This is a genomic window from Streptomyces sp. NPDC085937 (genome assembly GCF_044540535.1).
In the GTDB taxonomy this organism is placed as follows: domain Bacteria; phylum Actinomycetota; class Actinomycetes; order Streptomycetales; family Streptomycetaceae; genus Streptomyces.
Genome location: NZ_JBITSH010000011.1, coordinates 1 through 57,239, shown reverse-complemented (window position 1 = coordinate 57,239; position 57,239 = coordinate 1). Strand labels below are relative to the sequence as shown.

Genomic DNA, 57,239 nt, shown 5'->3' with positions numbered 1-57,239 from the left:
CAGCGCCAGATGCGGGCGCAGCGCCCGCCGTCCCGCGCCCACGCCCTCCACCACGACCACGGGGGCGGCCGGCAGCGCGCGCGGCGGGCCGGGGCGGCGGGCGCGCCAGTCGTAGGGGGCGTAGTGGGCCGACTCGCCCCGGGCGAGCGGGCCGATCACCTCGCCGAGCAGCCGTCCGGTCCAGTCGAACAGTTCGTCGTGGCGGGCGACGTCGTCGAGGTGCAGCACCGGGGCGCCGCCGAGAGCGCCGGCGAGCAGCGCGGCGAAGGTCGACTTCCCGGAGCCGGCGTGTCCGTCGACGGCGACGAGCCGCACCGGACCGCACGAGGGCGGGAGCCGCAGGATGCGGGAGGCGAGCGTGTGGATGGCGGGTTCCCGGGGCTGTGGAGGAGTGCGGACGGGAGCACTCTAGGGCCCGCGCTCCCGGCCCGGCCCGGGGCGGGGGCAGCCGCCCACCTGCGGCGCTTCCGTCATTGGTCGAGTCCCATGTTGGTCCGCACCGTACGGCCAGGGTGCTGGCAGGACCAGCCCGGCTGCGTTCATAGTGGGGCCCACACCCGCTCCGCCCGGCGGACGCACATCGTCCGGCGGCCGGGCACTGGCCTTGTCCCCGACTCCGACACCTGGGGGTCCCCCGCCCATGAGCAGAGCCGAACTGCCGTCCCGCAGAACCCTCCTGGCCGCGGCGGTCGTCGCCGCCGTCGCCGGAGGCGCGGGACCGGCGTCCGCCGCCCCGGCCCGGCCCACCGGATCCGGGCGCGCCGCCGCCCGCACCGTCGACAACCGGGCCTGGACCACCTACACCGACTGGCGCTCCGGCACCGCCGCCGGCACCCGCGCCGTCGCCGGTCTCCGCCCCGGTCTGGTGATCGCCGAGGCGGCCGGCACCACGGACCACACCGACCCGCACACCGGCCGCACGGCCGCCTGGGAGTACGCGACCTGGACCTCGCCCGTCCACCGCCTCGCGGTCCCGGCCACCGAGGCGATCGCCTCCTGGAACGCGCACACCCCCGAGGGCACCTGGCTCCAGATCGAGCTGAAGGGCACCTACTCCGACGGCACGGACACCCCCTGGTACGTGATGGGCCGCTGGGCGGCCGGCGACGGGGACATCCTGCGCACCTCGGTGGACGACCAGAGCGACGGGAAGAGCAGCGTCTGGACGGACACCCTCGCCGTCGACGACGCGGCCTCGGGGCTGCGCATCGCCTCCGCCCGGCTGCGCCTCACCCTGTACCGCCGCCCCGGCACCCGCCTCACCCCGACCGTGTGGCGGGCCGGCCTGATGGGCTCCGACGTCCCCGACCGGTTCACCGTCCCCGCCTCGAAGCCCGGCCTCGCCCGGGAGCTGGTCGTCCCGCGCTACTCGCAGGAGATCCACAAGGGCCAGTACCCGGAGTACGACAACGGCGGCGAGGCCTGGTGCAGCCCCACCTCCTCGCAAATGATCATCGAGTACTGGGGCGGCCGGCTCTCCGAGGAGCAGCTCTCCTGGGTCGACCCCTCCTACGCCGACCCGCAGGTCTGCCACGCGGCCCGCCACACCTACGACCACCAGTACGCGGGCTGCGGCAACTGGCCGTTCAACGCGGCCTACGCGGCGACCTTCCCCGGCCTCCAGGGCGTCGTCACCCGGCTGAGGTCGCTGACCGACCTGGAGACGCTGATCGCGGCGGGCATCCCGGCCATCACCTCGCAGTCGTTCCTGAAGGAGGAACTGACGGGTGCGGGCTACGGCACCTCCGGGCACCTGATGACGGTGATCGGCTTCACCGCCGACGGCGACGTGATCGCCAACGACCCGGCCTCGGACGACAACGAGGCCGTGCGCCGGATCTACCAGCGGCGCGAGTGGGAGAACATCTGGCTGAGGACCAAGCGTCACAATGCCTCAGGCAAGGTCGTCTCCGGCACCGGCGGCATCTGCTACCTGTACTTCCCGGCGCGGCCGACCCCGCGCCAGCGCAAGGCGCTCGCGGCGGTGGGCGTGCGCTGAGCCGGCGCCCGCGGCGGACCCCGGCGCGTCCGGGGCCCGCCGCGTGTGAGCAAGCTCTCGGCGGCACCGGCCGTTTCCGGTGGCAAGGTGGACGACGTCCCTGGGGGGAACCGGCGACCACCGAGACCAGGTAGAAGTCATGACCGCGAACGCAGCCACCGTCACCCGTGCCCGTACCGGCGGACCCCGCGAGGACGGCCCGAAGATCCTCGAGCATGTGCTCGGCTGGACCCTCGTCGTGGTCCTCGCGATGCTCGTCACCCAGCTGGGACTGCTGTAGTCCCGCTTCTCGGACCGCCCGTGCCGTCGTACGGGCCGACCTGCCATACTCCTGCGGGACCGTCCCGCCCCCGCAGGAGACCTGGGTCGACAGTGAACACCAGTCAGCAGTCCGTCGCGCGCCCCTCGGTCCACGCCGGCCGGCGGGCGTCGGCCCGCCGTGCCGAACTCATCGCCATCGGGCGCCGCTTGTTCGCCGACCGGTCCTACGATGCGCTCTCGATGGACGACATCGCGCGCCAGGCACAGGTCGCCAAGGGCCTGATCTACTACTACTTCCAGTCCAAGCGGGGCTACTACCTGGCGATCATCGAGGACTCGGTGGCCGGGCTGGTGACCCTGGCGTCGAGCGGCGACGAACTGCCGCCCGTGGAGCGGGTGCACCGCACCATCGACAGCTATCTGCGCTACGCCGAGCACAACCAGGCCGCGTACCGCGCGATCGTGAGCGGCGGCGTCGGTTTCGACGCCGAGGTGCACGCCATCCGGGACGGCGTGCGCGAGGCGATCGTCGCGACCATCGCCGAGGGCGCCTACGGACGCTGCGACGTCGCCCCGGTGGCCCGCATGGCGCTGCTGGCCTGGGTGTGCAGCGTGGAGGGCGCGGTGCTGGCCTGGATCGACCGCCCTGACCTGTCCCGCGACACCATGTGCGAGCTGCTGGTGAAGACGCTCGGCGGCGCCATGCGCGCCGTCGAGGAACTGGACCCCGCCCACCCGGCCCCGGAGGCAGCGCGCCGCGACGGGTGACGGAGGGCCCGCGGCCGGCCGCCGAGGGGGACGCGCGGGGCGGGAGTCCCCCCGTGGAACCCCCGCCCCGCGCGCCTCCGGCGTCCGTCGGCTACCGGATGGCCTTGATCAGCTCGCCGTCCGCGGTGTCGCCGCTGAGCTCCCAGAAGAACGTGCCGCCCAGGCCCTGCTGGTTCTTCCACTCCGTCTTGGAGGCGACGGTCTCCGGGGTGTCGTAGCTCCACCACTGGTCGCCGCACTTGGCGTAGGCGGTGCCGCCGACCGTGCCCGTCGCCGGGCACCTGTCCTTGAGGACCTTGTAGTCGTCGATCCCCGCCTCGAACGTGCCGGGCGCGGGCCCGGTCGCGGCACCGCCGGGCTCCGCCCGGGTGACGCCGGTCCAGCCGCGGCCGTAGAAGCCGATGCCGAGCAGCAGCTTGTCCGCGGGGACGCCGAGACCGGTCAGCTTCGTGAGGGTGGCGGCGCTGTGGTACTCCGCCTTCGGGATGCCGTCGTACGAGGTGAGCGGCGAGTGCGGGGCGGTCGGTCCCGCGGTGTCCCAGGCGCCGAAGAAGTCGTACGTCATCGGGTTGTACCAGTCGACGTACTGCGCCGCGCCCGCGTAGTCGGCCGCGTCGATCTTGCCGCCCTCCGTGGCGTCCGCCGGGATCGCGGCGGTGACCAGGCTGTCCGGGCCGAAGGTGGTGCGCAGCGCCGACATCAGCTCGCGGTAGGCGTCCCGGCCGCTGGTGTCACAGGTGGCGCCGCAGGCGTTCGGGTACTCCCAGTCGATGTCGATGCCGTCGAAGACGTCGGCCCAGCGCGGGTCCTCGACCAGGTCGAGGCAGGACCGCGCGAACGCGGCCGGGTCCTCCGCGGCCTCGCCGAAGCCGCCGGACCAGGTCCAGCCGCCGAACGACCAGATCACCTTGAGGCCCGGGTGCTCGGCCTTCAGCTCGCGCAGCTGGTTGAAGGTGCCGCGCAGGGGCTGGTCCCAGGTGTCGGCGACCCCGTCGACGGACTCCTCGGCGGTGTAGGTGCGCTCGGTGGCCGCGTAGGAGTCGCCGATGGCGCACTTGCCGCCGGTGACGTTGCCGAAGGCGTAGTTGATGTGGGTGAGCCGGTCCGCGGAACCGGACGTCTCGATGTTCTTGACGTAGTACTTCCGGTCGTACGTGCCCCATTCGGTGAAGTAGCCGACGACCTTGGATCCGGCGGCGGCCTCCTGAGCCGAGGTCGCCGCGGTGGCGGTCGAGGTGCCCGCGCCGGCGAGCAGTCCGGCGCCGAGCACGGTGGCGCAGGCGGCGGACACGAGCGCCCGCAGGGTTCGGGGGCGGTGGGGGGATGGCATCCGGTGTCTCCTCGTGGGGGAGGGGAGCCGCGTTGCTTGGCATGAACGCGGTGACTCGGTTGGGGCGAAACCCTAGAAGGACTAGACCAGTTGGTCAATGGTGCGGACCAATGTGATCGGCGAAGGGGTCCCGGACGGTACGGAGAGGGTGACGTGAAAGGTGTCGCGAAGTGAGCGGTCGTTAACTGGTGACGCGATGCCGCCGATCGGGCATACTCACAGCGCACAGCCGCTGGTCAGCAGCTTCCGAGACCCGGGAGTGCGAGCATCGGCCAGGCACTGACACGACCCGGCGATGCGGCCTCCACCCCAGGCGCACGCCGTATGTGCCCGACAGGGAGGAGAGCGACGCCATGCCCGACCGCGCCCCGCAGCCGGTGGACCGGCAACTGCCCACGGACGAGGCCCGGGATCTGATCTCGCTCGTCCGCGACATCGCCCAGCGCGAGGTCGCCCCCAGGGCCGCCGAGGAGGAGGAAGCGGGCCACTTCCCGCGCGAGCTGTTCACCCTGCTGTCCGAGTCCGGCCTGCTCGGCCTGCCCTACGATTCCGAGTACGGCGGCGGCGACCAGCCGTACGAGGTCTACCTCCAGGTCCTCGAGGAGCTCGCCCGGGCCCGCCTCACCGTGGCACTCGGTGTCAGCGTGCACACCCTGGCCTCCTACCCGCTCGCCGCGTTCGGGACCAAGGAGCAAAGGGCCGAGCACCTGCCCGCGATGCTCGGCGGCGGTCTGCTCGGCGCCTACTGCCTCTCCGAGCCCTCCTCCGGCTCCGACGCGGCCTCCCTGCGCACCCGCGCGGTCCGCGACGGGGACGACTGGGTGATCGACGGCACCAAGGCGTGGATCACCCACGGCGGGGTCGCCGACTTCTACACCGTCATGGCCCGCACCGGCGCCGAGGGCCCGCGCGGCATCAGCGCCTTCCTGGTGCCCGCCGGCACCGAGGGCGTGGGCGCGGCCCCGCCCGAGAAGAAGATGGGCATGAAGGGGTCGCCCACCGCCCAGGTCCACTTCGACGGCGTCCGGGTCCCGGACGCGCGCCGCATCGGGGACGAGGGGCAGGGCTTCGCCATCGCCCTGTCGGCCCTCGACGGCGGCCGGCTCGGCATCGCCGCCTGCGCCATCGGCGTCGCCCAGGCGGCGCTCGACGAGGCACTCGGCTACGCGACCGAGCGGCGCCAGTTCGGCCGGCCCATCGCGGACTTCCAGGGGCTGCGCTTCATGCTCGCCGACATGGCCACGCAGATCGAAGCCGGACGGGCGCTGTATCTGGCGGCGGCCCGGCTGCGCGACGCGGGCCGGCCGTTCGCCCGGCAGGCCGCCATGGCCAAACTGCACTGCACCGACACCGCGATGCGGGTCGCCACCGACGCCGTGCAGATCCTCGGCGGCTACGGCTACACCGCCGACTTCCCCGCCGAGCGTTACATGCGCGAGGCGAAGGTCCTGCAGATCGTCGAGGGCACCAACCAGATCCAGCGCATGGTCATCGCCCGCCACCTCGCGGGGCCGGAGACGCGCTGAACCGGCCGAAGCCCCGCCAGGGCTCGGCGAGCCGGGTCCACTCCGGGTCGTGCCGTCCCGGCAGCGTGCGGCCCCGGTCCGCCCAGGTCCGCATCAGTTCGCGGTAGATGGGCGGGTCCGGGAGCTGTGGCGGCGGGGCGGCGGCCACCTCGACGGGCGGCGGCACGAAGACGTGGCGCTGACGCCCGGTCGTCGAGTACGTGGGGGTCGTCATGCCCGGCCAAACGCGGAAGCGGGCGGGCGGGTCACCGATCCCCCGAATAGGGCGTGCGTTCACGGGTGTCCCGCACGGAGGACGGTCGTCGGGGACGAGGGTGACGGAGCACGCCACCCTCGGGCCGGCCCGCGCTCAGGCGGCGTCGCGCCGCATCGCCGGGAACCGGATCGGGCGGGAGCCCGGTCCGCCGACGTGCGAGAAGGGCTGGGTGCGCCAGTCGAGCCCCTGAGGGAGCGTCAGCAGCAGGGCCGTGTCCTGCTCCTGGGGCGTGACCGACTCGTCCGCCGGCCGGGCCTCGGACGCGCGGCGGCCGGTGCCGGCGCAGACCGTGAGCCCGAACGGGTTCCACGGCGAGGCGCACAGCGCGTGCTCCGGCAGGACCTCCTCGTCCGCCAGGAGAGCGATGGGCTGCGAGCAGTCCGGGCACACCACCCGGAACATCTCGAACGTGTCGTACGCGTCGGATTCGTCGTCCGGGGTGCCGGGTTCGACGTACTCCGGCTCGGGCACGACGACCGGCTGCTGCCGCTTGGACGTGGTACGGCCAGGGCGCTTAAGACTCTGCATTGGGTACTCCCCCTCGGGCTGGGCCGTTCAGGCACTGCGGCCTCGACCACAGCAAGCACTTCCCGCCACCCCCGGGGGGTAATCACGAGAACATCACGGAGACGGCGCAAAGGCTGTGGCGTTCGTCACATGCCGCTCGCGGGTGCCGTCCCCGGGGCTCCCGCGTCGCCGTTCCGGTATCCGGGGCGATCAAGCGCACTGTAGGTTCGGCGCCATGGAGGAGCTGGATCGACAGATCGTGCAGCTGCTCGTCAAGGACGGGCGGATGAGCTACACGGACCTGGGCAAGGCCACGGGCCTGTCCACGTCGGCCGTGCACCAGCGGGTGCGGCGGCTGGAGCAGCGCGGTGTCATCCGCGGCTACGCCGCGGTGGTCGACCCGGAGGCCGTCGGCCTGCCGATGACCGCCTTCATCTCGGTCAAACCGTTCGACCCCAGCGCCCCGGACGACATCGCGGACCGGCTGGCCGGCGTCTCCGAGATCGAGGCGTGCCACAGCGTGGCGGGCGACGAGAACTACATCCTCAAGGTGCGCGTCTCCACCCCGCACGAACTCGAGGAACTCCTCGCCCGGCTGCGTTCCTTGGCGGGCGTCTCGACCCGCACGACGGTCGTCCTCTCCACCCCGTACGAGGCCCGCCCGCCCCGCATCTGAACCCACCCGACGGTCACGTACGGGGGACAGCGCTTTCCCGTGACACGGGCGGGCCGGTCGACGTGCGGCGCCCCGCCGGCAGACGCCGGCGGGGCGCGTGGGGAGCCTTCGTCCGGTGTGCCCGGCCCGCCCGCGTCGGGCGCCACTGATCCATGAGTCGCCCGGCCCTGCGCAGTCCCGCGCGGACCCCTGCGCCTTGGTGCCGCGTGACGGGATCGGCTTGCGCGGGGCGCGTCGGCCTCTTGGGTGAGCCCGGCGCGGGCGGCGCGCCACCGGATCATGCCGGGCTGCGAAGCGCCGGCCGCCCCTGACCACGCGCGGGCGCCCGCATCCCCACGCGCGCCCGCGAAGGGGAGGGGACCTGCGTGCGGGGTGGGAGCCGGGGCGCGCGAGACTGTGGGCATGAGTGAACGCACCGCCCCATCGCCCACCGTCCTGCTCCGCCGCGGCGAGGTACACAGCCCCGCCGACCCCTTCGCCACCGCGATGGTCGTCGAGCGCGGCCAGGTCGCCTGGGTCGGCTCCGAGGGCGCCGCCGACGCCTTCGTGGACGGGGTCGACGAGGTGATCGACCTCGACGGGGCGCTGGTCACCCCGGCGTTCACGGACGCGCACGTCCACACCACGGCCACCGGCCTCGCCCTTACCGGCCTGGACCTGTCCACCGCCGTCTCCCTCGAGGACGCCCTCGCCCGGGTCCGGGTGTTCGCCGCCGCCCGTCCCGAGGACCGGGTGCTGCTCGGCCACGGCTGGGACGCCGCCCGCTGGCCCGGCGGCCGCCCCCCGGCGCGCGCGGAACTGGACGAGGCCACCGGCGGCCGCCCTCTCTACCTCAGCCGCATCGACGTGCACTCCGCCGTCGTCTCCACCGCCCTGCTCGACCTCGTCGCGGGCGGCGTGACGCGCGAGGACCGTCCGCTCACCGGGGACGACCACCACGCCGTACGCGCCACCGCGCTGGCCGCCGTCACCCCGGCCCAGCGCACCGCCGCCCAGCGCGCCGCCCTCGCGCACGCCGCCTCGCTCGGCATCGGCACGGTGCACGAGTGCGGCGGACCGGAGATCTCCTCCGAGGACGACTTCACCGGCCTGCTGCGCCTCGCCCGCGAGGAGGCGGGGCCCCGCGTCGTCGGCTACTGGGCCGAGCAGGACGTCGCCAAGGCGCGCGAGCTGGGCGCGCTCGGCGCGGCGGGCGACCTGTTCGCCGACGGCGCCCTGGGCTCCCACACGGCCTGCCTGCACGAGCCGTACGCCGACGCCGCCCACACCGGCACCGCGCACCTCGACGCCGACGCCGTGGCCGCCCACGTGATCGCCTGCACCGAGGCGGGCCTCCAGGCGGGCTTCCATGCCATCGGGGACGCCGCCGTGACCACGGTGGCCGACGGCGTCCGCGCGGCTGCCGAGAAGCTCGGCCTCGCCCGCGTGCGCGCCGCCCGGCACCGGGTCGAGCACGCCGAGATGGTCACCCCGGAGACGATTGCCGCGTTCGCCGAACTCGGCCTCACCGCCTCCGTGCAGCCCGCCTTCGACGCCCTGTGGGGTGGCGAGGACGGCATGTACGCGCGGCGCCTGGGCGCCGACCGGGCCCGCACGCTCAACCCGTTCGCGGCGCTGCTGCGGGCCGGCGTCCCACTCGCCTTCGGTTCCGACAGCCCCGTGACCCCGCTGGACCCGTGGGGCACGGTCCGCGCGGCGGCCTTCCACCACACCGCCGAGCACCGCGTCTCCGTGCGCGCCGCCTTCACCGCCCACACCCGCGGCGGCTGGCGGGCGACCGGACGGGACGACGCGGGCGTCCTCGTGCCGGGTGCCCCTGCCGACTACGCCGTCTGGCGTACCGGCGCACTCGTCGTCCAGGCCCCCGACGACCGCGTGGCCCGCTGGTCCACCGACCCGAGGTCCGGCACGCCCGGCCTGCCCGACCTCACCCCCGGCCGTGACCTGCCCGTTTGCCTCCGCACGGTGGTCGGCGGCCGGACGGTCTTCGTACGGCCGGGCGAGTGATCTGCACGGGCGGCGCGGCGGGTGATCATGCGCCGCGCCCCCGTCGCGCGACCTGCGCATCCTCGCCTCTGACCAGGCGTTTGCACCACACTGCGCAGGTCGAACGGCTGTTGACAGGCGGCCGCAGGGGGCCGGTAGGTTCGGCCGGGTCCACCACCGGACGCCCGACCGGAGAACGTCCGGCCACTCGTGTCAGCGCCGCTGGGTCAGGGACGGTGTGCCGCACCGGGGCACCGCCACTGGGAGCCAGGCTCAGCGCGGCGCGGAGCCGAGGGACGTGTCCGCCGGCCGGGGAGGTGCGACCCCGGGTGGGGCCCGGGCGCTCAGTAGACAACGGCTTCAGGTCGATCCGCAGCCGGCGGATCCCAGGCCGGCCCGAAGGGCGCCGGGCCCCCATCCGCTGTCCCCGTCCACCGGCGGGAAACAGGTGTGCCTACCCGATCTTCGGGAAACGACACCACCATACGAACGTCCTGTCACGCCGACGCAGTACGCGCCCACTAAGGTGGGACCCTGCGCACAGGACATGAAGGGGCAGCAGTGAACGACGGCGGCGGGACCCTCGCGGCAGGATCCCAGGGGCGGAACTTCGGCCCGCTCGGTACGGCTTTGGTGGTCATCCCGACCTACAACGAGGCGGAGAACATCAAGGCGATCGTCGGCCGCGTGCGCAAGGCCGTTCCGGACGCGCACGTCCTCGTGGCCGACGACAACAGCCCCGACGGCACCGGCAAGCTCGCCGACGAGCTGGCCGCCGAGGACGGGAACGTCCAGGTGCTGCACCGTAAGGGCAAGGAAGGCCTCGGCGCGGCCTACCTCGCGGGCTTCCGCTGGGGCCTGGAGCACGGCTACGGCGTCCTCGTCGAGATGGACGCCGACGGCTCCCACCAGCCCGAGGAGCTGCCCCGCCTGCTGACCGCCCTCAAGGGCGCCGACCTGGTGCTCGGCTCGCGCTGGGTGCCGGGCGGCCGGGTGGTCAACTGGCCGAAGTCGCGGGAGGTCATCTCGCGCGGCGGCAGCCTCTACTCGCGTGTGGCGCTCGACCTGCCGCTGCGGGACATCACCGGCGGCTTCCGCGCGTTCCGCCGCGAGACCCTGGAGGGCCTCGGCCTCGAAGAGGTGGCCTCCCAGGGGTACTGCTTCCAGGTCGACCTGGCCCGGCGCGCGGTGAAGGCCGGCTACCACGTCGTCGAGGTGCCCATCACCTTCGTCGAGCGCGAGCTCGGTGACTCGAAGATGAGCCGGGACATCCTCGTCGAGGCGCTGTGGCGGGTCACCGCGTGGGGCGTCGGGGAGAGGGTCGGCAAGGTCCTCGGCCGTGCCGACGACAAGCCCCGCCAGGCCCGGGCGGGCAAGGCCGCCCCGGTCGAGGAGACCGCCCCGGGCGGCGACCGCCCCACGTCGTAGCCGCGGCGGCCCCGCGTACACCGGGGCCGCTTATCCCGCGCTGAGCCGGGCCCAGGCACACTGGGAGTATGACGACTGGCGCGCAGACCCCGTACCCCGTCCGGCCCCGGCGCTCCCGGCTGCGCACGCTGCTGCCGCTGGGTGTCGCCGTCTGGCTCGTGCTGGAGATCTGGCTGCTGATCCTGGTCGCCGGGGCCTCGAACGGCCTGGTGGTCTTCCTGGTCCTGGTGGCCGGCGTCGTGCTGGGCTCGGTCGTCATCAAGCGCGCCGGCCGCCGGGCCTTCAAGAACCTCACCGAGGCGCTGCAACAGCAGCAGAACGGCACCCTGGCCCCCGGGTCCCGGCCGAACAGCGAGGGCAACGGCCTGATGATGCTGGGCGGCCTGCTGCTCATCATCCCCGGCCTGATCTCCGACGCGCTGGGCCTGCTCCTGCTGGTGCCGCCGGTGCAGAAGGCCGTGAGCCGTTATGCCGAGCGCACCTTCGAGCGCAAGCTCCGTGAGGCCGCGGCGTCGCAGGGCTCGCTGGGGGACGTCTTCCAGCAGGCCCGCATGCACCGCCCCGACGGCAAGGTCGTCCAGGGCGAGGTCATCAGGGACGAACCGGGCAGCGCCCCGGGCGACACCCGGCAGGGCCCGCCCCCGCCGCTGACGCGCTGAGAACGCCCCGCGACTGACGAAAGAAGGGACGCCCCGGGTGCCCGGGGCGTCCCTTCCTCATCGCGCACAAAGATTCGGCAGGCACGCACACAGGACCGCGGGCGCCGTACACGTACGGCGCCCGCGGTCCTGTGTCGCTGTGCGTCCGGGCGGGGCAGACCCCGGGATCAGGCCGACTTGCGGCTGTCCCGCGGATGCACCGCGATGTTCATCGCACCGGACCGCAGAACGGCGAGACGCTCCTCGAGGACCTCTTCGAGTTCCTCGCGGGTGCGCCGCTCCATCAGCATGTCCCAGTGCGTACGAGCCGGCTTGGCCTTCTTCTCCTCCGGACCGTCACCGTCCACCAGGAGTGCCTGGGCACCGCAGACCTTGCACTCCCACTCCGGCGGGATCTCCGCCTCGACCGAGAAGGGCATCTCGAAGCGGTGCCCCTTCTCGCATGCGTACTCCACGGCCTGGCGCGGGGCCAGGTCGATGCCGCGGTCCGTCTCGTAGCTGGTCACCACGAGGCGCGTGCCGCGAAGAGCTCGCTCACTCATGAATCGTGCCTCCCGGGCTTGTCGCCCACAGGACAGGTGTCGCTGTCGTCGTCATCCGGTCAACGTCCGGTCGGCGGTAAAGATTCCCGATCGGAGTTCCGTTCCGGGTCATGTGTCACCGTCGTGGCCGCAGCCTTTGTCAACCAGTGCAGTACCCACCGACGCCCGGTTTGTCACATCCAGTCACAGATGTCACACAGCGGTTCGGCATCTTTGACGCGCAGTAACGGTACGCCTGGCAGGCCAAACGCGTACACTACCGCCCTTTCGTGCTCAACGCTAAATCCGCTCGGGCACCGGATTGCCCGCGTCGGCGATCGCCCGCCGGACGGGTACCCGCGCGAGCAGGACGAACCCCAGCACGAAGAAGCCCACCAGGGAGACGATCGCGTCCCGGTAGCTGCCCGTGAGCTGGTAGGTCAGGCCGAACAGCAACGGCCCGAGCCAGCTCAGCCCCCGGTCGCTGATCTCGTACGCCGAGAAGTACTCCGCCTCCTTGCCGGGCGGGACCAGGTGGGAGAACAGGGACCGGGACAGGGCCTGGCTGCCGCCGAGGACCAGACCGATCCCGGCGGCCAGCACGAAGAACCACGCGGGCGCGCCGGCCGGCAGGAAGTATCCGGCCGCGAGGGTCAGCGTCCAGGCGACCAGCGAGCCGAGGATCGTGCGCTTCGCCCCGTACCGCCGGGCCAGCCTGCCCAGCAGCAGGGCGCCCGCCACCGCCAGCACCTGCACCAGCAGCACGGCCACGATCAGCGTCGCCTGCCCGAGGCCCAGCTCCTTCGAGCCGTACACCGAGGCCTGCGAGATCACCGTCTGGATGCCGTCGTTGTAGATCAGATAGGCCAGCAGGAAGGCGAGCGTCAGCGGATGCCGGCGCATGTCGCGGACCGTCGCCGCGAGCTGCCGGAAGCCCGGCAGGGACGCCTCCCGGGCGGGAGCGCGGCGGTCCCGCAGCCGGCGCAGCGGTATCAGGGCGAACGCGCCCCACCACAGACCCGCCGAGGCCAGGCAGATGCGCACCGCCATGCTCTCGGACACCCCGAAGCTGTCATGGCCGGTGTAGAGGACGAGGTTCGCGACGAGCACCAGCGCGCCGGCCGCGTAGCCGAAGGCCCAGCCGCGCGAGGAGACGGCGTCGCGCTCCTCCGGCGGAGCGATCTGCGGCAGGTAGGAGTTGTAGAGCATCATCGCGACCGACTGCGCGGCGTTCGCCACCACCAGAAGCAGGCCGCCCAGCAGATACCGGTCGCCGTCGAGGAAGAACATCCCGGCGGTCGCGGCAGCACCGGTGTACGCGGCCGCCGCGAGCAGCGGCTTCTTGCGTCCGGTGCGGTCGGCGGCGGCGCCCACCAGCGGCATCACCAGCACGGCCACGACCACCGACAGGGACACCGCGTACGCGAAGAAGGACCCCGCGCGCACGGGTATGCCCAGCGGGTGCACGAACCCGTCCGCGTCCGCCGCCGCCTCCGCGACCGAGGTCAGGTACGGGCCGAGGAAGACGGTGACCACGCTCGTGGAGTACACGGAGCAGGCCCAGTCGTAGAAGTACCAGCCGCGCTGTTCGCGCCTCCGCGCGGCGCCCTCGTCCGCCGCCGGTGACCGCACGGTGTCGGTGTCCACCCGTGCCCTCGCTTCCCCGTGTACGCGCCGAGGCGACGGGGCGCGGGGGTCTCAGACCCAGGTGCCGCGGTCCTCCATGACCTTGCGCAGTGTGTCGATGTGATCGGTCATGATGCCATCCACCCCGAGGTCAAGGAGCCGGTGCATGCGTTGCGGTTCGTTCACGGTCCACACGTGGACCTGCACGCCCCGCGCGTGGGCGGCCCGCACGAAACGCTCGTCGACCACCCGGACGCCCGACTGCTCCTCCGGCACCTGCGCGGCGACCGCCGACCGGCGCAGCGGGACCGGCAGCCCCCAGGACCGCAGCCGCAGGTTCAGCACCCCCCGGGTGCCGAACGAGGTGGCCAGCCGCGGCCCGGCCAGCCGCTGGGCGCGCACCACCCGCGCCTCGGAGAACGAGCCGACGCAGATCCGGTCCCAGCACCCGGTGCGCCGGATCAGGTGCAGCAGAGGCCGCAGTGCCGGTTCGGCCTTCACGTCCACGTTCCAGCGGACCTCGGGGAAGGTCTCCAGCAGCTCCTCGAACAGGGGCACCGGCTCGACCCCGGCCACCCGCGCCCGCGCCACCTCCGACCAGGGCAGGTCGGCGATGCGGCCCGCGCCGTCCGTGACCCGGTCCAGGGTGGCGTCGTGGAAGGCGACGAGCCGGCCGTCGCGCGTGGCGTGGACGTCGGTCTCGATGTACCGGTAGCCCGCCTCGACGGCGCACCGGAACTGCCGGACGGTGTTCTCCATCCCGTCGGCCGCCCCGCCCCGGTGGGCGAAGGCGAGCGGGCCGGGATGGTCGAGGTAGGGGTGGCGTATCGGGGGGGTCACGACCGCAGTATCGCCTGCTGGGGCTGCCCGGCGGCAACGACCGTGGTGCCGTCGGCCCGCCCCGGGACCTCGAAGACCCGCAGGAACACCTGGGCGAGCGGGCCGATCGCCACCGCGTACAGCAGCGTGCCGACGCCGACCGTGCCGCCGAGGAGGAAGCCGGTGACCACGACCGTGATCTCGATGAGCGTGCGGACCAGACGCACCGACACCCCCGTGCGCCGGTTCAGCCCCGTCATCAGCCCGTCGCGCGGGCCCGGGCCGAACCGCGCCGCGATGTACAGCCCGGTCGCCGCGCCGTTCAGCACGATCCCGGCCGCCATCAGCACCACGCGTACGGTCATGCCGTGCGCGTCCGGCACCAGGGCCAGCGTCGCGTCCATCGCCGCGCCGATCACCAGCACGTTGGAGACCGTGCCGAGCCCCGGTCGCTGACGCAGCGGGATCCACAGCAGCAGCACCAGGGCGCCCACGGCGGTCAGCACCACGCCCATCGACAGCCCGGTGCGCTCGGACAGGCCCTGGTGCAGGACGTTCCACGGTTCGAGACCGAGCCCCGACCGCACGAGGAGCGCCGAGCTGGCCCCGTACAGGGCCAGTCCCCCGTACAGCTGGAACAGCCGCCGTACGAGATGCCGCTCGCGGAGCGAGTTTCTGGCCAAGAGGTGCCCCCTGTGGTGGAAGTGGACCGATGCATGCCACCCTGGAGCCTGACTGGTCATGTCATCCATGGCCAATCCGGGGAAGGTGGACTGAATCGTATGGCGCAGTGGACTTCCGCAGTGGGTGCGGCCCAGCTGGCCCGGCTGCTCAACTCCCAGCAGGACCGTCCGGCGGGCTCCGGGACCCGGCGGCCCCCCGCCTACCGCGCCCTCGCCGACGGCATCCGGCTGCTGGTCCTCGAAGGCCGGGTGCCGGTCGCCGCGCGGCTGCCCGCCGAACGGGAACTGGCCCTCGCCCTCTCCGTGAGCCGGACCACCGTGGCCGCCGCCTACGAGGCGCTGCGCGGTGAGGGGTTCCTCGAGTCACGGCGCGGCGCCGGCAGCTGGACCGCCGTCCCGGCCGGCAACCCGGTCCCGGCACGGGGGCTCGAGCCGCTGCCGCCCGAGGCCCTGGGCTCCATGATCGACCTCGGCTGCGCCGCGCTGCCCGCCCCCGAGCCCTGGCTCACCCGGGCCGTCCAGGGCGCGCTGGAGGAGCTCCCGCCGTACGCGCACACCCACGGCGACTATCCGGCCGGGCTGCCCGCGCTGCGCGCGATGATCGCGGACCGCTACACCGCGCGGGGCATCGCCACCATGCCCGAGCAGATCATGGTCACGACCGGCGCGATGGGCGCCATCGACGCCATCTGTCACCTCTTCGGCGGACGCGGTGAACGGATCGCCGTCGAGTCACCCTCCTACGCGAACATCCTCCAGCTGATGCGCGAGGCCGGTGCCCGGCTCGTCCCCGTCGCCATGGCCGAAGGCCTGACCGGCTGGGACCTGGACCGCTGGCGTCAGGTGCTGCGCGAGGCGGCCCCGCGCATCGCCTACGTGGTCGCCGACTTCCACAACCCCACCGGGGCGCTCGCCGGCGAGGACCAGCGGCGCGGGCTGGTGGACGCGGCCCGCTCGGCCGGCACGGTGCTGGTCGCCGACGAGACGATGAGCGAGCTGTGGCTCGACGAGGACGTGGAGATGCCGCGTCCTGTGTGCGCGTTCGACCCGGCGGGGTCCACCGTGATCACGGTCGGCTCGGCGAGCAAGGCGTTCTGGGCCGGAATGCGCATCGGCTGGGTGCGCGCCGCGCCCGACGTGATCCGCAGCCTCGTCGCCGCCCGCGCCTACGCCGACCTGGGCACGCCCGTCCTGGAGCAGCTCGCCGTGAACTGGCTGTTCGGCACGGGTGGCTGGGAGCAGGCGGTGGCGGTACGGCGCGCCCAGGCGCGGCAGAACCGCGACGAGCTGGTGGCCGCCGTACGCCGGGAACTGCCCGACTGGGAGTTCGAGGTGCCCGGCGGCGGCCTCACCCTCTGGGTGCGCACCGGGGGCCTGTCCGGTTCGCGGCTGGCGGAGGCGGGGGAGCGGGTGGGCGTGCGCGTGCCGTCGGGGCCGCGCTTCGGGGTGGACGGCGCGTTCGAGGGGTATGTGCGGCTGCCGTTCACGGTGGGCGGCGCGGTCGCCGACGAGGCGGCCACCCGCCTGGCGGCGGCGGCCCGCATCGTCGAAACGGGCGGTACGTCAGGCACGGAAACCCCCCGCACGTTCGTCGCGTGACGCGGCAGCGCCCTCAGGGGCGCGGGGAACTGCGCGACCGGCCACGAACCGACTGGCACCCGGCACCCCGTTAGCGGCGAGGCCCGCTGGAGGGGTGCCGTCTGCGCCCACCCGTGCCGCCCTGCGGCACGCCTGCCCGCAGACGGCAGCGGTGCCGGAAACGCCCCTCAGGGGCGCGGGCGGCGAGGTCCGCTGGAAACGGCGATGCCGGCAGCGCCCTCAGGGGCGCGGGGAACTGCGCGACCGGCCACGAACCGACTGGCACCCATCCGGCAGTGCCCGGCACGCCGTTAGCGGTGAGGCCCGCTGGAAGGGGTGCCGTCTGCGCCCACCCGTGCCGCACGCCTGCCCGCAGACGGCAGCGGTGCCGGAAACGCCCCTCAGGGGCGCGGGGAACTGCGCGACCGGCCACAGACAAGCCGCACCCGGCCCCCGCCCGTGCCCGGCACCCCGTTGGCCGTGAGGCCCGGCGTCACGAGGAGGATTCCGCCACCGCCGACCCCTCGGGCGCCGGCCGCGCGGACACCGTCTCCGCGTCCGTCTCCGCCACCATCGCCGCAGCCGCGACCTTCTCCGTCGCCGCCTTGTCCAGACGTACGGCCTCCGGCACCGGCCCCTGCTCCGCCGCCGCGGCCTCCAGCAGCTCCGGCTCCTCGTCCGCCGGCGTGGTCCGGGGCGGCAGCAGTTCCAGGACCGCCTGGCGGTGGGCGTCGCTGGTCGCGTCGTCGTACGGGTCCGGGGTCGCCGGGACCTGCAGGCGGTGGACCGGCCCCGTGCCCAGACGGGCGTAGCCGCGCCCCGGCGGCATCTGGTCGACCCGCGTGGTGTGCGGAGGCGCCCCGAGCACGGTCTCCAGCTGCTCCGTCGTCGCGGGCCCGAGGACGACGCGCGCGCGGGTGTGCTGCCGTACCGGGCCCGCCAGGGCCTCCAGACCGTCGAACTGCTCCGCGACCACCACGGTGACGTTCGCGGCGCGGCCGTGCCGCAGCGGCGCCTGGAGCAGGGACTGCGGGTCCGTGCGGTCGTCCGCCGCGGCGAGGTGGGTGAACACGCTGGGCCGGTCCAGCAGCAGCCACAGGGGACGCCGGGTGTCCTCGGGCGGTGGGTCGCCCGCCTGGTGCGCCCGGTCGGCGGCGGCCATCCGGCGCTCGGTCTCGGAGGCCGCCCACTCCAGGCTGGTCAGCGCCCCCGTCAGACCGCACTCGACGGCGAGCACGCCGTCCCGGCCGGTGAGGCAGGCGTACTCACCGGTCCCGCCGCCGTCCACGATCACCACGTCGCCGTGGTGCAGGGCCTGCAGGGCGATGGACCGCAGCAGCGTCGAGGTGCCGCTGCCCGGCTGGCCGACCGCCAGCAGGTGCGGCTCCGTGGAGCGGATGCCCGTGCGCCACACCACGGGCGGCACGTCGCGCTGCTCCTCGCCGTGGGCGCCGTGGGTGAGCGGCAGCGTCCGCTGCACGCGCGTGGGGTCGGTGAAGCCGAGGACCGTCTCGCCGGGGGCTGTGACGAAGGGCTGCGCGGCGATGTCGGTGGGCAGCGGAGCGAGGACGCGGACGGTGAGCTGGTTGGCTTCCTCGTCCCATCCGAAGTGGTATTCCCGCCCGCGTCCGCACTTGGCGCCGAGCAGATGCTCGATCCGCGCGCGGGACGCCGGTTCGGCGTCCGTGAAGTACGCGGGGTAGGAGATCACCAGGTGCGCGAGACGGCCGGTGCCGTCGAACTCGTACTCGGAGAAGACCTTCCCCCAGTCGCCCCCGTGGGAGTAGAGCGGCTCGGGGTCGTCGGCCGCCGAGAAGTAGGGCACCAGGGCCTCGTACAGCGACTTCAGGCGCTGCAGCTGCCCCGGGGCGGGCCCGGCGGGTGCCGCGGGTGTGCGGTCCCGGCCGTGCCAGGCCGCCGCCGCCATCAGGGTGACGACGGCGAGCAGCGGACCGTACGGCGCGAGCGCCACCCCCAGCAGCACCGCTGCCACGGAGAGGAGCAGCGCCCCGCGCCGCTCCTTGGGCGTCTCGACCCACCTGCGCCGTCCGGCCGAGGCCAGCCGGCGCAGCCCGCGCGTGATGGTGATCAGCGGGTGGAGGACGTCCGTGGCGCTGTCGGCCGCCGTCCTGGCCAGCTCCCGGCTCCGGGCGAGCTGGGCGCTGCCGTTGCTGAGGATGCGGGGGAGGGGGCGCCGGGCCACAACTGTCTCCAGAGGGTGCGTGCGGGCGGGCTGGGCGTGGTGGGGCGGGTCAGAACTTGAACCCGCCCAGCAGACCGGCGAGGCTCTCGCCGCCCGCCTTGATGCTCGGGGCGATGGCCGTGCTGGCCAGATAGAAGCCGAAGAGCATCGCCACCAGGGCGTGCGACAGCTTCAGTCCGTCCTTGCGGAAGAAGATGAAGACGACGATGCCGAGCAGCACCACGCATGAGATCGAGATGATCATGTGAGTTCTCCTGGTTCGCGGGGACAGCAGTCACCATGAGTTCTTCCCTGATCACAGAATGTATCTATACGATAAAAGGTGCAACTGGGTGGATATCCGGCCCCCGTGTCCTGGTGGCGACCTCTCGTGATCTTTACCTCGGGCAGATCAGGTCATGTGCCACCCGAGCCAGTACCCTGGCGATTCACCCGTACGGCTGCGCCCCGCGCAGACGTACGCCCTGTTCCCGGTGCGAGAACCCATGCAGTGAGAGGCGGTCCGGCGATGACAGAAGCCCCCGACCCGGAGGTCGTGGAGCTGGCGACCAAGATCTTCGATCTGGCTCGGCGCGGCCGCACCGAGGAGCTGGTCGCCTACGTCGACGCGGGCGTCCCCGCCGACCTCACCAACGACCGCGGCGACTCGCTCGTGATGCTCGCCGCCTACCACGGCCACGCCGAGGCGGTCCGTGCCCTGCTGGCGCGCGGTGCCGACGCCGACCGCGTCAACGACCGCGGCCAGACGCCACTCGCGGGGGCGGTCTTCAAGGGCGAGACCGACGTCGCCAAGGCGCTGCTGGAGGCCGGCGCCGACCCCTCCGCCGGGACACCGTCGGCCGTCGACACGGCCCGGATGTTCGCCCGCACGGAGCTTCTCGAGCTTTTCCAAGAGCGCTGAGACACCCGCTCCGACCAGCGACGACAACGAAAACGGGGGAGGCGGTACAGGGCCGCCGAAATTTCGGTCGCGGTAGATGTGACCGCCGGGTCATCATGACGACGTGATTCACGGACGCGATGGCTGGGCAGGTGTTGCCGCACCGCGCGGGCCGTGACGCGGTCCGCATGGGCCACCGACGAGAGGCAGAGAGAGATGGTCTACAGCGAGCAGGAAACGGCGGGCGCCCCGACGTGTTGGCACGCGGCCAGGTAATGCACGTCCCCGGTTGCGTCGACGCTTGATGTGAGGCTGTTTCCCATGTTCGATCCGGTCATAGCGCCCAGCGGTACGCTGCTCGGCCTGCTCCAGCGGGGCCGCGGCGACGGCACGCTGCACGCACTCACCGCCCCCCGCTCCGAGGCGCTGGCGGCGTTGAACCACTGTGTGCTGCGCGACCCGCGCCACGACTGGCAGGTGGAGAACCGCTCCCTTTACTACGCCCGCCTCTACCTCGACCTGCACGGCGGACTCGACGCCATCGAGGCTCACCTCTTCGATCCCGAGGACATCCTCGACACCGACGAGTCACGCACCGGACTCTCCCTCGCCGTCCTCGGCCACCTCGCCTCCTACGGCCGGCAGGACGCCCTCCACCTGTTGCGCAGGTACGCCGCTCAGGGCACCAACTGGGCCTGGGCCCTGGACGAACTGGCCCTCCGGGACGACGACGCGGGCCTGCGCGCCCTCGCCGCCCCCGTGCTCGCGCGGTTCGCCACCGACCCCGAGGGCGAGGCCGAACTGGCCGCGACCGTGCGCGACGCCTTCGAACCACGGCCCTGGCGGCTGTGGGCCGACGACCCGCGCCCCACCGTCTCCGCGCGCGTACGCGCCGCCCAGGAGGCCGGCTCCTTCGACCGCTGGCAACGGCAGATGCGTCCCACCGGGCCACGTCCCGGCTGGAGCGTCCAGGCCGTGTTCGAGTGGGCCCAGCAGGGCATGGACCGCGGTGCCGCGCTGCACGTGCCGGCCGCCCGCTGTCTGTCCGCCGTGGCCGGGCCCGAGGACCGGCCCGAGATCGTGCTGGCCGCCCAGGACGGCACCGACGGGGCCCGGTGCACGGCCCTGCGCTATCTCGCCGACAGCAACGATCCCGACGTCCTCGACCTGATCGAGGGCGCCGTGACCACCGGCACGACGGCCGTCGTGGAGGCCGCCGTCGACGCCTTCGAACGCATGCGCAGCATGGCCGCCGTGGAACGGGCCCGGGGCTGGGCCCACCGGCCCGACGCGCTGGGCGAGGCCGCCGGTCGGGTGCTCGCCTGCCGGGGCGGCACCCGGGACCGCGACCTGGTCCTCGCCGCACTGCGTGAGTCCGTACGGGGCGAGGGCCCCGACGCGACGACCTTGTGGACCCTCGTCGACGGCGCCGGACGCCTCGGCATCGTCTGCGCGGCCCCCGTGCTGCGCCACATCTACCGCGAGACCGCCTCCTCCCATCTGCGCGGCCGGGCAGCCCGGGCCCTCGCCGCCACCGATCCCTCCTTCGCCACCGGCTTCGCCGTCGAATGCCTCTGGGACTGCGAGGAGACCACCCGCGAGATCGCCGCCCGGCACGCCGAGACCGGAGACACCCGCGTCGTCGACCGCCTCCGCCGCCTGGCCGCCGACCCGGCGGAGGAGGCCGAGGTCCAGACCGCGGTCCGCAGCAGGATCGGCCCCGAGGAAACCGCTGTCTGACCCGGGAACTCCTCGAACGCCGGACGGGCTGACTTCCAGCCCGTCCGGCGTTTGAGGACGAGGCCCGCCAGGGCCGACAGGAGGGTCTGGGGGCGCGGCCCTCAGGGACCTCAGAACCCCCCGCGCCTCCGCGCGACGACGAACCGCACCGGCGTCCCCGGCCGGGCCTGCGCCGCAGCGGCCAGGTCGACGGGACGGACAACCCCTATCACCGGATAGCCGCCGGTCGTAGGGTGATCGGCGAGAAAGATCACCGGAGTCCCGGCCGGCGGCACCTGCACCGCCCCCAGCGCCACGCCCTCACTGGGCAGCTCCTCGTGCCGGGCCCGCTCCAGCACCGGCCCCGTGGTCCGCAGCCCGATGCGGTTGCTCGCCGGGGAGACGCGGAACGTGCCGGACGCGAACCGGCGCAGCGCCCCCGCCGTGAACCAGTCGTCGCGCGGACCGGGCGTCACGCGGAGGACGAGCTCGGCGGGCGGCGCCGGCTGCGGGGCCACGTCGACGCGCGCGTGGTAACCCGTCGGCGTCCCGAGCGGCAGCACCGCGCCGTCCGTCAGCGGGGCCGGGCCGAGACCGGAGAGCAGGTCCGTGGAGCGGCTGCCGAGCACCGGGTCGACGGCGACGCCCCCGGACACGGCCACGTAGGACCGCACGCCGTGATCCGCGGGGCCGACGTCCAGGACGGCGCCCGCGCGCACCCGCACCGGTGCGCCCCACGCGGCCGGACGCCCGTCCACCGTCACCCGGCAGGGCGCCCCGGTGACCGCGACCGTGAGGGGCGAGCGCGGGCGCACGGAACAGCCGTCGAGGGTGGTCTCCAGGACGGCCGCGTCCGGGCCGTTGCCGGCCAGCCGGTTGGCGAGCGCGGCCGCGGGACCGTCCAGCGCACCGGAGCGGGGGACACCGAGGTGGGCGTGGCCGGGACGGCCCCGGTCCTGCACGGTGGTCAGGGCTCCCGCCCGTACGACGGAGAGCGCGCGGTCCGTCATGTCACCGGCTCCGTCACGCCCATGGGGACGAAACGCACGCGAGTACCGGGCGAGAGCAGCGCCGCGGGCTCCCGGGTGTGGTCCCACAGGACCAGGCCGGTCGTGCCGATCAGCTGCCAGCCGCCGGGGGAGGAGCGCGGGTAGACGCCCGTGTACGGGCCCGCCAGCGCGACCGAGCCCGCCGGGACGGACGTGCGCGGCGCCGCCCGGCGGGGCACCTCGTAGCGGGCGGGAAGCCCGGTGAGGTAGCCGAAGCCGGGGGCGAACCCGCAGAACGCGACGCGGAACTCGGTGGCCGCGTGGATGCGGGCCACCTCGGGGACGGAGACACCCCAGTGCGCCGCGACGTCCGCCAGGTCCGGGCCGTCGTAGCGCACCGGGATCTCGACCGTGTCCGCCGGGCGTGGCGGCGCGGGCAGCACGGGCCGTGAGGTGAGGTCGGCGGCCAGCCGGGCGGGGTCCGGCAGGCCGTCGAGGAGGACCGTGCGGGCCCCCGGGACGATCTCACGGGCCGTCAGCGACCCCTCCGCGCGGCGGCGCAGCAGCTCGGCGAGGAGGGCCTGCGCCTCCTCGCCCGAGGCGACCTCGACGAGCAGCGCGTCCTCACCGACGGGCAGCGTCCTCATGCGAACGCCTCCACACGCACACCCGACGTCTCCAGGGCGTCCCGTACGCGCCGTGCCAGGTCCACCGCGCCCGGGGTGTCGCCGTGCAGGCACAGGGAACGGGCCCGCATCCCGATGCGCCGCCCCGACCGTGCGACGACCTCCCCGCGCCGGGCCAGGTCCACCGACCGCGTGAGGACGGCGCCGGGGTCGGTGATCACAGCACCCTGTTCGCCGCGTGGCACCAGCGTCCCCTCATCGGTGTACGCGCGGTCGGCGAACGCCTCCTCGACCGCGGGCAGTCCCGCCTTCCCGGCCAGCTCCAGCAGCCGTGAGCCGGGCAGGCCGAGCACCGGCAGCGTGGGCCCGGCGAGGACCACCCCGTCGACCACCGCGCGGGCCTGTTCCTCGTCCCGTACCGCCCGGTTGTAGAGCGCGCCGTGCGGCTTGACGTACGCCACGCGGCTCCCCGCCGCGCGGGCGAACACCTCCAGGGCGCCGATCTGATAGGCCACCTCGGCCGTCAGCTCGGCGGGCGGCACGTCCATCGGACGCCGGCCGAACCCCGCCAGGTCCCGGTAGGAGACCTGGGCGCCGATCCGCACGCCGCGCGCGGCGGCGAGCTCGCACACCCGGCGCATGGTGGGCGCGTCCCCGGCGTGGAAACCGCAGGCCACGTTGGCGCTGGTCACCACCGACAACAGCTGTTCGTCGTCGGTGAGCCGCCAGTGGCCGAAGCCCTCGCCGAGGTCGGCGTTCAGATCGATCGAGGTCATGGATCCTTCGTTTCTCTCTCCTGCTGGTGCCGCGCGGGCCGGTCAGACCACGCGGAACTGCTCGTCCCGGGCGTCGCCGAGGAACATCCGGCCCGGGGCGTGGGTGATCGCGAACGGCGGACGGGACGCCATGACCGCCGCCTGCGGGGTCACCCCGCACGCCCAGAACACCGGGATGTCGTCCGGTTCGAGGTCCACCCGGTCACCGAAGTCGGGCCGGGCCAGGTCGTCGATGCCCAGCCCGAACGGGGCGCCGCAGTGCACCGGGCCGCCGTGCACCGCCGGCATCAGACTGCTCTCCCGGATCGCCGCCGACAGGTGCGCGGGCGGCACCGGCCGCATCGACACCACCATCGGACCGCTCATCCGCCCCGCCGGACGGCACTGCCAACTCGTCACGTACATCGGAACGTTCCGGCCCTGCTCCACGTGCCGCAGCGGAACGCCGGCCGCCGCCAGCGCCCACTCGAACGTGAAGCTGCAGCCGATGAGGAACGACACCAGGTCGCCGCGCCAGTACGCCCGCACGTCCGTCGGCTCGTCCACCAGCCGGCCGTGCTCCCACACCCGGTAGCGCGGCAGATCGGTGCGCAGGTCGGCGTCGGCGGCGAGCACGGTGGAGGTGGAACCGGCGTCGGTGACGTCGAGGACCGGGCACGGCCGCGGGTTGCGCTGGCAGAACAGCAGCACGTCGTAGGCCCAGTCGGCGGGCACGGAGACCAGGTTGGCCTGGGTGTACCCGGCGGCCACGCCGGCCGTGGGGATCGCCAGGCCCTCCCGGAACCGGGCACGGGCCGTGCGCGGGCTCCACGCGCGCGTGGTGTCGTCGGAGAGGACCACGACGCGGTCGTCCACGGCGGTGCGTTCGCCGACGGCGGTGGCCACGCTGTCGTCGGCGGGGTTCACTCCAGCTCCTTCCCGCGCGTCTCCGGCAGCCCCAGCAGCGCCACCGCCGCCAGGCCGTACCCGATCGCGCCGAAGACCAGGGCCCCGCCCACGCCCCAGCTGTCGGCCAGGAAACCGACGGTGGTCGGGAAGACGGCGCCCACGGCACGCCCGGTGTTGTAGGTGAAGCCCTGTCCGGTGCCCCGCACCGCCGTCGGGTACAGCTCGCTCAGGTACGAGCCGAAGCCGCTGAAGATGGCCGACATGCAGAACCCGAGCGGGAAACCCAGCACCAGGACCAGGGTGTCGGCCCCGCTCGGGATGTTCGTGTACGCCACGATGCACACCGCCGACAGCAGGGCGAACAGCCAGATGTTGCGGCGACGGCCCAGCCGGTCGGTGAGGTAGCCGCCCGTCAGATAACCGAGGAAGGCACCGGAGATCAGGAACGTGAGGTAGCCGCCGGTGCCGACGACCGACAGGTCACGCTCGGACTTCAGGTAGGTCGGCACCCAGGTGGCGAGGGTGTAGTAGCCGCCCTGCACGCCGGTGGAGAGCAGAACGGCGAACAGTGTGGTGCGCAGCAGACCGGGAGAACCGTCACGAGCCGGCTGGAAGATCGCCGCGAACGAACCCGTCCGAGGGCTCCGCTCCCGCGCGGCGGCCGCCTCCGGGGCGTCGCGCACGCTGCGCCGCACCCACACCACGAGCAGCGCGGGCAGCGCGCCGGTCCAGAACATCACGCGCCAGGCCAGATCGCCGTCGACCAGGGAGAAGACGGCCGTGTACACGATCACGGCCAGGGCCCAGCCGACGGCCCAGGCGCTCTGCACCGCGCCGAGGGTGCGGCCCCGGTGCCGGGCGCCGGCGTACTCGGCGACCAGGATCGCGCCGACGGCCCACTCGCCGCCGAAGCCGAGGCCCTGGAGCGCCCGGAAGACCAGCAGCGTCTCGTAGTTGGGGGCGAAGCCGCAGGCCACGGTGAACACCGCGTAGGTGATCACGGTCAGCAGCAGTGCCCTGACCCGGCCGATGCGGTCCGCCAGTACGCCCGCGACGGCGCCGCCGACCGCGGAGACGAGCAGGGTCACGGTCGTCAGCAGACCGGTCTGGCCGCTGTTCAGACCGAAGTACGCCGACAGCGCGACCATCGTCAGCGGCAGAGTGAAGTAGTCGTACGAATCCAGGGCATAGCCGCCGAACGCGCCGCCGAAGGCGCGGCGGCCGCGCGGGCCCAGCGCGCGCAGCCAGCCGAACGCCCCGTCCACGGTGGGGGGTTCGGGCTTGACGGGGAGTGGTGAGTCGGTCAGGGCCCGCGATGGAGGGGTCGTGCTCATGGGCACCTCGCAGAGGGGGGACGGGAGGGTGCGGGAAGAGTGAGCCGTGCCACTGCCCAAGCAAGGTAGAGGATCGTTGAACGATCCTTCAATACCCCTGTTGTTTCGTTCTTCCGGGTGCGCTTGAATTCCGGCATGGCAGAGCGGATGAGCGGACTGGCCGACGACCGCGCCCTGTTGGGCCGCACCAGCACCGCCGAGCGCGTCGCGGACATCCTCAGGAGCCGCATCGCCGAGGGCTACTTCCCGCCCGGGACGCGCTTGTCGGAGGACAGCATCGGCGGTGCCCTCGGGGTCTCCCGCAACACGCTGCGGGAAGCGTTCCGGCTGCTCACGCACGAGCGGCTGCTCGTCCACGAGCTCAACCGGGGTGTGTTCGTCCGGGTGCTGACCGTCGAGGACGTCGAGGACATCTACCGGACCCGAAGGCTCGTCGAGTGCGCCGTCGTACGCGGTCTCGGCGAACCGCCCTACGCCCTCGACGGGCTCGCCGAGGCGGTCGAGGAGGGGCGGCGGGCGGCGCGCGAAGGTGACTGGAAAACGGTGGGTACGGCCAACATCCACTTCCACCAGGAGCTGGTCGCCCTGGCCTCCGGCGAGCGCACGGCCGAGCTGATGCGCAGCGTCTTCGCCGAACTGCGGCTCGCCTTCCACGTGGTGGACGAGCCCCAGCGGCTGCACGAACCGTACATCGCCCGAAACGTCGAGATCCTCCAGGCCCTTCAGGCGGGCGACCGGGACACGGCCGAGCGTCTGCTGGCGTCCTACCTCGACGTCTCACTGGAACGGGTGGTGGAGGTCTACCGGCGCCGCGTGGGCGAGGAGTAGCGGGCACCGGCCGGGCACACGACCGGCCGGCCGGCGACGGCGGTTCCGGGCGCCGGGCGGCGGGCCGACCGGTGAGGCGCCGAGGAGACGGTCCGTCCGCGTGGTGTCGGCGACGGTTCGGTGGGAACGGCGCCGGGGGTGGGCGGCCGGTGAGGCGCCGAGGGCATCTGCCTCGTTTGGGTCGTTGTCGGACCGAGGACCTAGTCTGTGCACCGTGACTTCGCCTGCACCGACGGACAGCGTTCCGCCCCAGCTCAGCGCGGGGCCGCGGCCCGCGCCGGGCCCGGCCGCCGACGAAGGCCTGGCGCGGCGGCTGCGCGCGCTCGCGTGCACCGCGCCGCTGCACGACCTGGACACCCGCAAGGCCAATCTCGCGGGCGAGTACTCGGTCTACGGCATGGCGGAGATCGCCCTCGCCGCCATCGACCTGGTCACACTCAACATGGACTTCGACACCGGCGCGGACCACGACCAGATCGTCGCCCGGATCGTCCCGCGCGTCGCCGCCCAGGCCCCGGACCGCCCCGCCGCCGAGCACGAGCGGGTGGCCCGCTGGGTCCTGGAGAACCTGATCAACGTCGGCAGCGTGGACCGCGGCTTCCGCGCCGTCTACGGCGTCTTCGGCGCGGACGGCACGTATGTGCGCCGCGACTACGACTTCAAGCTGATCGAAGAGGTCCCGGGCCCCGGCGGCACGGTGTACCTGCGCACCACCGACGAGGCGGTCAACGTCCTGGTCGGCGCCCTCGACACAGACGTCACCAGCGCCCAGATCGCCGCCGAGGTCAAGCTGGAGGTGCTGATCAGCCGGGGCCGGCTCGCCGACGCGCAGCTCGCCGCCGAACAGGCCCGGTACCGCACCGTGCAGTACTCCGAGACCCTGCGCCGCGCCCTGGAGGCCACCCGGCGCAACGTCCGCGCGGTGGACTGGCTCAGCGCCGTGCCCGACATGATCGCCGAAGCGCTCGACCACGTCGCCGACCGCTACCGCCACGAGAACGCGATCCTCACCAACATCCGCAAGGCCCGCGACGAGTCCGAGGACCCCGAGCACAAGCGCCGCGCCGCCGAGCTGGTCGACATCGTCAAGGACTGCATCCGGCGCCACACCCAGCTGCAGTCCCGGCTGCTGGAGGCGGGCCCGCTGTTCCGCGCCGAACAGGACCGGCAGGCCTTCGCCACGCCCGCCGCGACCGCCGGCACCGACCTCTACGGCCAGCTCCTCGCGCCCCTGCTGCCGCTCCCGGTCGAGCAGGCGTCCCGGGTCACCGACGCCTTCTTCGCCCGCGGCACCGGACTGCGCACACCCGTGTCCGTCCGGGTCGCCGACCTCGTCGAGATCCTGCTGACCCCGCCCGTGGAGCGTGAGCACCTCGGCGCCGAGATGCCCGAGCCGGACCTCATCGCCACCCCCGACGACAGCCGCTTCAGCGAGGAGCAGCTGGCGGCCGCCACCGAGCTGCTCGACCTGCCGGCCGACGCGCCGCGCCGGCTGTCCGGACTGCTCGCCGACGCCCGCCGTCAGGACCCCGAGCTGCCCTACCTGGTCGCCCTCCTGGCCGTGCACGCCGCCAGCCCGCCGGTCGGCACGGCGTACCGCCAGGGCGAGCGGAAGCTGCTGTTCGCCGTGGACGACGGCACCGACCTGGACGACCCCGAGTTCGGCGGCGCCGACCTCATCGTGGGCACGGCCCTGCTGGACGCGGCCGGCATGGCCGCGGACCGTACGGAGGCGGCATGACCGCGACCGCGGCACCCCGCACGCTCACCCCGCCCACCGACGCCCCCCGCACCGACCCTTACCGCACCGAGGAGCACCGACCGTGACCGAGCACGCCGACTGGAGCGAGCCGGAGCCCGCGCCGGCGAGCACCGCCGTCACGCCCGCCGACGCCGCCGACGCGGCCCGGCTCGTCGCCTTCGGCCTCCAGCCCAAGCTGCAGCCGGCCCGCGACCAGGAGTACGCCGACCTGCTGCGCCGCTACCGGGAGGACCCGCCGTTCGCGCGGCTCGCCGACGCCGTGGCCACCGGGCTCGGGCTGATCGTGCTGGAGGTGTCCCCGCGCGCCGGCATGGCCGTCACGGCAGCCGAGGACTCCGTCTTCGCCGTCCGCATGGGCGACTACGCGCGCCGCACCTCCGCCGACGGCGGCGACCGCTTCCTGCACGGCCTCGCCCACCTCGCCGTCGCCGCCATGGCCTTCCCCCGCCCGGAGGACCTCGCCGACGACGGTTACATCGGGCGCGTCACGGTCAACGGCGTCGACGCCTTCGTCCGCCAGGCCTGCCACCGTCTGGAGGAGCGGGCCGCCGAACAGGGCGAGAACACCGACCCGGTCAGCGACGCCCCCGGACTCGAGGCCGCCTGGCGGATCTGGGCCCGGCGCACCTCCACCGGCGCCACCAAGGACGCCCGCCGCCTTGCCGGTTCCACCACCGGCATCGTCGCCAAGGCCGTCTCCTTCCTGACCGACTCCGGCTTCCTCCAGCGCACCGGCGACGACAACGGCGGCACCTACCGCACCACCGCCCGCTACCAGCTCCAGGTCCGCGACATGGCGGGCGGCGCCGCCATGGCCGAACTGCTCGACCTCGGCGTCGTCCCGGTCACCGACGGCACCCCCACCCTGCTGCCCCCCGAGGACGGCGACGCCCTGGACCTGGTCGCCGACGCCGGCCTGCCCTTCCACTCCGCCTGACCCCCACCCCACGAAGCCTCACGAGAGTCCGCCATGTACGAGCTGTCCCGGGTCCGCCTCTACTCCATCGGACCGGCGGGCGCACGCTACGCCGACACCGTGCTCGACCTGCGCGGCGTCGGCGCCACCGTGCCCAACCCGGCGCCGACGCAGGCGGAGTTCTTCGCGGACGAGCCCGTCGGCCCGCCCCGCCGCCCCGCGCCCGCCGGGGTGCTCTTCCTGGAGAACGGCGGCGGCAAGTCCGTCCTGCTGAAGCTGATCTTCTCCGTGATGCTCCCTGGCCACCGCAACACCCTCGGCGGCGCCAGCTCCGGCGTGCTGCGCAAGTTCCTGCTCGCCGACGACTGCGGCCATGTCGCGCTCGAATGGCAGCACGTACAGACCGGCGAGTGCGTCGTCGTCGGCAAGGCCAGCGAGTGGCGGGGCCGTCAGGTCTCCAACGACCCCCGCAAGTTCGCCGAGGCCTGGTACTCCTTCCGGCCCGGGCCCGGACTCAGCCTGGACAGCCTCCCCGTCGCCGAGGCCACGTCCGTGCGCCCGCCCGTCGAGGGACAGTCCGGAGCGCGCGGCCGGCGCCGCACCATGAAGGGCTTCCGCGACGCCCTCACCGAGGCCGGCAAGACCTACCCGCACCTGGAGGTGCACTGGGAGGAAATCCACGAGCGCTGGACCGAGCACCTCGGCGACCTCGGGCTCGACCCCGAACTCTTCCGCTACCAACGGGAGATGAACGCCGACGAGGGCGAGGCGGCCGGCCTCTTCGCGGTGAAGAAGGACTCCGACTTCACTGACCTGCTGCTGCGCGCCGTCACCGACACCCGCGACACGGACGGGCTCGCCGACCTCGTCAGCGGCTTCGGCAACAAACTGGGCCGGCGTGCCGAACTCATCGCCGAACGCGACTTCACCGCCGGGTCCGTCGACCTGCTGGGCCGCATCGTCGAGGCCGCCGAGGCCCGCGCCCGCGCACGGGACATCCACACCGCCGCCGAACGCCGCACCCGTACGCTGGCCCGCCGGCTCTCCGCGCGCGGCGCCCAGGAGCGCCGGCGCGCGGCCGACCTCGCCCAGCGCGTCACCGCGGCCGCGCACGCGGTCACCCACGCCGACACCGCCCGCGGGCACAGCGCGCTCGTCTCCGCCGAACTCGCCTACCGGCACGCCTCCCTGGCACTGGCCGCCGCCGAGAAGTCCGCCGCCGCCCAGAAGCGCGAACTGGCCGACGCCCGCACGCTGTACTCCGCCTGGCAGGCCGCAGAGTCCGTGCTGCGCCACCGCGCCGCCGCCGACCGGGTCGCGCGGGTGTCCGCCGCGATCCAGGAGGCCGAGCGGGACGCCGCCCCGGCCCTGGCCGCCCGCGCCAAGGCCGCCGTCGACCTGGTCCGCGCCCTGCACGCGGCCGCGCGGAACGCCGAGAACCACGCCAACGAGGAGGAGCAGCGGTCGGCCGCGCTCCAGGAGGCCGGTGACACCGCCCACCGCGACTCCACCGCCGCCGCCACCGAGGCGCAGCGCGCCCGCAGCGAGATCGGACACCTGCGCCAGCGGCTCACCGAGGTCGAGCAGGAGACCGCGGAGGCCGTCCGGGCCGGCTGGCTCGACGACAGCGCACCCGACGCCGACCCGGCCCGTGCCGCCCTCGCTGCCAGCGACGCCGAGAAGACCGCCGTCGCGGCCTGGGACACCGCGCGGGAGGCCGCCCGCCGGGCCACCGAGCACGCCCGCGAGGCGGCCGCCGCGGAGAGCCGCGCGGAACTCACCGCGGCCCGCGCCGCCGACGCGGCCACGGCGGCCGAGCGCGCCCACGAGAGCGAGCGCCGCACCGCCGAGTCCCTCGCCGCCGAACAGCGGCTGGCCGAGCTGCTGAGCCTGCCGGGTGTCACCGCCGCCCGCCGGACCGCCGTACCGGGCCAGCGCACGGACACCGGCACCGCCGCGGACGCCTCCCGCGAAGGCGCCTTGAGCGGGGAGGAACTCGACCGCTTCGCCGACGAGTTGCGAGAGCTGCTCGACGACGCCGTGTCCTCCGCCGAACGGCAGCTGTTCGACCTGCGCACCGCCGCCGCGGACGACTCCCGGATCCTCGGCGCGCTCGGCGACGGCGGTCTGCTGCCGCCCGGTCCGGACGTGCTGGCGACCGTCGAGTTCCTCGGCGAGCACGGCATCCCCGCCCTCCCCGGCTGGCGCTACCTCGCCCAGGCCGTCGACCCCGCCGACCACGCGCGCGTCCTGGCCGCCCGCCCCGAACTGGTCGACGGCGTCGTCATCACCGACCCGGACTCCCACGTCCGCGCCCGCGAGGCACTGAGCGACGCCGCCCTGCTGCCCCGGTCCGCCGTCGCCGTCGGCACGGCCGCCGCCCTGCTCGCCCCGACGCCCGCGTCCGACGCCGGTGACGTCTTCCTCGTCCCGCCGAACCCGGCCATGCACGACGAGCACGCCGCCGACGAGGAACGGCAGGCGTTGCGCGCCCGCGCCGCCGAGCGGGACGAGGAGATCCGGGCGCTCGCCGCCCGGCTCGGCAAGGACCGCGAGCTGGCCGCGCGGCTCGCCTCCTGGCGCACCGGCTGCCCCGCCGGCCGGCTCACCGAGCTGGCCGACACGGCCCGGCAGGCACGGACGTTCGCCGAGGAGGCCGAGGCCGAACTGGCGGAGGCGCGCGGCCTACGGGCCGAGGCCGAGGAGACGGCGGCCGAGGCGGTCCGGGTCCGCGACGAACGCCAGGAGGCCGCCCAGAAGGCCCGGCGCGCCGCCGACGCACTCGCCGGACTCGCCTTCCGGCTGCGCGAGCGCGCCGGATGGCAGGCCAAGCTGCGCGAACTGGCCGACGACGCCGCCGAGGCCGAGGCCCGCGCCCAGTCCTGCCTGGAGCGGGCCCGCGCCGCCGACGAGGACCGGCGCGCCGCGCAGCGGGCCGCCGACGACGCACGGCGCACCGCCCGCACCCTGCGCGCGGAGCGCTCCGAGATCGCCGGCGCCCCCGACGACCTGCCCGAGGAGTCCGACGGCGCCCCGCAGGCGTCCCTGCCCGCCCTGCGGGAGGCCTACCGTGCCGCGTCCCAGCTGTACGAGAAGGTCGGCGTCGGCGCCGACCTGCGCGCCGAACAGGCCCGCGCCGAGAGCGACGAGAGCGCGGCGCGCGCCGAACTCGACCGGCTGAGCAACAAGGTCCGCACCCGCGCCGAGCAGCTGCTCCAGTCGCCCGACGGGTCCGACGGCCCCAGCCGGCAGGCCGCGGCCGCCCGCGCGGAGGAACTGGTCCAGCTCCTGGAGACCCGCATGTCCGGCGCGAGCGAGCAGCTCGGCCGGCTCCGCGGTGAGGCGGAGCGCCTCGCCCCCGCGGACGGCGAGGCGCACACCGGCCTCCCCGAGGAACTCGTCCCGCGCGACGCCGAGCACGCCCAGGCCCTCCTGCGCACCGCCACCACCGAACTCGCCACCCGTGAGGAGGAGCTGAGCCAGGCGCGGGACGCGCACGCCGAACTGCTCTCGGCCCACCGGTCCGCCGAGGACGCGGCCGGCGGCTTCGACGAGATCGCCGCCATGCTCCGCGACCTGCTGCGCGAACACACCGTCGAGGAGGAGCAGGAGCAACCCGAGCCCTATCCGGGCGGTCTGGACGACGCCCGGCGTTCCGCCGCCGAGGCCCGCCGCTCGCTGCGCGGCTGCGCCGCCGACCTGTCGGCCGCCGAGTCCGCCGTGCGCGAGGCGAGCGACGTCCTGGTCCGGCACGCCAACGCCACCCGCTTCGAGCAGGTCCGCACCCCGGCGCGCCAGCAGATCCGGGAACTGCCAGCGTCCGCGCTGCCGGAACACGCCCAGAAGTGGGCCGACGCCTTCGCCCCCCGGCTCCGGGTACTCACCGACGAGCTGGAGCAGCTGGAACGCAACCGCGACTCGATCGTGGACCGGCTGCGGGGTCTGGTCGAGTCCGCCCTCGCCACCCTGCGCTCCGCCCAGCGGCTGTCCCGGCTCCCCGAGGGCCTGGGGGAGTGGTCGGGGCAGGAGTTCCTGCGCATCCGCTTCGAGGAGCCCGACCAGGCCACGCTCACCGAGCGCCTTGGCGAGGTCATCGACGAGGCGACCAGAGCGGCCGTCAGGAAGAACTCCGACCTGCGGCGGGACGGCATGTCCCTGCTGCTGCGCGGAGTCGCCGCCGCGCTGCGCCCGAAGGGCGTCGCCGTCGAGATCCTCAAGCCCGACGCGGTGCTGCGCGCCGAGCGGGTGCCGGTCGGACAGATGGGCGACGTGTTCTCCGGCGGACAGCTGCTCACCGCTGCCATCGCCCTGTACTGCACGATGGCGGCGCTGCGCTCCAACGACCGAGGGCGGGACAAGCACCGGCACGCCGGCACGCTGTTCCTGGACAACCCCATCGGCCGGGCCAACGCCACCTACCTGCTGGAGCTCCAACGGGCCGTCGCCGACGCGCTCGGCGTGCAGCTGCTGTACACCACCGGGCTGTTCGACACCACGGCGCTGGCGGAGTTCCCGCTGGTCATCCGGTTGCGCAACGACGCCGACCTCAGGGCGGGCCTGAAGTACATCAGCGTGGAGGAGCACCTGCGGCCCGGGCTTCCCCAACCCGACCCGGGCGAGGAGACACACAGCGAGATCACGGCGACCCGCATGTTCAAGCGCCCGGCCCCGGCGTCGGGCTGAACACCGGCCCCGGCGCTTGACCGAGCATCGGGCCCGGCGCCCGGCTGCACGCGGGCCCGGCGCCCGGCTGGACGCCGGCCCGGCGCCCGGCTGCACGCTGGTCCGGAGCCCGGGTGAACGGTGACCCGGAGCCCGGCCGAGCGTCGGCCCCAGTACCCGGCGGAACCCGTTTCCGGCGCCCGGCTGAACACCGGCCCGGCGCCCGGCTGCACGCTGGTCCGGAGCCCGGGTGAACGGTGACCCGGAGCCCGGCCGAGCGTCGGCCCCAGTACCCGGCGGAACCCGTTTCCGGCGCCCGGCTGAACACCGGCCCGGCGCCCGGCTGAACACCGGCCCAGCGCCCGGCTGAACACCGGCCGGGCGCCGGGCGCCGTCAAGTGACGCCAGGGGTCAGGCCACGGCCGCCCTCAGAAGCCGTACCCCATCCGCCGCGACAGTTCGGCCGCCGCCGCGGCCGTGCGGGCGCCCAGGCGGGGCAGCCGGTCCGGAGTCAGTCGGTACACCGGCCCCGAGGCGCTGATCGCGGCGATCACCGCACCGTCGTGCGCGCGGACCGGCGCCGCCACGGCGACGAGGCCGAGCTCCAGCTCCTCCCGGGTGGAGGCGTACCCCTGCTCGGCCGCCCGCTCCAGCTCGCCGCGCAGCAGCGACGCCTCGGTGAGGGTGTGGTCCGTGAACCGGTGCAGCGGGCGGCTCAGATAGTCCTCGCGGAGCGCGGGCGTCATGTGGGCCAGAAACACCTTGCCGCTGGATGTCGCGTGCAGCGGCGTGCGCCGGCCCAGCCAGTCCTGCGCCGTCACCGAGGCCGTACCGCGCGCCTGCATGATGTTGACGGCGGCGAAGTCGTCCAGCACCGCGGTGTTCACCGTCTCGCCCAGCTCGTCGGCGAGGTCCCGGCAGACCGGGACACCCTCCTGCGAGACGTCCAGCCGTACGGCCGCGGCTCCGGCGAGACGCAGTACGCCGGCCCCCAGGTGGTACTTGCCGCGGTCCCCGGCCTGCGCCACCAGACCGCGGTTCTCCAGCACACCGAGCAGCCGGAAGGCGGTGGACCGGTGCACGCCCAGTTCGTCGGCGATCTCCGTGACACCCGCCTCGCCACGCCGGGCGAGGATCTCCAGCACACTCACGGCGCGGTCCACGGACCGCACGGCGCCGCTCGCTGTCGTCCCCTGCTCGCCGGGCTGCCGCGCGCGGGTCATGGCCGGTCCCCATCCATCCGAACGCCCGGTGCACGCCGTGACCGGCGGCCTCCGGCCCCGCGGCAGGACGACCGCCCTGTCTCCGGGGCCCGATCGCGCACCGCACTCACCTGTGCGTCATACGACATGCCACCATACCGGCCGCCCACGCCGGGGAGGGGCGGCAGCGATCACGTTCTTCCCGCGGGAACGCGAGGCAGACGCCGGTGTGTCGCGTTACGGGTGCGACAACTGCCCGGCCCTGCCCCGCCGGCGTATGCGGGCCTGCGCACGCTGGGCGGAGCGCTCCTGACGGCGGGCCTGGCGCCGCTCACGGCGCAGCGCCCGCGCCGTGCTGCTGGGCGTGGACACCACGCCGTGTCGCTGGTTCCACACCTGGCGGGTCACCCAGACGTCGAGCGCCGCCCAGGTGGCCGCGATCGTGCTCACGACGCTGCTGATGACCATCGGGAACGCCGGCCAGGACTCGGCCAGCGTGCACAGCAGGGCCACCATGGCCTGGATCAAGGTCACCGCGATGACGAGCACCGCGCGCACGGCGGCCGTCCGCACCGGATCGGGCAGCCTGCGCCGCCGCGCCGGCTCCTCCACCCACAGCGGCCGGTACGCGGTCCGGTCCGCGGAGCCCTCCTGCGCCTTCTGCCCGGCCGCACCACCGCCGCGTCCGCCGGTCTCCCGCCGCCCGGAGGCGGGCGCGGCGCGCTCCACCACCGCGGCGTCCGGCCGCGTCGTCGTCCCGCCCGCCGCCCTGCCGTCCTCGGGCGCCTCGCGCCGCTCCGCCGTGCCCATCACCCTTGTCACTCCCCACCGCCGCCAGCCCACTGCTGATGTCCGAAGACCCGGCTCCCCTTTGGCTGCCCGGCTTGCGCTGTTTTACGCCGCCCGGGTGCGGGACACGGCTCCTGTGGCCGATTCCGCCCCCATGTCCCACAGAGAAGGACGCGCGGACCGCCGTGAAGATTCCCGGCTGAGAAAGATTTCAGCCAACCACCCCCGAAAATGGGGGAGAAAGAGCCAGGAACGACCTCCCGGAATGCGGGAGGCAATCTCCCGCAATGCCCGGACAACTCCACCTGTTCCGACGCCCTGCCGGAATCGAACCCTCCGGCCGGGTCTTCGAGTTGACCCCGGGGCGGTAGTAGGCTCGCGCCGTTTGTTGACGCACATGTGTGCCCCCGGTCACCCGGGGGGCCGAGCTGGGGGAGGCCATGCGCTTTCGCGGGAAGTCCATCCGCCGGAAGATCGTGGCGCTGCTCCTCGTGCCGCTGGTGTCCCTGACCACGCTCTGGGCCTTCACCACCGTGATCACGAGCCGCGAGGCGAGCCACCTGTTCGACGTCTCGTCGGTGATGGAGGAGGTCGGCTACCCCGTCGAGGACACCGTCCGTGTCCTGCAGCAGGAACGCCGCCAGACCCTCGTCCATCTCGCCGACCCCCGCGCCTCCGACGGCCTCACCGCCCTCAAGCGCAGCCGCACCGCCACCGACAGGGCCGTGGCAGCCGTCCGCAGGAACGCCTCCGGCGGTGACGTACGCGAGGCCATGCACGGAGACTCCGGCAAACTCGACGCCGCCCTCGACTCCTTCGAGGGCATCCAGTCCCTGCGCCGGAGCGTCGACGACGGCACCCTCGACCGGCGCCAGGCCCTCGACCTCTACAACCGCCTGATCGACCCCTGCTACGTGCTGCTGGCCGACCTGCACGTGGTCGAGGACGTCGAACTCGACAAGCAGTACCGCGCCCTGGTGAACCTGGCCCGCGCCCGCGAACTGCTCTCCCGCCAGGACGCCCTGCTCGGCTCCGCCCTGATCGTCGGCAGGCTGTCCCCCACCGAGGTCCGGGACGTCTCCGACCTGACGGCCCAGCGCACCCTTCTGTACGACGTCGCCCTGCCCCAGCTCCCCGCCGACGAGCGCGACCGGTACGAGACGTTCTGGAGCAACGCAGCGACCGCCCCGCTGCGGGTGGGCGAGCAGGCCGCCGTCTTCGCCGAGGACGGAACACCCCGCGGGGTCACCGCCACCAGCTGGGACACCGCCGCCGGCAAGGTGCTCGCCGAGCTCGGCACCCTCAACGACCAGGCCGGCGACCGCTACCAGGAGCGGGTGCGGCCCGTCGCCATGGGCGTCATCGCCAAGGCCGTCGCCGCCGGTGTGCTCGGTCTGGCCGCCCTGCTCGTCTCCCTGTTCCTCTCCGTGCGCGTGGGCCGGAAACTCATCCGCGACCTCAGGCAGTTGCGCCTGGAGGCCCACGAAGCCTCCGGCGTGCGGCTGCCCAGCGTGATGCGCCGCCTCTCGGGCGGTGAACAGGTCGACGTCGAGACCGAGGTCCCGCGCCTGGAGTACGACAGGAACGAGATCGGTGAGGTCGGCCAGGCCCTCAACACCCTCCAGCGCGCCGCCGTCGAGGCCGCCGTCAAGCAGGCCGAACTGAGGGCCGGCGTCTCCGAGGTGTTCGTGAACCTCGCCCGCCGCAGCCAGGTCCTGCTGCACAAGCAGCTCACCCTGCTCGACGCCATGGAACGCAGGACGGACGACACCGAGGAACTCGCCGACCTGTTCCGGCTGGACCATCTGACCACCCGTATGCGCCGGCACGCCGAGGGCCTGGTGATCCTCTCCGGTGCCGCCCCCTCCCGGCAGTGGCGCAAGCCCGTGCAGCTGATGGACGTGGTGCGCGCCGCCGTCGCCGAGGTCGAGGACTACGAGCGCATCGAGGTCCGCCGCCTGCCCAGGGTCGCCGTCACCGGACCGGCCGTCGCGGACCTCACCCACCTGGTCGCCGAACTGCTGGAGAACGCCACGGTGTTCTCCCCGCCGCACACCGCCGTGCAGGTCGTCGGTGAGCGCGTCGCCAACGGCTTCACCCTGGAGATCCACGACCGGGGCCTCGGCATGGCCGCCGACACCCTCCTCGACGCCAACCTCCGGCTCGCCGAGACCCCCGAGTTCGAACTCTCCGACACCGACCGGCTCGGCCTGTTCGTGGTCAGCCGGCTCGCCCAGCGCCAGAACGTCCGGGTGTCCCTGCAGCCGTCCCCGTACGGCGGCACCACGGCCGTCGTCTTCATCCCGGACGCGCTGCTCACCGACGACGTCCCCGACACCAACGGCGTCGGATTCCGTCTGGACCGCCCGCGCCGCTCGGCGGAGAAGGAGCCGGCGGAGAGCCGCCGCGCCGCGCTCTCCCAGGTGCCCGTGGCGCTGCCCGGCCTGCCCGCCTCCGTGCTGGACGGGCCGGTCGAACTGGAGGCGCCCGTCGACCTGGACGCCCTCGACGGCTTCCCCGGCGGTCTGGGCGACGAGGACGGGGAAGGTGGTCTCTTCCGGCCCCGCAGCACCCGCCCCGCCGACGAACGGTCCGGCCGCGAAGACGACCGGCAGGACCCCGACCACGGCCGTGCGTCGGGCCCTGGCGGACGGGACACGGAAACCGGTGAGCGGGGGAGCGCTCCCGTGCCCCTCACCCGCAGGGCGACCCCCAAGCTGGTCAGCTCCCACGGCCGCCCGGTCCGCGACCAGCGTGCCCGGGGCGGACGGCCGGACGACGACACGGCCGCGCAGCCGCACACCCGGCCCGACGCGGACGAGCCTCCCCCGCTGCCGGCCCGGCGCCGCGGCGAGACCACGGCGGGCGGCCGGGGCATCGGCCGTACCGGCAAGGAACCGATCGCCTCGCTCCCCGGCCGCGCCCGCACCGGTGCACCGGCGCCGGACCCGGAGCAGCCGGACGCGGGAACACCGCCGCCGCTGCCCGCCCGCCGGCGGACCGCCGCCGCCCGGCCCGCCGGACCGGTGGGGGAGCGCGACCGCCCCCCCGCGACCGCCGGCCCCGCCCGCGGCACCCCGGCGCAGCCCCCGGCCGGACCGCCCGGCCCCACCGGCCGCCCCGCGACCGCGGACGGCGGCCCCGACGACTCCTCTCCGGTCACCGACGACACGGACACCGGCACACCGCCGCCCGACGAGGCGGCCCTGCCCCGGCGCGTGCGGCAGGCCAGCCTGGCCCCGCAGCTCAAGCGCGACGCCGCGACCCGCAGAACCGACCGGGCCCGGCCCGTCGAACGGGACGCGGACGACGTGCGCAGCCGCATGGCCTCGCTCCAGCGAGGCTGGCAGCGCGGCCGCGAGGAGAACGCCGCGGGCGACGACGCCGGCAGCGGCACAGCACCACGACGAGGGAACAAGGGGGACGGTCGATGACCGAACCGAGCGCCACCGGCCACACCACGACCGACAAGGGGGAGCTGAACTGGCTCCTCGACGACCTGGTGGACCGCGTCGCCAGCATCCGCAAGGCGATCGTGCTCTCCGGCGACGGCCTGCCCACGGGGGCGTCCAAGGACCTCACCCGGGAGGACAGCGAGCACCTGGCCGCCGTCGCCTCCGGCTTCCACAGCCTCGCCAAGGGCGTGGGCCGGCACTTCGAGGCCGGTGAGGTCCGCCAGACCGTCGTCGAACTCGACGAGGCGTTCCTGTTCGTCACCGCGGCCGGCGACGGCAGCTGCCTCGCGGTCCTCGCCGACGCCGACTCCGACGTCGGCCAGGTCGCCTACGAGATGACCCTCCTGGTGAAGCGGGTCGGCGCGCATCTGGGCGCCGCGCCACGCACCGATCTGCCCTCGGGCGGGTAGTGGGACGACATGAGCGCTCACGGTCAGGGTGGAAGCCACTGGTTCGACGACGAGGCCGGACCGGTCGTCCGTCCGTACGCCATGACGCGGGGCCGCACCACCAGTGCGGCCCAGCACCGCCTCGACCTGATCGCCGTGGTCGTCGCGGAGCCGCACGCCGACGACTTCGAGGACGACCCCACCCTCTCCCCGGAGCACGTCGACATCGTCGGCCTGTGCCGCGACGCCCCCCAGACGGTCGCCGAGATCGCCGCCGGACTCGACGTGCCGGTCGGCGTGGTCCGGGTACTCGTCGGTGACCTCGTGGACGCGGAACTCGTCCATGTGAACCGTCCGGTACCCCCGGCCGAGCTGCCGGACGAAAGTATTCTGCGCGACGTGATCAACGGCCTCCGGGCGCTGTGACCGGCGCGGAAGCGGGGTGGTGACGTGACAGGCTGGCAGTTCTGGGTCGATCGGGGAGGCACCTTCACCGACATCGTCGCGCGGCGCCCCGACGGCCGCCTGCTCACCCGCAAGGTGCTGTCCGACTACCCCGCCCCGGACCGCTCGGCACCGCCCGGGACCGACGCGGCGGTCGCCGGCGTCCGCGCGCTGCTGGCCGGCTCCGACGACCCGGTGGACGTCGTCCGCATGGGGACCACCGTCGCCACCAACGCCCTGCTCGAACGCAAGGGCGAGCGCACGCTGCTCGTCGTCACCCGTGGCTTCCGCGACGCCCTGCGCATCGCCTACCAGAACCGCCCGCACATCTTCGCGCGCCGCATCGACCTGCCCGAGCTGCTCCACGAACGCGTCGTCGAGGTGGACGAACGCGTCGCCGCCGACGGCACCGTCCTGCGCGCCCCCGACCTCGACGCCCTCACCGAACCGCTGAGGCAGGCGTACGACGACGGGATCCGGGCCGTCGCCGTGGTCTGCCTGCACAGCGACCGCCACCCCGCCCACGAGCGGGCCGTCGGGGAACTCGCCGCCCGCGTCGGCTTCCCGCAGATCTCCCTGTCCAGCGAGGTCAGCCCGCTGATGAAGCTGGTGCCGCGCGGGGACACCGCCGTCGTCGACGCCTACCTCTCACCGGTGCTGCGCCGCTATGTGCGCCAGGTCGCCGGCGCGCTGGAAGGCGTACGGCTGATGTTCATGCAGTCCAACGGCGGCCTCACCGAGGCCCGGCAGTTCCGCGGCAAGGACGCGATCCTGTCCGGACCGGCCGGCGGGATCGTCGGCATGGCCCGCATGTCGCAGCTCGCCGGCTTCGACCGTGTCATCGGCTTCGACATGGGCGGCACCTCCACCGACGTCTCCCACTTCGCCGGCGCGTACGAGCGCGTCTTCACCACGCGGATCTCCGGGGTCCGGCTGCGCGCGCCCATGCTCGACATCCACACCGTCGCCGCCGGCGGCGGCTCGGTCCTCCACTTCGACGGCTCCCGCTACCGCGTCGGCCCCGACTCGGCGGGCGCCGACCCCGGCCCCGCCTGCTACCGGCGCGGCGGCCCGCTCGCCGTCACCGACGCCAACGTCATGCTGGGCCGCATCCAGCCCGGCCACTTCCCCGCCGTGTTCGGACCCGACGGCGACCAGCCGCTCGACCGGGACGTGGTGCGCGAGCGCTTCACCGCCCTCGCCCGCGAGATCCACGAGCGCACCGGCGACGACCGCACCCCCGAACAGGTCGCCGAGGGCTATCTGCAGGTCGCGGTCGCCAACATCGCCGGCGCGGTGAAGCGGATCTCCGTGCAGAAGGGCCACGACATCACGCGGTACGCCCTCACCACCTTCGGCGGGGCGGGCGGACAGCACGCCTGCATGGTCGCCGACTCCCTCGGCATCCGTACCGTCCTGGTCCCGCCCATGGCCGGAGTGCTGTCCGCGCTCGGCATCGGCCTCGCCGACACCACCGCCATGCGGGAACGCTCCGTCGAGGCCCCCTTGGAACCCGCCGCGATGCCCGGCGTCCTCAGGACCGCCGACGACCTGGAGGCGGCCGCCCGCGCCGAGCTCCTCGCCGAGGACGTGCCCGCGGAACGCGTCGAGGTCACCCGCCGGGCCCAGCTCCGCTACGACGGCACCGACACCGCCCTCACCGTCGAGCTCACCGCACCCGGCACGATGCGCCGCGCCTTCGAGGAACGCCACCGCGCCACCTACTCCTTCACCCTCGACCGTCCGATCGTCGTCGAGGCGCTCTCCGTCGAAGCGACCGGCGTCACCGAACCCCCCGATCTCTCCGCCCTCGCCCCCCACCGCGACACCTCCCGCCCCGGCGCACCCGCCCCGCGCACCGTCCGCCTCCACACCAAGGGCGCCTGGCGCGACGTCCCCCTGCACCGCCGGGAGGACCTTCCCCCCGGACATTCCGTCACCGGCCCGGCGGTCGTCACCGAGTCCGGAGCGACGACCGTCGTCGACGACGGCTGGCGGGCCGAGGCGAACGACGACGGGCATCTGGTCATGGAACGCGCGACGGTCACGGAGAGTTCCGACGTCGACACGCAGGCCGACCCCGTCCTGCTCGAGGTCTTCAACAACCTCTTCATGTCCATCGCCGAGCAGATGGGCGCCCGCCTGGAGTCCACCGCCCAGTCCGTCAACATCAAGGAGCGCCTGGACTTCTCCTGCGCCCTCTTCGACTCCGACGGGAACCTGGTGGCCAACGCCCCGCACATCCCCGTCCACCTGGGCTCGATGGGCACCAGCGTCAAGGAGGTCGTCCGGCGGCGCGGCGCCGCCATGCGCCCCGGCGACACCTATGCCGTGAACGACCCGTACCACGGCGGCACCCACCTGCCCGACGTCACCGTGATCACCCCGGTCTTCGGGACCGGACCCGCGGGCGACACGGAGGGTGACGCTCCCAAGGTCCTCTTCCACGTCGCGTCACGCGGCCATCACGCCGAGATCGGCGGCATCACCCCGGGCTCCATGCCCGCCCACAGCCGCACCATCGACGAGGAGGGCGTCCTCTTCGACAACTGGCTGCTCACCGAGAACGGCCGGTTCCGCGAGGAGGAGACCCTCCGCCTGCTCACCGAGGCGCCCCACCCCTCCCGCAACCCCTCGACCAACCTCGCCGACCTGCGCGCCCAGATCGCCGCCAACCACAAGGGCGTCGAAGAGGTCGGCCGCATGATCGACACCTACGGCCTCGACGTCGTCCAGGCCTACATGCGGCACGTGCAGGACAACGCCGAGGAAGCGGTGCGCCGCGTCGTCGACGCCCTCGACGACGGCGAGTACACCTACGAGACCGACTCGGGCGCCGTCATCCGGGTACGGATCCGCGTCGACCACGACGCCCGCTCCGCGACCATCGACTTCAGCGGCACCTCCGCCCAGCTGCCCACCAACTTCAACGCACCCTTCTCCGTCGTCAACGCGGCCGTGCTGTACGTCTTCCGCACCCTCGTCGCCGATGACATCCCGCTCAACGACGGCTGCCTGCGTCCGCTCGACATCGTCGTCCCGCCCGGTTCCCTGCTGGCGCCGGAACCTCCGGCCGCCGTCGTCGCCGGCAACGTCGAGACCTCACAGGCCGTCACCGGCGCCCTCTACGCGGCGCTCGGCGTCCAGGCCGAAGGGTCCGGCACGATGAACAACGTCACCTTCGGCAACGCCCGCCACCAGTACTACGAGACCGTGGCGTCCGGCTCCGGAGCCGGCGACGGCTACCCGGGTGCCCCCGTCGTCCAGACCCACATGACCAACTCCCGGCTCACCGACCCGGAGATCCTGGAGTGGCGGCTGCCGGTCCGCCTGGAGGAGTTCGCCGTACGCCGGGGCAGCGGCGGCGCCGGGCGGTGGCGCGGCGGGGACGGAGCCGTACGGCGCATCCGCTTCCTGGAACCCATGACGGTCTCCACCCTGTCCCAGCACCGCCGGGTGCCGCCCTACGGCATGGCCGGAGGCGCCCCCGGCGCACCGGGCGCCAACCGGATCGAGCGGGCCGACGGCAGCGTCACCCGGCTCGCCGGCAGCGACGCGGCGGACGTCGGCACCGACGACGTACTCGTCATCGAAACCCCCGGCGGCGGGGGATACGGCCCGCCGCCCGACCTCCATCAAGCAGGAGAAGAGATCGATGATCTTCGGGCGTTCTGAGCGCGGCAAGCCCCCGGTCGAGCCCGTCACGCTCAAGATCCTCGTGGCCGGCGGCTTCGGCGTGGGCAAGACCACGCTCGTGGGCGCGGTCAGCGAGATCCGGCCGCTGCGCACCGAGGAACTCCTCACCGAGGCCGGGCGGCCGGTCGACGACACCAGCGGTGTCGAGGCGAAGAGCACCACCACGGTGGCCATGGACTTCGGCCGCATCACGCTGCGCGAGGACCTGGTGCTGTACCTCTTCGGCACCCCCGGACAGGAACGCTTCTGGTTCATGTGGGACGAACTGTCCGAGGGCGCCCTAGGAGCGGTCGTCCTCGCCGACACCCGGCGCCTGGAGGACTGCTTCGCCGCCGTCGACTACTTCGAGCGGCGCTCCATACCGTTCGTCGTCGGCGTCAACTGCTTCGAGGGATCCGCCCGTTACCCGGACGACGCCGTCCGGCGGGCCCTCGACCTGGACGACCACGTGCCGCTGGTGATGTGCGACGCGCGCGACCGCGAGTCGGTCAAGGAGGTCCTCGTCGGCGTCGTCCAGCACGCCATGACCGAGGCCGCGCGCCGGCGCAGCGCGGTCACCACCTGAGGACCGGCGCGGAACGCGGCCCGTGTCCCGTCCGACCGGGACACGGGCCGCCGCACGAGAGCAACCGCGCGCGCGTCGAGGAGCGGTGGAGCACCGCGCGCGTCGAGGTGCGGCGGAGCACCACGCGCGAGTGGACCTCAGTCCTCGCCCTCCTCCACCCAGCCGAGGCTCTTCTCCACCGCCTTGCGCCAGTTGCCGTACTCGCGGTCCCGTACGGACGCCGCCATGGCCGGTGTCCACTCCGCGTCCTTCTGCCAATGCGACTTCAGTTCGTCCAGGCCGTTCCACACCCCCGTCGCCAGTCCGGCCGCGTAGGCGGCGCCCAGGCAGGTCGTCTCCGAGACCCGGGGCCTGATCACCGGCACCCCGAGCACGTCCGCCTGGTGCTGCATCAGCAGGTCGTTCTTCGTCATGCCGCCGTCGACCTTGAGGGTGGTGATCCGCACCCCGGAGTCCTGGTACATGGCGTCGACGACCTCACGCGTCTGCCAGCTCGTCGCCTCCAGCACCGCGCGCGCGAGGTGGGCCTTGGTGACGTAACGGGTCAGACCCGTGACCACACCGCGCGCGTCGGAGCGCCAGTACGGCGCGAACAGGCCGGAGAAGGCGGGCACGATGTAGGCGCCGCCGTTGTCCTCGACGCTCGCCGCCAGCGGTTCGATCTCGTCCGCGGTGCGGATGATGCCGAGCTGGTCGCGGAACCACTGCACCAGCGCGCCGGTGATGGCGATCGACCCTTCCAGGCAGTAGACGGGCGCCTCCTCGCCGATCTTGTAGCCCATCGTGGTGAGCAGCCCGTTCTTCGACGGCACGGGCCGGCTGCCGGTGTTGAGGAGCAGGAAACTCCCGGTGCCGTAGGTGTTCTTGGCGGTGCCGACGTCGTAGCAGGCCTGCCCGAAGACCGCGGCCTGCTGGTCGCCCAGCGCGGAGGCCACGGGCACCCCGGCCAGCTGGCCCACGGCGGTGCCGTAGACCTCCGACGAGGACCGGATCTCCGGGAGCACGGCCTCCGGGACGTCCATCGCGTCCAGGATGGAGGGGTCCCACTGGAGGGTCTCCAGGTTCATCAGCATGGTGCGTCCGGCGTTGGTGACGTCGGTGACGTGCCGTCCGCCGTGGGTGCCGCCGGTGAGGTTCCAGATCAGCCAGGAGTCGATGGTGCCGAACGCGATCTCGCCGTTCTCCGCGCGGGCCCGCAGCCCGGGCACGTTGTCCAGCAGCCAGGCGGCCTTGGGCCCGGAGAAGTAGCTGGCGAGCGGCAGCCCGGTCTGCTCGCGGAACCGGTCCTGCCCGTCCGGGCCGCCCAGTCGGGCGCAGAGCCCGGCGGTCCTGGTGTCCTGCCACACGATGGCGTTGTGCACGGGCTTGCCCGTGGCCCGGTCCCACAGGACCGTCGTCTCACGCTGGTTGGTGATGCCGAGGGCGCTGAGCTGGTCCGCGCGCAGGCCCGCCTTGGCGAGCGCGCCGGCCACCACGGCCTGCACCTTGGACCAGATCTCCGTGGCGTCGTGCTCCACCCAGCCCGGCTTCGGGAAGATCTGGCGGTGCTCGCGCTGGTCGACGGCGACGATCGCGCCGTGCTGGTTGAAGACGATGCACCGGCTGGACGTGGTGCCCTGGTCGATCGCGGCGACGAACTTGTCCGTCATGACGTCCCCTTCGTCGGTTCTGCCGTCGGTCCTGCGGAGTCAGAAGGCTGCGTTGAACACGAGCCCGGACAGCGCCCCGCCGATGAGCGGCCCCACGACGGGAACCCACGCGTACCCCCAGTCCGAGGTGCCCTTGCGGGGGATCGGGAGCAGCGCGTGCACGATGCGCGGGCCGAGGTCACGGGCCGGGTTGATGGCGTATCCGGTGGGGCCGCCGAGCGACAGGCCGATGCCCACGACCAGGAACGACACGATGAGGATCGAGGTGCCCGACTCGCCGAGCCCCTTGGTGAGACCGAACGCCAGGATCGGCAGCACCAGACCCATGGTCGCGATGATCTCGGTGACGAGGTTGGCGACCGGGCGGCGGATCGCCGGGGTGGTGGAGAAGACACCGAGCGTCGGCTGGGAGATGTCCTCCTCGGCGTTCGCCTCGAACTGCGCGTAGTAGACCAGCCAGCACAGCACGGCGCCGAGCATGGCGCCGGCCATCTGTCCGGCCACGTAGACGGGGACCTTGTCCCACTCGCCGGTGTCGACGGCGATCCCGAGGGTGACCGCCGGGTTGAGGTGGCCCCCGGACAGCGGGGCCGCGGTGTACGCCCCGGCCATCACGCCGAAGCCCCAGCCCAGCGCGATGACCACCCAGCCGGCGTCCTTCGCCTTCGAGTAGTTGAGGACGACGGCGGCGACCACGCCGGCGCCGAAGAGGATGAGGATGGCGGTGCCGATGACCTCGCCGACGAATATGTCTCCGTTGCTCATGGCGGCTCCTGGGCCGGGGCCCAGGACGGTCGGCCCCGGACCTCATGTGCAGGGTGCGTTCCCGTGGCGACTTCGGCCGAAGGCAGGGAGGATCCGCGCCCCGCCCGGCGTCCGTGACGAGCGTGCCGTCGCAGCCGCACCGCCCGTGGGGAGTCCTGGCGTCGCTGGGGACGCCTGCCGTGGCGCACCAGAATGCGCCGAGATGTACGGCGATGTCGACCGACACCGGAAGTGTTCACCGGCGCTCAGAAGGCGTCAAGGTCGGTGACAGAACGGGTCGGGGCGCCTGCTTCCGCACGGTGGCCCCCGTCTGATAGATGCAGGGGACATGACACGTTCTCCGCGCGCGGTACGCGCCCTGGTCACCACCCTCGCCGCCCTGCTCACCGCGACCGCGGCGGCCGCCCCCGCCCGGTCGGCCCCCGAACCCAAGGCGCCCCGCGACTTCGTGGCCCTCCACAGCGTCGACCCGACGATCCTGCACGAGATCCGCTACGTCACCCCGCACAACTTCGTCGGCGAGCGCATCGACGGCTACCGGCAGCCCCTGTGCATCCTCACCCGCCCCGCCGCCGAGGCCCTGCGCACCGCCCAGCGACGGCTTCTCCCGCAGGGCTACTCCCTCAAGGTGTACGACTGCTACCGGCCCCAGCGCGCCGTGGACCACTTCGTGCGCTGGGCCGAGGACCTCGACGACCAGACCATGAAGGCCGAGTTCTACCCCGACGTCGACAAGACCCGCCTGTTCGCCGACGGTTACATCGCGGAGAAGTCCGGCCACAGCCGCGGCTCGACGGTCGACCTCACCCTCGTGAAGCTCCCGGCCCGCCCCACCCGGCCCTACCACCCCGGCGAGCCGCTCACCCCCTGCTTCGCGCCCAAGGGCAAGCGGTTTCCCGACAACTCCGTGGACATGGGCACCGGTTACGACTGCTTCGACACCCTCAGCCACACCCTCGACCCGCGCGTCACGGGCGTCCAGCACGCCAACCGGATGCTGCTCAAGAACACCCTCGAGGACCTCGGCTTCGTGAACCTCGCCGAGGAGTGGTGGCACTACACCTTCAAGCCCGAGGCGTACCCCGACACCTACTTCGACTTCCCTGTGTCCCACAGGTCCGTCGCCGGCCACCGCTGAACCGCCCTCCCGGGGACGCCCCTTCCGCCATCGGATACAGTCCCGCGCGTGTCCGATAATCATGCTCCCAACTCGGCGGCGGCTTCCCACTGTTCGTCCTGCGGCACGCCCTACGGAGCGGGCGTCTCCGACTGGCCGCGCACCTGCCCCGCCTGCGGCACCGTGGCCTACCGCAACCCGCTCCCCGTCGCCGTCGCCCTCCAGCCCGTGTACGACGCCCAGGGCACCTCCCTGGTCGTCGTCACCCGGGCCATCCCGCCCGCGAACGGCGGAGCGGCCCTGCCCGGCGGCTACATCGACCACGGCGAGGACTGGCGCCACGCCGTCGTCCGCGAACTCAAGGAGGAAACCGGCATCGACGCGGCGAGCCGCGACGTACGCCTGGCCGACGCCATGAGCGCCCCCGACGGCCACCTGCTGCTCTTCGGACTGCTGCCCGAGCGCCCGGCGGACGGCCTGCCCGCCTCCGCGCCCACCGACGAGACCACGGGCACGCACCTGCTGCGCCGCCCCGAGGAACTCGCCTTCCCGCTGCACACCCTCGCGGTACGCGCCTTCTTCGAGGGCCGCTACATCTGACCCGCGGGCCGGCCGAGCCCGCGGACCCGCACCGGCCAGGACGGCTCACGAGCGCCGTCCTCGGCCTCCCGCCGTACCACGACCCGTGATCCCGACCAGGTCACCGAGTACCGCTCGATCTCCGGCTCCACCCCGCCGTCGCCGGTGTCCGGCACCACCAGCCCGCCCCCGCTCCGGCCCGGGGCGGGCGCCCACACCTCCAGCTCCGTCCCGCCGTCCTCACCGCGCACCGCGATCACCGCACCCGCACGCGCGAACACCGGTATCCGCCCCAGCGGCGCGTCGACCGGCACCCTCACCGGCCCCTCGTACACCCGCTCCGTCGCCGTGTCGTACCACCGCCCGCGCGGCAGCCGCACCTCCCGCCGGACCACGCCCGGCTCGACCACCGGCGCCACCAGCATCGCGTCACCCAGCAGGAAGGCGTCCTCGCAGTCCCGCAACGAACGCTCCTCCGGAGCCGCCCACCACACCGGCCGTACGACGGGCGCACCCGTACGCCGCGCCAGATGCGCCGTCGTCATGAAGTACGGCAGGAGACGCCGCCGTTCGAGCAGCGCCACGCGCGCGTGCTCCAGCACCTCGGCGCCGTACTCCCACGGCCCGCCCTCCGCCGGCGCACCGGCCCGCGTGCGCAGCAACGGCAGGTGGGCGGCCAACTGGAGCCGCCGCACGTACAGTTCCGGCGAGCGCTCCCTGCCGGCGCCTGCGACGTCCGCCCCCGAGAAGGGCACCCCGCACAACCCCAGCCCGAGCACCAGCGCCAGCGACGCCCGCAGCCCCGGCCACCCCGCCGCCCCCCCGTCCGACCAGATCCCGCCGTAACGCTGCTGTCCCGCCCACCCGGACCGGGACAGCACGAACGGCCGCTCACCGGACGCCCCGTCGTCCCGCAGCCCCTCGTACGCCGCCCGGGCCAGGCACAGCCCGTACACGTTGTGCGCCTCCCGCCCGGCCGCGGCGGGGGAGTCGAGCGTGTGCCACACCCCCGCGAAGCCCCGCGCCGTCCGCTCCGCGTACCAGCCGCCCCACCAGGTCCGCACGCGCGCGTCCGTGAGGTCCGGGAGCACCGTCTCGCCGCGCCGGTCCACCGCGCGCGCCACCTCCCCGGACCCGTCCCGCACGAAGGCCTCCCGGCGCGTCCCCTCCTCGTACACACCGCCGCCGGGCAGCACCGCGACGGCCGGGGCCACGACCGACACCAGCCGGATCCCCTCCCGCCGCAGCTCGTCCGCGAGGACCGGCAGCTTCGGGAAACGCTCCTGATCGACCGTGAACACCCGGCGCGCGTCCAGATGGCCGGCCCCCAGGTGCACGGCGTCCAGCGGCAGCCCGTGCTCCCGGTGGTCCGCGACCGCCCGCCGCACCTCGTCCTCACCGCCCGAGCCCTCCCGTACCTGGTGATGCCCGAACGCCCACGCCGGAGGCAGCGCCGGCGCCCCCGTCAGCGACGCCCACGCCAGCAGGACCCGCGCCGGCGTACCGACCATCACCCAGCCGCGCGCCGGACCGCCCTCCATGCGCAGCTCGCTCGTCCCCGCACGGTCGTGCCCGGAACCGGCACCCTCCTCACCCTCCCGCAGCGTCACCGTGCCGTCCCACGGATTGTCGTGGAACACCAGATGCGTGCCCGCGTCGGCCACCACCAGCTGCACCGGCATCGTCACCGGCGACGCGCCGGTCCCGTCCCCTGGCACCTTGTTCCACAGACGATGGACCCCGTCCCGCAGCCTGGGCCCGTCCGTCCGCCCCCCGAGGCCGAAGAAACGCGCGTCCGCCGGCACCTCCGAACGCTGCAACCAGCGCGCCGCGCCGCCGTCCGCCGGCTCCCACCAGCGCGGCGGCAGATCCCGCCGCAGGGTCACACCGCCGGGCGTGAGCACCTCCACCGCGCCGTGCCGCGACACCGCGACCGTCACGCGCTCGGCGACCACACGCCAGCCGCCGTCCGTGTCCGGCTCCAGCTCCGCCCGTGGGTCGTGCTCGGGACAGGGACCGGCCAGCGCGTACGACGGCTCCGGACCCGACCCGTCCCAGCCCCAGAACACCGCACCGTTCACCGCGACGAGGATCCGCAGCTCCGACCGGGCGAACCTGATCACACCCCCGCCCGGCCCCGGCTCCACCTCCCGCACGGCCCCCGGCACCCGGGCCCGCACCGGCCCCCGAGGCCCCGGCCCGGTGGCGTCGGCCCGCCGCCTGCGCCACGCTGCCCGTACCGTGCGCAACCCCCGCGCCACACCCGCCACACCGACCGAGAACCACGAACGCACCAGGTCACGACCGTCCATGTTGCTCACCCTGCCATCGACCGAGCCCCGCAAGCGTGGCGTTCAACTCCCGTTCACCCGTGATCGGACCACATCCTCACGACAGGGACTATGTGGGGGGCACCCTGGTGCAGAAGTCGATCACATGGCATCGTCCCTGTCAGCCGCGTCACGCGCACACCCCAGCCCGTGCGCGGAGGACGCACACGACGCGCACAGTCCGGGAGCCGCCCCATGACGACCGTGAACCCTCAGCCGCTCTGGCAGCCGACACCGGAACGCATCGACCGGGCACGCATCACCCGGTTCCAGGCCTGGGCCGCCCAGCATCACGGCGCCCCCGCCGACGGCGGGTACGCGGCGCTCCACCAGTGGTCCGTGGAGGAACTGGAGACCTTCTGGCAAGCGGTCACGGAGTGGTTCGGCGTCCGCTTCTCCACGCCCTACGAGCGCGTCCTCGCCGACCGCTCCATGCCCGGCGCCCGGTGGTTCCCCGGAGCCACCCTCAACTACGCCGAACACGCCCTGCGCGCGGTCGAGTCCCGCGCCGACGAGCCGGCACTCCTCCACGTGGACGAGACCCACGAACCCCGCCCCGTGACCTGGGCCGAACTGCGCCGCCAGGTCGGCTCCCTCGCCGCCGAACTGCGCGCCCTCGACGTGCGCCCCGGCGACCGCGTCAGCGGCTACCTCCCGAACATCCCGCAGGCCGTCGTCGCCTTCCTCGCCACCGCGGCCGTCGGCGGCGTGTGGACCTCCTGCGCCCCCGACTTCGGCGCCCGCAGCGTCCTCGACCGCTTCCAGCAGGTCGAACCGGTCGTCCTGTTCACCGTGGACGGCTACCGCTACGGCGGCAAGGAGCACGACCGCCGCGACGTCGTCGCCGAACTCCGCCGCGAGCTGCCCTCCGTGCGCGCCGTCGTGCACATCCCGCTGCTCGGCACCGAGGCCCCCGACGGCGCGCTGGAGTGGTCCGCCCTCACCGCCGCCGACACCGAGCCGGTCTTCGAACAGGTGCCCTTCGACCACCCGCTGTGGGTGCTCTACTCCTCCGGCACCACCGGCCTGCCCAAGGCCATCGTCCAGTCCCAGGGCGGCATCCTCGTCGAGCACCTCAAACAGCTCGGCCTGCACTGCGACCTCGGAGCCGAGGACCGCTTCTTCTGGTACACCTCGACCGGCTGGATGATGTGGAACTTCCTCGTCTCCGGCCTCCTCACCGGCACCACGATCGTCCTCTACGACGGCAGCCCCGGGTACCCCGACACCGGCGCCCAGTGGCGCATCGCCGAACGCACCGGCGCCACCCTCTACGGCACCTCCGCCGCGTACGTCATGGCGTGCCGCAAGGCCGGCGTCCATCCCGCACGCGACCACGACCTGTCCACGGTGAAGTGCGTGGCCACCACCGGCTCCCCGCTGCCGCCCGACGGCTTCCGCTGGCTGCACGACGAGGTACGCGAAGACCTGTGGATCGCCTCCGTCAGCGGCGGCACCGACGTCTGCTCCTGCTTCGCCGGAGCCGTCCCCACCCTCCCCGTCCACGTCGGCGAGCTCCAGGCCCCCTGCCTGGGCACCGACCTGCAGTCCTGGGACCCCAGCGGCAAACCCCTCACCGACGAGGTCGGCGAACTCGTGGTCACCAACCCCATGCCGTCCATGCCCATCCACTTCTGGAACGACCCCGACGGCAGCCGCTACCACGACAGCTACTTCGACACCTATCCCGGCGTCTGGCGCCACGGCGACTGGATCACCCTCACCTCACGGGGCTCCGTCGTCATCCACGGGCGCTCCGACTCCACCCTCAACCGCCAGGGCGTCCGCATGGGCTCCGCCGACATCTACGAGGCGGTGGAACGGCTCCCCGAGATCAGGGAGTCCCTCGTCGTCGGCATCGAACAGCCCGACGGCGGCTACTGGATGCCGCTCTTCGTGCACCTCGCGCCCGGCGCCACCCTGGACGACGACCTGCTCGGACGCATCAAGCAGACCATCCGCACCCAGCTCTCACCGCGGCACGTCCCCGACGAGGTCATCGAGGTGCCCGGCATCCCGCACACCCTCACCGGCAAGCGCATCGAGGTCCCGGTCAAACGCCTCCTCCAGGGCACCCCGCTCGAGAAGGCCGTCAACCCCGGCTCCATCGACAACCTCGACCTGCTCGCCCACTACCAGGAACTGTCCCGCACCCGCCCCTGATCCGCCCCCCGGACCGGACCGCCGCCGTCTCCTCCGCCCGTTGTCAGTGCCGCCGATTACTGTCAGTGAGCATTGATCGACCATGCAGAGGGGGAGACATGGCGTACACCGACCACCGCACCCTGCGACGCGTCCTGCGCCGCGAGATCGCCGGCACCATCGGCCTGCTGACCGACGAACACGACTTCCGCGCCATGCGGCGCTACGACACCTTCGTCTTCGACGACCACGCGACCTACCTGAAACACGTGGAAGCGGTCCTGCGCACCCGCGCCCTCCAGGGCAGCCACACCACGGTGGCCCTCTTCGACCCCGAGGAGTACGCCGAGTACTGCGCGCAGCGCGGCCTCGACCCCGACAGCCACCTCAGCCGCACCCGCTTCACCGCCGAGCGCGCCGCCACCGGCCCCGCCGTCCCCTACGACGGCCGGCCGCTGACCGACCTCATGACCACCCTCGTCGACGAAGCCGTCCGCAGCGCCACCTGGGAGTACGCCACCACCCTCCTCGCCCGCCTCGGCCCCTGCGCCTCCTGCGGCGAGGACCTCGGACACGCGGCCTTCGCCCGCGCCTCCCACCTCGTGTCCCGCATCCTCGACACCGCCCCACCAGGCGACCGCCACCTCGTCTGCAGCGTCGCCGGACCACCCGAATCCCTGGTGGCCGTACTGCACGCGGACGACACCGACGACGGCGTACGCATCGACGAGACCGAGGCCCTGGAGTTCACCACCGTCCTCGCCGTCGGCCTCGCCACCGACAGTCCCGGCGGCCTCGTGATGCGCGCCAGCACACCGGGCGCCCCCGACCGCATCCATGGCTGGCGCCTGCGCTCCCACGCCCTCGTCCCTCTCACCGCCGGAGAGGTCTTCGACGCCTACTGCACCGACGCAGAGACCGGCGAGATCATCCCGCCCGAGTCCAACGTCGACTACTGCGCGTCACCCCACCTCACCGACGACGACATCGGCCCGCACCACCGGCACTGAGCGCACAGCACAAGGGGCGCCCCACGTCAGTGGAGCGCCCCAGGGCACAAAGACAGGCGCACGCTACTCGCCCGACAGCACCGCCTGCGCCGCGTTCCGCGCGTCCTCGGCGCTGTCGGCGGCCCGGGCGGCCGCGGCGGCCCGCTCGCACTGCGCCAGCGTGAACTTCGCCAGCGCGGCACGCACGTAAGGAATGGACGCCGCACCCATCGAGAGGGAGGTGACACCCAGCCCCGTCAGCACACACGCCAACAGAGGATCCGACGCGGCCTCACCGCACACACCGCAGCTCTTGCCCTCGGCCCGCGCCGCCTCGGCGGACAGCGCGACCAGGTCGAGCAGCGCAGGCTGCCAGGGGTCCTGCAGCCGGGACACCGCGCCCACCTGACGGTCCGCGGCGAACGTGTACTGCGCCAGGTCGTTCGTCCCCAGCGACAGGAACTCCACCTCCTGCAGCACCGAGCGGGCCCGCAGCGCCGCCGAGGGAATCTCGACCATCGCACCGAACTTCGCCCGCAGCCCGGCCTCCCGGCACGCGTCCGCGAAGGCCTTGGCGTCGGCCCGGTCCGCCACCATCGGGGCCATCACGTCGAGGTGGACGGGCAGCCCCTCCGCGGCCTTGGCCAGCGCCGTCAGCTGGGTGCGCAGCACCTCGGGGTGGTCGAGCAGGGACCGCAGACCGCGCACGCCCAGCGCCGGGTTCGGCTCGTCGGCCGGGGTGAGGAAGTCCAGCGGCTTGTCCGCCCCCGCGTCGAGCACCCGCACCACGACCCGACCCTCGGGGAAGGCTTCGAGCACCTGCCGGTAGGCCTCGACCTGCTTCTCCTCGGAGGGAGCGTTCTCGCTGTCGTCCAGGAACAGGAACTCGGTACGGAACAGACCGACGCCCTCGGCGCCCGCCTCCACCGCGGCCGCCACGTCCGCGGGCCCACCGATGTTGGCCAGCAGCGGCACCTTGTGCCCGTCGGCCGTCGCACCCGGCCCGGTCGACGCGGCCAGCGCCGCCTTCCGCTCGGCGGCCGCCGCCTCCAGCGAGGCCCTGCGCTCGTCGGTGGGGTTCACGAAGATCTCGCCCGAGCTGCCGTCGACCGCTATCAGCGTGCCTTCGGCGATCTCACCGGCACCCGGAAGGGCGACGACCGCCGGCACGCCCAGCGCGCGCGCCAGGATCGCGCTGTGACTGGTGGGCCCGCCCTCCTCGGTGACGAAGCCCAGCACCAGCGTCGGGTCCAGCAGCGCCGTGTCGGCCGGCGCCAGATCACGGGCGACCAGGACGTACGGCTCGTCGCTGTCCGGCACACCCGGCATGGGGACGCCGAGCAGCCGCGCCACGATGCGGTTGCGCACGTCGTCGAGGTCGGCCACCCTGCCCGCCAGGTACTCTCCCGCGTTCGCCAGCAGCTCCCGGTACGAGGCGAACGCGTCGTAGACGCCACGCTCGGCGGAACTGCCGACGGCGATGCGCCGCTCCACATCGGCGATCAGCTCGGGGTCCTGGGCCATCAGGGCCTGCGCCTCGAGCACCGCCTGCGCCTCGCCCCCGGCGAGGTTGCCGCGCGCCGTCAGATCGGCGGCGACCGCTTCCACGGCCTGCCGGGCGCGCTGCTGCTCACGCTCCGCCTCTTCCGCCGGGATCTGCTTGGCCGGCGGTTCCAGCACCGCCGTGCCCATGTGCCGAACCTCGCCGATCGCCACTCCGTGGCTCACGCCGACGCCTCGCAGCGTTGTCTCCATCTCACCCGTCTCCGATAAAGCGGCGGGTCCCGCCGCAGCGTTCGTTGTCCTTGTGCCGTCGCGGGACGGCGCCGCGTCACTGCCAGGAGAAGAGCGCGTCGCCCATCTTCACGTCACCGTCTTCACGGAGCTCGGAGAGGGCGTCCGCGGTGGCCTCCAAGGCCACGACCGGGCACACCGGGGACTTGCCGGCGGCCTCGACGGCGGCAGGGTCCCAGCGGACGATGCCCTGGCCGCGCCGCACGGTGTCGCCCTTGTTGACGAGCAGCTCAAAACCCTCGCCGTTGAGCTGAACGGTGTCGATGCCGAGGTGGGTGAGGACGCCGTGGCCGTTCTCGTCGACGACGACGAACGCGTGCGGGTGAAGAGAGACGATCACGCCGTCGACGGGGGAGACGGCCTCGGAAGGCTCCCGCACGGGGTCGATCGCGGTGCCGGGGCCGACCATGGCGCCGGAGAAAACCGGGTCGGGCACGGCGGCCAGGCCGATGGCCCGGCCTGCGAGCGGGGACGTCACGGTGGTCATGGGAAGCCTCCCAAGTGGTGGAGATCTGTACGAGCGCCGTCACTGGCTGTCTCCGGCGTGCTGTTCAGCAGGGTATGTCATGTGACGTACCGGTTCCGGGGGACAGGTCCAGGTCTGTGGTCCAGACAAGAGGTCTAGACCACCCACCCTAATCGATTTGCACGGCGCCTGCGACCCCGTGTACAGTTCTAAACCTGCCTGGGGCTGAGGGACGCACACACGCCTCCTGGACGCCGGGCAGCAATCCAACTCGTCAGACCCTCTCCTTGGATCGCTTTCTGCATGTCTGCAGGACGGTGGTCAGAGGGCCGGAAAAACCCTGATAGAGTTTGGAAACACCGAAGGGAAGCGCCCGGAGGAAAGCCCGAGAGGGTGAGTACAAAGGAAGCGTCCGTTCCTTGAGAACTCAACAGCGTGCCAAAAGTCAACGCCAGATATGTTGATACCCCGTCCATCCGGTTTCGGATGGTCGAGGTTCCTTTGAAATAAACACAGCGAGGACGCTGTGAACGTCGGGACTATTCCTCCCGACGTTCCGCTCTCGTGTGTGTGCACCGGATTACCGGTAAACATTCACGGAGAGTTTGATCCTGGCTCAGGACGAACGCTGGCGGCGTGCTTAACACATGCAAGTCGAACGA

The 57,239-nt window shown here is 73.5% G+C and carries 46 protein-coding genes and 1 rRNA gene (1 of these 47 running past the window's edge); 25 read left to right on the top strand and 22 right to left on the bottom strand.

Annotated elements, in window-relative coordinates; all coding sequences use genetic code 11:
- Positions 1 to 315, bottom strand: the 5' portion of a protein-coding gene (locus ACIF8S_RS22745; RefSeq protein WP_400001294.1) for a hypothetical protein. The gene continues 228 nt to the left of window position 1, outside the view; only the first 315 of its 543 coding nucleotides appear in the window; the start codon lies at positions 313 to 315; its stop codon lies beyond the left edge, outside the window.
- A 325-nt stretch (positions 316 to 640) separates the two neighbouring features.
- Between ACIF8S_RS22745 and ACIF8S_RS22740 the strand changes: the two genes are divergently transcribed.
- The 3 genes from ACIF8S_RS22740 to ACIF8S_RS22730 all read left to right on the top strand — a co-directional run bounded on the left by ACIF8S_RS22740 (position 641) and on the right by ACIF8S_RS22730 (position 3,028).
- Positions 641 to 1,999 (top strand): peptidase C39 family protein, encoded by a 1,359-nt coding sequence (locus ACIF8S_RS22740; protein WP_400001293.1) that lies wholly within the window; start codon positions 641 to 643, stop codon positions 1,997 to 1,999.
- A gap of 139 nt (positions 2,000 to 2,138) precedes the next feature.
- Entirely contained in the window at positions 2,139 to 2,279 is a 141-nt protein-coding gene (locus tag ACIF8S_RS22735; RefSeq protein ID WP_125508272.1) for an SCO1431 family membrane protein, read from the top strand.
- A gap of 92 nt (positions 2,280 to 2,371) precedes the next feature.
- On the top strand, positions 2,372 to 3,028 hold the full coding sequence (locus ACIF8S_RS22730; RefSeq protein WP_400001290.1) for a TetR/AcrR family transcriptional regulator: 657 nt from the start codon (positions 2,372 to 2,374) through the stop codon (positions 3,026 to 3,028).
- 91 nt (positions 3,029 to 3,119) lie between these two features.
- Here ACIF8S_RS22730 and ACIF8S_RS22725 read toward each other — a convergent pair whose 3' ends face one another.
- The gene (locus ACIF8S_RS22725) at positions 3,120 to 4,358 is read right to left on the bottom strand and encodes a glycoside hydrolase family 18 protein (protein ID WP_400001288.1); all 1,239 of its coding nucleotides are present in this window, start codon (positions 4,356 to 4,358) and stop codon (positions 3,120 to 3,122) included.
- 353 nt (positions 4,359 to 4,711) lie between these two features.
- Between ACIF8S_RS22725 and ACIF8S_RS22720 the strand changes: the two genes are divergently transcribed.
- Positions 4,712 to 5,884, top strand: coding sequence for an acyl-CoA dehydrogenase family protein (locus ACIF8S_RS22720; RefSeq protein ID WP_400001286.1), 1,173 nt, complete (start codon positions 4,712 to 4,714; stop codon positions 5,882 to 5,884).
- On the opposite strand, the gene ACIF8S_RS22715 is transcribed toward ACIF8S_RS22720, so the two are convergent.
- Positions 5,847 to 6,098 carry a hypothetical protein gene (locus ACIF8S_RS22715; protein ID WP_349793917.1) on the bottom strand — a complete coding sequence of 84 codons (252 nt, stop codon included), beginning with the start codon at positions 6,096 to 6,098 and terminating at the stop codon, positions 5,847 to 5,849. The two genes, ACIF8S_RS22720 and ACIF8S_RS22715, sit on opposite strands and share 38 nt — an antisense overlap.
- Positions 6,099 to 6,233: 135 nt before the next feature.
- A complete protein-coding gene (locus ACIF8S_RS22710) occupies positions 6,234 to 6,668 on the bottom strand; it encodes a hypothetical protein (RefSeq protein WP_024887322.1) in 435 nt (144 codons plus the stop codon).
- A 214-nt stretch (positions 6,669 to 6,882) separates the two neighbouring features.
- Between ACIF8S_RS22710 and ACIF8S_RS22705 the strand changes: the two genes are divergently transcribed.
- From ACIF8S_RS22705 to fxsA, 4 genes are all read left to right on the top strand, one after another.
- Entirely contained in the window at positions 6,883 to 7,323 is a 441-nt protein-coding gene (locus ACIF8S_RS22705) for an Lrp/AsnC family transcriptional regulator (RefSeq protein WP_400001284.1), read from the top strand.
- A 402-nt stretch (positions 7,324 to 7,725) separates the two neighbouring features.
- Positions 7,726 to 9,330 (top strand): amidohydrolase, encoded by a 1,605-nt coding sequence (locus ACIF8S_RS22700; RefSeq protein ID WP_400001282.1) that lies wholly within the window; start codon positions 7,726 to 7,728, stop codon positions 9,328 to 9,330.
- 540 nt (positions 9,331 to 9,870) lie between these two features.
- Positions 9,871 to 10,737 (top strand): polyprenol monophosphomannose synthase, encoded by an 867-nt coding sequence (locus ACIF8S_RS22695; RefSeq protein WP_400001280.1) that lies wholly within the window; start codon positions 9,871 to 9,873, stop codon positions 10,735 to 10,737.
- A 68-nt stretch (positions 10,738 to 10,805) separates the two neighbouring features.
- Entirely contained in the window at positions 10,806 to 11,396 is a 591-nt protein-coding gene (gene fxsA, locus ACIF8S_RS22690; protein ID WP_400001278.1) for an FxsA family membrane protein, read from the top strand.
- A gap of 167 nt (positions 11,397 to 11,563) precedes the next feature.
- Here the strand turns inward: fxsA and ACIF8S_RS22685 are convergent, their stop codons facing one another.
- The 4 genes from ACIF8S_RS22685 to ACIF8S_RS22670 form a co-directional block, all read right to left on the bottom strand.
- The gene (locus tag ACIF8S_RS22685; RefSeq protein WP_003977404.1) at positions 11,564 to 11,938 is read right to left on the bottom strand and encodes an RNA polymerase-binding protein RbpA; all 375 of its coding nucleotides are present in this window, start codon (positions 11,936 to 11,938) and stop codon (positions 11,564 to 11,566) included.
- A 279-nt stretch (positions 11,939 to 12,217) separates the two neighbouring features.
- Positions 12,218 to 13,564, bottom strand: coding sequence for an MFS transporter (locus tag ACIF8S_RS22680; RefSeq protein WP_400001276.1), 1,347 nt, complete (start codon positions 13,562 to 13,564; stop codon positions 12,218 to 12,220).
- A 51-nt stretch (positions 13,565 to 13,615) separates the two neighbouring features.
- Positions 13,616 to 14,383, bottom strand: a complete 768-nt coding sequence (locus ACIF8S_RS22675; RefSeq protein WP_400001274.1) for a glycerophosphodiester phosphodiesterase — start codon at positions 14,381 to 14,383, stop codon at positions 13,616 to 13,618.
- Positions 14,380 to 15,045, bottom strand: coding sequence for a YitT family protein (locus tag ACIF8S_RS22670; protein ID WP_400001272.1), 666 nt, complete (start codon positions 15,043 to 15,045; stop codon positions 14,380 to 14,382). The genes ACIF8S_RS22675 and ACIF8S_RS22670 overlap by 4 nt, the downstream gene beginning before the upstream one ends.
- A gap of 99 nt (positions 15,046 to 15,144) precedes the next feature.
- Between ACIF8S_RS22670 and ACIF8S_RS22665 the strand changes: the two genes are divergently transcribed.
- Entirely contained in the window at positions 15,145 to 16,644 is a 1,500-nt protein-coding gene (locus ACIF8S_RS22665) for a PLP-dependent aminotransferase family protein (protein ID WP_400001270.1), read from the top strand.
- Positions 16,645 to 17,116: 472 nt separating this feature from the next.
- Here ACIF8S_RS22665 and ACIF8S_RS22660 read toward each other — a convergent pair whose 3' ends face one another.
- The gene (locus ACIF8S_RS22660) at positions 17,117 to 18,826 is read right to left on the bottom strand and encodes a hypothetical protein (protein WP_400001268.1); all 1,710 of its coding nucleotides are present in this window, start codon (positions 18,824 to 18,826) and stop codon (positions 17,117 to 17,119) included.
- 49 nt (positions 18,827 to 18,875) lie between these two features.
- A complete protein-coding gene (locus ACIF8S_RS22655) occupies positions 18,876 to 19,070 on the bottom strand; it encodes a hypothetical protein (RefSeq protein ID WP_006136669.1) in 195 nt (64 codons plus the stop codon).
- 264 nt (positions 19,071 to 19,334) lie between these two features.
- Here ACIF8S_RS22655 and ACIF8S_RS22650 point away from each other — a divergent pair, with 264 nt between their 5' ends.
- Together ACIF8S_RS22650 and ACIF8S_RS22645 are read left to right on the top strand one after the other, a co-directional pair.
- Complete coding sequence (locus tag ACIF8S_RS22650) at positions 19,335 to 19,727, top strand: ankyrin repeat domain-containing protein (RefSeq protein WP_349793937.1); 393 nt, start codon at positions 19,335 to 19,337, stop codon at positions 19,725 to 19,727.
- 300 nt (positions 19,728 to 20,027) lie between these two features.
- The gene (locus ACIF8S_RS22645; RefSeq protein ID WP_400001266.1) at positions 20,028 to 21,446 is read left to right on the top strand and encodes a HEAT repeat domain-containing protein; all 1,419 of its coding nucleotides are present in this window, start codon (positions 20,028 to 20,030) and stop codon (positions 21,444 to 21,446) included.
- A gap of 110 nt (positions 21,447 to 21,556) precedes the next feature.
- Here the strand turns inward: ACIF8S_RS22645 and ACIF8S_RS22640 are convergent, their stop codons facing one another.
- From ACIF8S_RS22640 to ACIF8S_RS22620, 5 genes are read right to left on the bottom strand one after another with little or no spacing between them, the layout of a single operon-like run.
- A complete protein-coding gene (locus ACIF8S_RS22640) occupies positions 21,557 to 22,435 on the bottom strand; it encodes a biotin-dependent carboxyltransferase family protein (protein ID WP_400001264.1) in 879 nt (292 codons plus the stop codon).
- On the bottom strand, positions 22,432 to 23,061 hold the full coding sequence (locus ACIF8S_RS22635; RefSeq protein WP_400001262.1) for an allophanate hydrolase subunit 1: 630 nt from the start codon (positions 23,059 to 23,061) through the stop codon (positions 22,432 to 22,434). Before ACIF8S_RS22635 ends, ACIF8S_RS22640 begins: the two co-directional genes overlap by 4 nt.
- Positions 23,058 to 23,816 carry a LamB/YcsF family protein gene (locus ACIF8S_RS22630; RefSeq protein WP_400001260.1) on the bottom strand — a complete coding sequence of 253 codons (759 nt, stop codon included), beginning with the start codon at positions 23,814 to 23,816 and terminating at the stop codon, positions 23,058 to 23,060. The genes ACIF8S_RS22635 and ACIF8S_RS22630 overlap by 4 nt, the downstream gene beginning before the upstream one ends.
- A 42-nt stretch (positions 23,817 to 23,858) precedes the next feature.
- Positions 23,859 to 24,722 carry a putative hydro-lyase gene (locus ACIF8S_RS22625; RefSeq protein WP_400001258.1) on the bottom strand — a complete coding sequence of 288 codons (864 nt, stop codon included), beginning with the start codon at positions 24,720 to 24,722 and terminating at the stop codon, positions 23,859 to 23,861.
- Positions 24,719 to 26,038: an MFS transporter gene (locus ACIF8S_RS22620; RefSeq protein ID WP_400001256.1), complete on the bottom strand. Its 1,320-nt coding sequence runs from the start codon at positions 26,036 to 26,038 to the stop codon at positions 24,719 to 24,721. The genes ACIF8S_RS22625 and ACIF8S_RS22620 overlap by 4 nt, the downstream gene beginning before the upstream one ends.
- Positions 26,039 to 26,173: 135 nt before the next feature.
- On the opposite strand from ACIF8S_RS22620, the gene ACIF8S_RS22615 reads away from it, so the two are divergent.
- The 4 genes from ACIF8S_RS22615 (at position 26,174) to ACIF8S_RS22600 (ending at position 34,227) form a co-directional block, all read left to right on the top strand.
- Complete coding sequence (locus ACIF8S_RS22615) at positions 26,174 to 26,866, top strand: GntR family transcriptional regulator (RefSeq protein ID WP_400001254.1); 693 nt, start codon at positions 26,174 to 26,176, stop codon at positions 26,864 to 26,866.
- Between the two features lie 214 nt (positions 26,867 to 27,080).
- The gene (locus ACIF8S_RS22610; RefSeq protein WP_400001252.1) at positions 27,081 to 28,607 is read left to right on the top strand and encodes a hypothetical protein; all 1,527 of its coding nucleotides are present in this window, start codon (positions 27,081 to 27,083) and stop codon (positions 28,605 to 28,607) included.
- 82 nt (positions 28,608 to 28,689) lie between these two features.
- Positions 28,690 to 29,565 (top strand): hypothetical protein, encoded by an 876-nt coding sequence (locus tag ACIF8S_RS22605; RefSeq protein WP_400001251.1) that lies wholly within the window; start codon positions 28,690 to 28,692, stop codon positions 29,563 to 29,565.
- Between the two features lie 33 nt (positions 29,566 to 29,598).
- Positions 29,599 to 34,227, top strand: coding sequence for a hypothetical protein (locus ACIF8S_RS22600; RefSeq protein WP_400001249.1), 4,629 nt, complete (start codon positions 29,599 to 29,601; stop codon positions 34,225 to 34,227).
- 407 nt (positions 34,228 to 34,634) lie between these two features.
- Here the strand turns inward: ACIF8S_RS22600 and ACIF8S_RS22595 are convergent, their stop codons facing one another.
- Positions 34,635 to 35,429, bottom strand: a complete 795-nt coding sequence (locus tag ACIF8S_RS22595; RefSeq protein ID WP_400001248.1) for an IclR family transcriptional regulator — start codon at positions 35,427 to 35,429, stop codon at positions 34,635 to 34,637.
- Between the two features lie 216 nt (positions 35,430 to 35,645).
- Positions 35,646 to 36,218, bottom strand: a complete 573-nt coding sequence (locus tag ACIF8S_RS22590) for a hypothetical protein (protein ID WP_400001246.1) — start codon at positions 36,216 to 36,218, stop codon at positions 35,646 to 35,648.
- A gap of 419 nt (positions 36,219 to 36,637) precedes the next feature.
- On the opposite strand from ACIF8S_RS22590, the gene ACIF8S_RS22585 reads away from it, so the two are divergent.
- The 5 genes from ACIF8S_RS22585 to ACIF8S_RS22565 are packed head-to-tail and all read left to right on the top strand — an operon-like array spanning position 36,638 to position 44,746.
- Complete coding sequence (locus ACIF8S_RS22585; protein WP_400001244.1) at positions 36,638 to 39,631, top strand: nitrate- and nitrite sensing domain-containing protein; 2,994 nt, start codon at positions 36,638 to 36,640, stop codon at positions 39,629 to 39,631.
- The gene (locus ACIF8S_RS22580; RefSeq protein WP_024887296.1) at positions 39,628 to 40,062 is read left to right on the top strand and encodes a roadblock/LC7 domain-containing protein; all 435 of its coding nucleotides are present in this window, start codon (positions 39,628 to 39,630) and stop codon (positions 40,060 to 40,062) included. Before ACIF8S_RS22585 ends, ACIF8S_RS22580 begins: the two co-directional genes overlap by 4 nt.
- Positions 40,063 to 40,071: 9 nt before the next feature.
- Positions 40,072 to 40,467 (top strand): DUF742 domain-containing protein, encoded by a 396-nt coding sequence (locus ACIF8S_RS22575; protein ID WP_400001242.1) that lies wholly within the window; start codon positions 40,072 to 40,074, stop codon positions 40,465 to 40,467.
- Positions 40,468 to 40,491: 24 nt separating this feature from the next.
- Entirely contained in the window at positions 40,492 to 44,160 is a 3,669-nt protein-coding gene (locus ACIF8S_RS22570) for a hydantoinase B/oxoprolinase family protein (RefSeq protein ID WP_400001240.1), read from the top strand.
- Entirely contained in the window at positions 44,141 to 44,746 is a 606-nt protein-coding gene (locus tag ACIF8S_RS22565; protein ID WP_024887293.1) for an ATP/GTP-binding protein, read from the top strand. The genes ACIF8S_RS22570 and ACIF8S_RS22565 overlap by 20 nt, the downstream gene beginning before the upstream one ends.
- A gap of 137 nt (positions 44,747 to 44,883) precedes the next feature.
- On the opposite strand, the gene glpK is transcribed toward ACIF8S_RS22565, so the two are convergent.
- Both glpK and ACIF8S_RS22555 read right to left on the bottom strand, forming a co-directional pair.
- A complete protein-coding gene (gene glpK / locus ACIF8S_RS22560; RefSeq protein ID WP_400001239.1) occupies positions 44,884 to 46,395 on the bottom strand; it encodes a glycerol kinase GlpK in 1,512 nt (503 codons plus the stop codon).
- Between the two features lie 39 nt (positions 46,396 to 46,434).
- A complete protein-coding gene (locus tag ACIF8S_RS22555) occupies positions 46,435 to 47,160 on the bottom strand; it encodes an MIP/aquaporin family protein (protein WP_356793919.1) in 726 nt (241 codons plus the stop codon).
- A gap of 328 nt (positions 47,161 to 47,488) precedes the next feature.
- Between ACIF8S_RS22555 and ACIF8S_RS22550 the strand changes: the two genes are divergently transcribed.
- Both ACIF8S_RS22550 and ACIF8S_RS22545 read left to right on the top strand, forming a co-directional pair.
- Positions 47,489 to 48,298 carry a M15 family metallopeptidase gene (locus ACIF8S_RS22550; protein WP_400001237.1) on the top strand — a complete coding sequence of 270 codons (810 nt, stop codon included), beginning with the start codon at positions 47,489 to 47,491 and terminating at the stop codon, positions 48,296 to 48,298.
- 48 nt (positions 48,299 to 48,346) lie between these two features.
- On the top strand, positions 48,347 to 48,877 hold the full coding sequence (locus tag ACIF8S_RS22545; RefSeq protein WP_400001235.1) for an NUDIX domain-containing protein: 531 nt from the start codon (positions 48,347 to 48,349) through the stop codon (positions 48,875 to 48,877).
- Here the strand turns inward: ACIF8S_RS22545 and ACIF8S_RS22540 are convergent.
- On the bottom strand, positions 48,868 to 51,168 hold the full coding sequence (locus tag ACIF8S_RS22540; RefSeq protein WP_400001234.1) for a glycoside hydrolase family 31 protein: 2,301 nt from the start codon (positions 51,166 to 51,168) through the stop codon (positions 48,868 to 48,870). The genes ACIF8S_RS22545 and ACIF8S_RS22540 overlap by 10 nt on opposite strands.
- A gap of 213 nt (positions 51,169 to 51,381) precedes the next feature.
- Between ACIF8S_RS22540 and ACIF8S_RS22535 the strand changes: the two genes are divergently transcribed.
- Both ACIF8S_RS22535 and ACIF8S_RS22530 read left to right on the top strand, forming a co-directional pair.
- Positions 51,382 to 53,349: an acetoacetate--CoA ligase gene (locus ACIF8S_RS22535; RefSeq protein ID WP_400001233.1), complete on the top strand. Its 1,968-nt coding sequence runs from the start codon at positions 51,382 to 51,384 to the stop codon at positions 53,347 to 53,349.
- 98 nt (positions 53,350 to 53,447) lie between these two features.
- Positions 53,448 to 54,338 (top strand): hypothetical protein, encoded by an 891-nt coding sequence (locus tag ACIF8S_RS22530; protein WP_400001231.1) that lies wholly within the window; start codon positions 53,448 to 53,450, stop codon positions 54,336 to 54,338.
- 63 nt (positions 54,339 to 54,401) lie between these two features.
- Here the strand turns inward: ACIF8S_RS22530 and ptsP are convergent, their stop codons facing one another.
- Positions 54,402 to 56,072 carry a phosphoenolpyruvate--protein phosphotransferase gene (gene ptsP / locus ACIF8S_RS22525; protein ID WP_400001229.1) on the bottom strand — a complete coding sequence of 557 codons (1,671 nt, stop codon included), beginning with the start codon at positions 56,070 to 56,072 and terminating at the stop codon, positions 54,402 to 54,404.
- 76 nt (positions 56,073 to 56,148) lie between these two features.
- Complete coding sequence (locus ACIF8S_RS22520; RefSeq protein ID WP_400001227.1) at positions 56,149 to 56,598, bottom strand: PTS glucose transporter subunit IIA; 450 nt, start codon at positions 56,596 to 56,598, stop codon at positions 56,149 to 56,151.
- Positions 56,599 to 57,170: 572 nt separating this feature from the next.
- Here ACIF8S_RS22520 and ACIF8S_RS22515 point away from each other — a divergent pair.
- Positions 57,171 to 57,239: ribosomal RNA gene (locus tag ACIF8S_RS22515) — 16S ribosomal RNA — on the top strand; the annotation flags it as partial.

What these genes read in the sequence shown, in the direction of transcription:
- ACIF8S_RS22650 (WP_349793937.1), top strand. Translation starts at nt 19,335, where the DNA reads ATGACAGAAGCCCCCGACCCGGAGGTCGTGGAGCTGGCGACCAAGATC.
- ACIF8S_RS22635 (WP_400001262.1), bottom strand. Translation starts at nt 23,061, where the DNA reads ATGAGGACGCTGCCCGTCGGTGAGGACGCGCTGCTCGTCGAGGTCGCC.
- ACIF8S_RS22520 (WP_400001227.1), bottom strand. Translation starts at nt 56,598, where the DNA reads ATGACCACCGTGACGTCCCCGCTCGCAGGCCGGGCCATCGGCCTGGCC.
- ACIF8S_RS22700 (WP_400001282.1), top strand. Translation starts at nt 7,726, where the DNA reads ATGAGTGAACGCACCGCCCCATCGCCCACCGTCCTGCTCCGCCGCGGC.
- ACIF8S_RS22580 (WP_024887296.1), top strand. Translation starts at nt 39,628, where the DNA reads ATGACCGAACCGAGCGCCACCGGCCACACCACGACCGACAAGGGGGAG.
- ACIF8S_RS22640 (WP_400001264.1), bottom strand. Translation starts at nt 22,435, where the DNA reads ATGACGGACCGCGCGCTCTCCGTCGTACGGGCGGGAGCCCTGACCACC.
- ACIF8S_RS22715 (WP_349793917.1), bottom strand. Translation starts at nt 6,098, where the DNA reads ATGACGACCCCCACGTACTCGACGACCGGGCGTCAGCGCCACGTCTTC.
- ACIF8S_RS22555 (WP_356793919.1), bottom strand. Translation starts at nt 47,160, where the DNA reads ATGAGCAACGGAGACATATTCGTCGGCGAGGTCATCGGCACCGCCATC.
- ACIF8S_RS22615 (WP_400001254.1), top strand. Translation starts at nt 26,174, where the DNA reads ATGGCAGAGCGGATGAGCGGACTGGCCGACGACCGCGCCCTGTTGGGC.
- fxsA (WP_400001278.1), top strand. Translation starts at nt 10,806, where the DNA reads ATGACGACTGGCGCGCAGACCCCGTACCCCGTCCGGCCCCGGCGCTCC.
- ptsP (WP_400001229.1), bottom strand. Translation starts at nt 56,072, where the DNA reads ATGGAGACAACGCTGCGAGGCGTCGGCGTGAGCCACGGAGTGGCGATC.
- ACIF8S_RS22655 (WP_006136669.1), bottom strand. Translation starts at nt 19,070, where the DNA reads ATGATCATCTCGATCTCATGCGTGGTGCTGCTCGGCATCGTCGTCTTC.
- ACIF8S_RS22595 (WP_400001248.1), bottom strand. Translation starts at nt 35,429, where the DNA reads ATGACCCGCGCGCGGCAGCCCGGCGAGCAGGGGACGACAGCGAGCGGC.
- ACIF8S_RS22620 (WP_400001256.1), bottom strand. Translation starts at nt 26,038, where the DNA reads ATGAGCACGACCCCTCCATCGCGGGCCCTGACCGACTCACCACTCCCC.
- ACIF8S_RS22710 (WP_024887322.1), bottom strand. Translation starts at nt 6,668, where the DNA reads ATGCAGAGTCTTAAGCGCCCTGGCCGTACCACGTCCAAGCGGCAGCAG.
- ACIF8S_RS22705 (WP_400001284.1), top strand. Translation starts at nt 6,883, where the DNA reads ATGGAGGAGCTGGATCGACAGATCGTGCAGCTGCTCGTCAAGGACGGG.
- ACIF8S_RS22540 (WP_400001234.1), bottom strand. Translation starts at nt 51,168, where the DNA reads ATGGACGGTCGTGACCTGGTGCGTTCGTGGTTCTCGGTCGGTGTGGCG.
- ACIF8S_RS22600 (WP_400001249.1), top strand. Translation starts at nt 29,599, where the DNA reads ATGTACGAGCTGTCCCGGGTCCGCCTCTACTCCATCGGACCGGCGGGC.
- ACIF8S_RS22575 (WP_400001242.1), top strand. Translation starts at nt 40,072, where the DNA reads ATGAGCGCTCACGGTCAGGGTGGAAGCCACTGGTTCGACGACGAGGCC.
- ACIF8S_RS22735 (WP_125508272.1), top strand. Translation starts at nt 2,139, where the DNA reads ATGACCGCGAACGCAGCCACCGTCACCCGTGCCCGTACCGGCGGACCC.
- ACIF8S_RS22740 (WP_400001293.1), top strand. Translation starts at nt 641, where the DNA reads ATGAGCAGAGCCGAACTGCCGTCCCGCAGAACCCTCCTGGCCGCGGCG.
- ACIF8S_RS22565 (WP_024887293.1), top strand. Translation starts at nt 44,141, where the DNA reads ATGATCTTCGGGCGTTCTGAGCGCGGCAAGCCCCCGGTCGAGCCCGTC.
- ACIF8S_RS22630 (WP_400001260.1), bottom strand. Translation starts at nt 23,816, where the DNA reads ATGACCTCGATCGATCTGAACGCCGACCTCGGCGAGGGCTTCGGCCAC.
- ACIF8S_RS22550 (WP_400001237.1), top strand. Translation starts at nt 47,489, where the DNA reads ATGACACGTTCTCCGCGCGCGGTACGCGCCCTGGTCACCACCCTCGCC.
- ACIF8S_RS22585 (WP_400001244.1), top strand. Translation starts at nt 36,638, where the DNA reads ATGCGCTTTCGCGGGAAGTCCATCCGCCGGAAGATCGTGGCGCTGCTC.
- ACIF8S_RS22590 (WP_400001246.1), bottom strand. Translation starts at nt 36,218, where the DNA reads ATGGGCACGGCGGAGCGGCGCGAGGCGCCCGAGGACGGCAGGGCGGCG.
- glpK (WP_400001239.1), bottom strand. Translation starts at nt 46,395, where the DNA reads ATGACGGACAAGTTCGTCGCCGCGATCGACCAGGGCACCACGTCCAGC.
- ACIF8S_RS22665 (WP_400001270.1), top strand. Translation starts at nt 15,145, where the DNA reads ATGGCGCAGTGGACTTCCGCAGTGGGTGCGGCCCAGCTGGCCCGGCTG.
- ACIF8S_RS22725 (WP_400001288.1), bottom strand. Translation starts at nt 4,358, where the DNA reads ATGCCATCCCCCCACCGCCCCCGAACCCTGCGGGCGCTCGTGTCCGCC.
- ACIF8S_RS22720 (WP_400001286.1), top strand. Translation starts at nt 4,712, where the DNA reads ATGCCCGACCGCGCCCCGCAGCCGGTGGACCGGCAACTGCCCACGGAC.
- ACIF8S_RS22645 (WP_400001266.1), top strand. Translation starts at nt 20,028, where the DNA reads ATGTTCGATCCGGTCATAGCGCCCAGCGGTACGCTGCTCGGCCTGCTC.
- ACIF8S_RS22685 (WP_003977404.1), bottom strand. Translation starts at nt 11,938, where the DNA reads ATGAGTGAGCGAGCTCTTCGCGGCACGCGCCTCGTGGTGACCAGCTAC.
- ACIF8S_RS22530 (WP_400001231.1), top strand. Translation starts at nt 53,448, where the DNA reads ATGGCGTACACCGACCACCGCACCCTGCGACGCGTCCTGCGCCGCGAG.
- ACIF8S_RS22535 (WP_400001233.1), top strand. Translation starts at nt 51,382, where the DNA reads ATGACGACCGTGAACCCTCAGCCGCTCTGGCAGCCGACACCGGAACGC.